We start from the raw sequence: 57,671 nt of genomic DNA on the forward strand, positions 1-57,671 counted from the left end.
TGTGCCAATCACTTTTCTTATTGATAAACAGGAAAATAAAAATTTCTAATATTAATCAAAATTTTTTATCAATTCTTAAAAATGCTGGTTGACGCTGGAAATAAAAGTGCATATACTGAAATTAGTTATTAGAATCTAGAGCTTTATAGATACTTAAACAAGTGAATCGTTATTTTGTATAGTTAAAATCAATCACATATCATTCGCCCATAGTATTTTAGTTAATAGGGGGCTATATGATGAAGTCATTTTTTTAGTGGCTTTCATCATATAGCTCCCTTTTTTATTGGCTCTTTACCGGACTAAAGCGAATTGAGGGGAGACAAACAGATGGTTACATTAACTGGTCAAACACTAACTTTTAAAGAGGTACAAAGAGTTTTATATGAAGGTGAAAAAGTTAATTATTCTGAAGAGAGTATGAGAAAAGTCCAAGAAAGTCGAAAAGCAGTTGAAAAAATTGTGGCTGAGGAACGAATTATTTATGGCATTACAACAGGGTTTGGGAAGTTTAGTGATGTGTTTATCGATAAAGACGATGTAGAGGCGTTGCAACTAAATTTAATTCGTTCTCATGCTTGTGGAATTGGCGAACCCTTTCCAGAGGTTGTATCACGTGCGATGCTCCTTCTTCGAGCAAACGCATTGCTGAAAGGGTTTTCAGGTGTACGTCCAGTCGTGATTGATAGATTGCTTGATTTACTGAATACTGGCATTCATCCGGTCATTCCACAACAAGGATCGCTTGGTGCGAGCGGGGACTTAGCACCACTCTCACATTTGGCTCTTGTTTTAATCGGGGAGGGTGAGGTCTTTTATAAAGGAGAGAAAACATCTGCGATTCAGGCGTTAACAAAGGAATCTATTTTTCCGATCACATTAACAGCCAAAGAAGGGTTAGCGCTTATCAATGGAACACAGGCAATGACAGCGATGGGGGCAGTTGCATATCTGGAAGCAGAAAAGTTAGCCTATCAAACAGAATTGATTGCCTCTCTAACTATTGAAGCGTTGCGCGGAATTATTGATGCATTTGATGAAGATATTCAGCTTGCACGTGGTTATCAAGAACAAATAGATGTAGCTGAACGTATTCGTGCTCATCTTTCCGATAGCTCTTTAACAACAAGACAAGGTGAAATCCGCGTTCAAGATGCCTATTCAATCCGTTGTATCCCACAAGTGCACGGAGCAACATGGCAAACATTAAACTATGTTAGAGAAAAATTAGAAATAGAAATGAATGCTGCTACTGATAATCCATTAATCTTTGATAATGGTGAAAAGGTTTTATCAGGGGGGAACTTCCACGGACAACCGATAGCTTTTGCCATGGATTTCTTGGCGATTGCAGTAGCGGAACTAGCCAATATTTCTGAACGTCGAATCGAGCGTTTAGTTAATCCGCAACTGAATGACCTACCGCCATTTTTAAGTCCTGAACCTGGTTTACAATCAGGTGCAATGATCATGCAGTATGTCGCAGCATCACTTGTATCAGAAAATAAAACTTTGGCGCATCCAGCTAGTGTAGATTCGATTCCTTCATCAGCAAACCAAGAGGATCACGTGAGCATGGGGACAATTGGATCAAGACACGCATATCAAGTCATCACAAATACGCGACGTGTATTAGCAATCGAGGCCATTTGTAGTATGCAGGCAGCTGAAATTCGGGGAAAAGAAAAATTGGCATCCGCAACAAGTTCATTTTTAGAAAATGGTAGAAAAGTCGTGCCGTATATTTCCGAAGACCGCGTGTTCTCTAAGGATATAGAAGCAATGAATCACTGGTTAAAGACAGGAACTTTTAATTTTAATCATCAGAAGTCCCCTACTTCTACTGAATAACGTTAAAGCCTCCGGCGGATGCCTCGATTTTTCAGCGGAAATTTTTCGAGCATAGGATTAAAGACTAAAAACGCTACGTCTTGTGGCAACGTCTTTGTTACCCACATCGTGTGGGCTTAAAAAATCGGGCGTAAATACGCCAAGGCGCATTTGATATTTAATCAAAAGGCAACAAAAAACTCCATTAATTAACAGAGGATCGAAGTAATGTGATTGGGATTCTATACATTCTTTTTATTAATAAAATATAAGTAATACAACTTGGAGGGAATAAAATGAAAAGTACAAAAAACAACAAAATTATCCGTTACGTAGGGACACAATTAAATACGAAAGGTTGGCAGCAAGAGGCTGTGCTTCGTATGTTAATGAATAATTTAGATGCAGATGTAGCCGAGAGGCCAGAGGATCTTGTTGTATATGGGGGGATTGGGAAAGCAGCACGTAACTGGGAATCATTTGACGCGATTGTTGACTCAATTAAAGAACTAGAGAGTGATGAAACATTGCTGGTGCAATCAGGAAAACCGGTGGTTGTGTTTAAAACTCATAAGGATGCACCACGCGTTTTGATTGCGAATTCGAATATTGTTCCAGCTTTTGCAAACTGGGAAACCTTCCATGAACTCGATAAAAAAGGCCTAATGATGTATGGGCAAATGACAGCAGGTAGCTGGATTTATATTGGTTCTCAAGGAATTGTTCAAGGTACGTACGAAACGTTTGCTGAGTTAGCGAAGCAGCACTTTAACGGTACATTAAGAGGTACGATTACTGTAACAGCTGGCCTTGGAGGAATGGGTGGTGCACAGCCACTTGCAGTAACGATGAATGGTGGCGTATGTATCGCGATTGAAGTGGATGAGTCTAGAATCGACCGCCGAATTGAAACTCGTTATACAGATGTGAAAGCGTACACATTAGATGAAGCGATCCAGTTGGCTGAAGAAGCAAAAAGAGATGGAAAAGCATTATCGATTGGTTTATTAGGCAACGCATCTGATCTTCTTCCGGAGATGATTGCAAGAAACTTTATCCCTGATGCCTTAACCGACCAAACATCAGCACATGATCCACTAAATGGGTATGTACCTTCTGGGATGTCATTGGAAGCAGCAGCAAAATTAAGAGAGTCCAATCCGAAAGAGTTTGTAAATCTTTCAAAAGCATCAATGGCTAAGCATGTTGAAGCAATGCTTGAAATGATGGAAAAAGGAGCTATCACATTTGACTATGGTAATAATATTCGCCAGGTTGCCAAAGATGAAGGTGTAGAAAATGCATTTGATTTTCCTGGCTTTGTTCCGGCTTATATTCGCCCACAATTTTGTGAAGGAAAAGGACCATTCCGATGGGTAGCACTATCAGGAGACCCAGAAGATATCTACAAAACAGACGAAGCCATTTTACGTGAATTTAGTGACAATGAACACTTATGTAACTGGATTCGTATGGCAAGGGATAAAATCCAATTCCAGGGCCTTCCATCTCGTATATGTTGGTTAGGCTATGGAGAGCGTGCCCGATTCGGAAAGATATTGAATGATATGGTGGCAAGCGGAGAACTGAAAGCACCAATCGTCATTGGTCGTGACCATCTGGATTCAGGTTCAGTTGCATCACCAAATCGTGAAACAGAAGCAATGAAAGATGGATCAGATGTTGTGGCAGATTGGCCGATTTTAAATGCGATGGTAAACGCTGTTGGAGGCGCAACTTGGGTATCGGTCCATCACGGTGGCGGAGTCGGAATGGGTTACTCCTTACATGCAGGGGTTGTGATTGTTGCGGATGGTACGAAAGAAGCAGAAGCACGTATTGAACGAGTATTAACAACGGATCCAGGGATGGGGGTTGTACGTCATGCAGATGCAGGATACGAACTTGCTAAGAAAACAGCGCGTGAAAAAGGGATCAAGATGCCAATGTTGGATAAAGGGGTTGATCAATAATGACAAAACCAATCTGGATTATACATGCGGCACAATTAGCAACACTCGCGTCTGATGTAAAAGGTCCACGCTCAAAGGAAGCAATGTCTGAGCTTGGGCTAATTGAAGACGGCAGTTTGTGGATTGAAGATGGTGTAATCCAGGCAGTAGGAACAACAAAAGAACTTGAAGTGCGGTATGCTGATAGGCTCCATGAGGCTGAAACTGTTGATGCTACGAACCATCTAGTTACTCCAGGACTGGTGGATCCGCATACACATGTTGTGTACGGGGGAAGCCGCGAGCGTGAATTTGAAATGCGCCTTGAGGGTGCAACATATATGGACATAATGAACGCGGGTGGAGGAATTCATGCGACCACACGAATGACAAGAGAAGCTACAGAAGAAGAGCTAATTAATCAAACAACACATCGACTAGATTCGTTTTTGGCACATGGTGTAACAACTGTGGAAGGAAAAAGCGGTTATGGTATGGATTTGGAGACCGAGTTGAAGCAGTTACGTGTAATGAAAAAACTTCAAAATCAACATCCAATTGATCTAGTTCCAACGTTTATGGGGGCACATGCAGTGCCACCAGAGTATAAAGGTCGTGAAGATGAGTTTGTTGATCATTTAATTAATGATATGTTACCGGCAGTTGCTAAGGAAAAATTGGCTGAATTTAATGATGTGTTTTGTGAAAAAGGGGTATATACACCAGAGCAATCAGAGCTTATATTAGAAGCTGGAAAACGATTGGGATTAATCCCGAAAATCCATGCCGATGAAATTGTACCTTATGGAGGGGCGGAATTAGCGGCTAAAGTAGGAGCCATTTCAGCTGAGCATTTATTAAAAGCGTCTGATGAAGGGATTAAAGCGATGGCGAAGTCCGGTACAATCGCTTGTTTACTTCCAGCGACAGCTCTGTATTTACGTGAAGCAGCAGCCGCAGGCAGAAAAATGATCGACGAAGGTGTGGCTGTGGCGATTTCGACGGATTGCAATCCAGGATCATCCCCAACAACCTCGATGCCACTTGTTATGAATTTAGCTTGTATTTTAATGCGTTTAACACCTGCAGAAGCATTAACGGCAGCAACCTATAATGCAGCCCATGCAATTAATCGGCATGAACAAGTTGGGTCTCTTGAGGTTGGTAAACAAGCGGACTTTGTTTTATGGAATGTGAAAAATTATCAAGAATTGCAATATTTATTCGGGGTTAACCATGTAAAAGATGTCTGGAAAAAAGGTATAAAGGTCGTGAAAAAAGATGAATGAACATTTTCTTCAGAAACCTGAATGGTCATGGAATCAGACGGCAATAGATGAACCAACTTACGTCCATCAATGGGTTACACCATTGAATGTGCAAGAACATACACCTGATCTCATTCTGTACGGAGCGCCAATTTCAAGGTCTTCGATTAGTGTTTCTGGAGCTTCTTTATATCCAACTGAATTTCGGCGGATGTGGAAGGGATTTGCCACGTATAATTTGGACGAAAATGTTGATTTAAGTTCCTTTCGAGTAGCGGATGCTGGCGATGTGGCAATGCATACGACGGATATTCTGTTATCACATCAACGAATCCAAAAGTCTACAGCCTATCTTGCTGCACACTATCCAAACACGCCGACATGTATGATTGGCGGTGATCATTCGACAACGGCTTGTGCTGTACGAGGGATTAAGGATGCATTCCCAAGTGAAACGATTGGAATTTTACAACTTGATACACATCTTGATGTAAGGGATCCAAAAGAACTAGGGCCAGCAAATGGAACACCAATCCGGCAATTAATCGATGGCAAGGTCATTAAAGGAGAAAACGTGATTAATATTGGACTTCATGGATACTTCAATGCAAAACCATTAGTAGATTACGCTAATCAGCACAAAATTCAGATGGTGACATTAAAGCAAGCTCGAAAACAGGGATTAATCAACACGATTCAACGTGCATTAGATCAACTAACAGCAAAGGTTGATCGTATTTACGTAACAGTTGATATGGATGTATTGGATATTTCAGTTGCCCCTGGAGTACCAGCTTCTACACCAGGAGGGTTATCAGCCGTTGAACTGTTTGATAGTTTGCTAGAAATCGGCAAACATCCTTCTGTTAGACATATTGATTATGTCTGCCTGGACCCAAGTAAGGATTCGACAGTTTCTGAAACAGTTAAGGTTGGAACTTATGCGTGGCTGCAATTTATTACAGGTCTTGTCTTACGATAGACTCAAGTGCAGGGATAATTAAGGGTAGATAGATTAAGGAAAACTGTAGGTGCTTGAAACCTACAGTTTTTTTATCATCTATTGCATGACATATTTCGACTATTAGTTGAACTGTTAGAGTTGAGGTATAATATAGATGATATAAAGTGGCATACAGAAGAATGAGAGTGATTAAGTTTTGATTGATATTAGCAAAATTATTCAAGGGAAAAATTTGACGGAATTAGATGTACAAATCATACGTTATATTATTACGAATATTGATACCGTTTTGCAAAAAGGAGTACGTGAAATTGCTAAAGACAATTTCACTTCCCCCGCAACTGTTATTCGCTTATCCAAAAAGTTAGGCTATACCGGTTTTGTGGATATGTATTATCAACTACTGCCGATGATAAGGAATGTTGAAGTACCGCAAAGTGGTGATATAGAAGACTTTTTGCAGGTTAGCCAAACGGATTTTTTAACCCTTAATTCGATGGAAGATATTGAAACGTTTATTAGCAAAGTGTTAAATCTAGATCAAAAATATATTTTCATTTATGCGACTGGCTTTTCAGCGATTGCTGCAGAGTACTTTCATAAAAAACTACTAGTATTAGGTAGGAAAACGATATTTGCCAGTGCAACGGATTCCGTTGGCATATTTGAAAATAATCTTGAAGATATTGGAGCATTAGTTGTAATATCAAAATCAGGGGAAACACAGACTGTGATTGATAAGCTGCATGCAGCAAAAGAGCATCATGTGTTTACAGTTTCTTTTACAAAGGAAACGGAGAATCGCATTGCTAAGTTGTCAGATTTAAACTTTAAAATTATGGATTACAATAAACTAGATGACCGAAATATGCTACCAAATCGTTTCTTTCCAAAATTGCTTTTGTTGTTTGAGTTTATCCTTAAGCAGTATGTTGAGAAATTAGGGTCGAAAAAGAATAGGGTCGAATGAAACGTGTTTCAATCTGTGAAACACGTTTTTATTCATGTTGAAACTATCGACTATAAAACGCTTGCATTGTATTCTAAACGTGTCGAAAGAAATTAAGTGAATATTGGAGGTGCGGCTAAATGAAAGCCAAAATGATGGAAGGTATGCAACGCTTTTCAAAAGCAATGTTCATTCCAGTACTTATTTTACCGATTGCCGGTATTTTGATTGCCCTTGGTAATTTATTTACAAATGCTAGACTATTGGAAGTCATTCCATTTTTAGATAATCCGATTACGACAGGATTCGGATCCATTTTAACAGGATCATTAGTTTCGATTCTTGGGAACTTAGGATTGATTTTCTGTGTCGGTATCACGGTAGGCTTGGCTAATAAAGAGAAAGCCGTTGCTGGTTTTACTGCTTTGTTAGGTTATTTGGTTTTTGTTAATGCGATGAATAAATTTATGGACCTTACCGGAGTACTGTTTCAAGGAGACTCCCTGCAAGGTACAGGACAAACGCTTGTTTTAGGTGTTCAAATACTTGATATGGGTGTTTTCCTCGGAATTATTCTTGGAATTGCAACCGCTTTTGTTCATAACAAATTTGTTGATATAGAATTTAACGGAGCTTTTCAAATATACGGTGGATCACGTTTTGTCTTTATCGTACTTATACCAGTAGTTGTACTCTTATCAATTGCTCTTACGTATATTTGGCCGTTTTTCCAAAATGGGATCAACAATCTTGGTACTCTTATTAATCACAGTGGGAGCTTCGGAATATTCTTATACGGAATGTTAGAGCGCTTATTAATTCCTACTGGGCTGCATCACTTAATCTATACACCATTCTTATATACATCATTGGGCGGTGTAGCAGAAGTTGGCGGACAAATTTTTGAAGGTGCAAGAAATATTTACTATGCTGAAATCGCAGATCCAACTGTAAAAGAACTTTCTTCATCTGTAGTTTGGGATGCACGAGGTATTTCAAAAATGTTTGGTTTACTCGGAGCTTGCTTAGCGATGTATCATACAGCAAAGCCTGAGAACAAGGCTAAGGTAAAAGCAATTTTGATTCCTGCAGCCGTTACTTCTTTTATTGCTGGTGTAACGGAACCTATTGAATTCTCATTCATGTTTGTTGCTCCACTACTATTTGTGGTTCACGCAGCTTTAAGTGGGTTAGCAATGGTGACGTTTAATCTATTAGATGTCAGAGCAATTGGACCAAATGGAATGATTGACTTCCTATTGTTCAACTTACCGCTTGGTATTGAGAAAACACACTGGCCAATGTACATTTTAATCGGTTTAATCTACTTTGTTATCTACTACTTACTATTCCGCTTCTTAATTGTGAAGTTTAACTTCAAGACAGTCGGAAGAGAAGAAGGTGGACAAGAAACAAAGTTATATACGAAGAAAGACTTAAAAGAAAAGCAAAAACAAGGAAAAAATGGAACTTCCGAATCACAAGGAAATGACGGAATTGCCCCAGTCATTGTTGATGCATTAGGTGGAGCAAGCAATATTCATACCGTAACAAATTGTTATACAAGACTTCGTTTAACACTAGATAATCCTGAAATGGTCAACGAGGAAGTGTTGAAGAAAGAAACAGGAGCTAGTGGAGTCGTGATTAAAGATAAAAACGTTCAAGTTGTTTACGGCTTACAGGTAACAACGATTAGAAAAGCTGTTGACAGTTATTTAGGATTAACGACAAACGAATAGAATCGGAATAAAACAATAAAAAGGTTTACTAGAAGGGAATGGAGAAAATGAAAAAATTCTCAGTCGTTATTGCAGGTGGAGGAAGTACCTATACACCAGGGATTGTTATGATGTTATTAGATAATCTGGACCGTTTCCCACTTCGAAAATTAAAATTATATGATAATGATCGTGAAAGACAAGCTGTTTTAGGAGAAGCAATTGAAATTGTATTAAAAGAAAATGCGCCGGATATTGAATATTGCTTCACAACCGATCCAGAAGAGGCATTTACAGATATCGATTTCTGCTTTGCTCATATTCGTACGGGTAAATATGAAATGCGCGAAAAAGATGAAAAAATTCCATTGAAATATGGTGTGGTCGGCCAAGAAACATGCGGACCTGGCGGAATTGCTTATGGAATGAGAAGCATCGGTGATATGGTTGAGTTAATCGACATAATGGAAAAATATTCGCCAGATGCATGGATGTTAAACTATTCTAATCCAGCAGCCATTGTAGCTGAAGCTTGCCGAGTTCTTCGCCCAAATTCAAAAGTATTAAATATTTGTGATATGCCTGTAGGTACACTGCGTAGAATGTCTCATATCATCGGCAAAGAGCCACAGGATTTAGAAGTACGTTATTTCGGATTAAACCACTTTGGCTGGTGGACAAGTATTAAAGATAAAGAGGGAAATGAATATCTTCCTCAAATTCGTGATTATGTTGCAGAAAACGGTTATCTTACTCAAAAAGAAGTAGATACCCAGCACACAGATGCCAGCTGGCAAGAAACACACAAGAAAGCAAAAGATTTACTAGCGGTTGATCCTAGATTCTTGCCAAATACGTATTTAAAATACTACTTATACCCTGATTATGTGGTAAAGACCTCTAATCCGGATTACACAAGGGCAAATGAAGTTATCGCAGGTAGAGAAAAGACTGTCTTCTCTACAGCTAGAACAATCATTGAAGGAGGAACAGCAGAAGGCTGCGAATTTGAAATGGGGGCACATGCTACTTTCGTTGTTGATTTAGCCCGTGCGATTGCCTTTAACACACATGAAAGAATGTTATTAATTGTTGAAAACAATGGAGCAATTGCTAACTTTGATGATGAGGCGATGGTTGAGGTTCCTTGTATTGTCGGTAGTGAAGGTCCAGAGCCATTAAGCCAAGGAAAAATTCCTGAATTCCAAAGAGCATTAATGTACCAACAAGTAACAGTTGAAAAATTAGTGGTTCAAGCCTATATCGAAGGCAGCTATCAAAAGCTATGGCAGGCTCTAACACTTTCAAAAACAGTACCAAGTGCAAAAGTAGCGAAAGAAATCTTGGATGAATTAATAGAAGCTAACAAAGGTTATTGGCCTGAATTACATTAATAGAAAAGTAGAATTCTAGGGGTGACCCGTAGCATAAGAATACTACAAGCTTTAAAGATTAATAATAAGATTTTTCAAAAATCTTATTGACAGTTAACCACATTCCATGTAAATTATAAATTACAATTCAATAATCAATGAATTCTTATCAAGAGAGGTGGAGGGACTGGCCCTTTGAAGCCTCGGCAACAGACTACTAGGTACTGTGCCAAATCCAGCAAGCAAAGAGCTTGAAAGATGAGAAGAGACGATTAAATTTACTATTTAAACCCTCTTCTGTCATGAAGGGGGTTTTATTTTTGGGCTGTTTTCTTGAGCATTGTTGCTATCGGTAAAGCCATTATATATTCACGATGAGTACTACGTTCAGTGATTGGAGCGGATGGTACGAGATCCTCGAAAATGCTGGCATTTTCTTCGTGCGGTGTAGTTTCAAGGAAGCAAATTCAATGTCCTGCGGGAATAGCGAGCCAAGCGAGACCCCGCAGTGAAGCAAGGAGGCTTGCGGATCGCCCGCGGAAAGCGAGTACCAGAAGCGAAAATCACCCTGCATTTAAAAGCAACAATCTTTTAGAAAAGAGCCTATTTTTTCGATATAAAAAAGAGGTCTTTACTACCTATAATCAATTCTCAAAAACTAAATTTATATAAAATGAAAAAGTATGCCGATTAGACAACTAAAGGTATCTTTATCCAATACATCTTTACATGGTGTTGGATAGAGGTACCTTTTTTGTTTTATTTCCAAAAGGAGGATTCAAAATTGATTAAGTTTGAGGAAGTAAATAAAGTATTTGGTTTGGAAGGAAAGAAGGTGCAAGCGTTAAAGGATGTTTCTTTAACCATATCAAAAGGAGAAATCTTTGGGGTGGTTGGATTTAGTGGGGCTGGTAAAAGTACATTGCTCCGACTTGTTAATTTACTTGAACGTCCAACATCAGGGAAGGTGGTGGTTAACGACCAAGAAATATCTAGTCTCTCTCAAGTTGAACTAAGGAAGTTACGAAGGAAAATCGGTATGATCTTCCAGTCCTTTAATCTATTTAACTCACGTACTGTGTATGGAAATATTGCCTATCCTCTAAAACTTGCAAAATTGCCAAAAGATCAGATTGATCATCGTGTTAAAGAATTACTTCAATTTGTTGGTTTGCAAGATAAGTCAGAGCAGTATCCGGAACAGCTTTCAGGCGGGCAAAAGCAAAGAGTGGGTATTGCAAGAGCACTTGCTACCTCACCAGACATTCTGATTTGTGATGAAGCAACCTCTGCGTTAGACCCTGAAACAACGGGAGAAATCCTTCAACTATTACGCAAGGTTAATGAGGAGTACAATATTACCATTTTACTTATTACTCATGAAATGCATGTAATCCGTAGCATTTGTCATCGGGTGGCAGTGATGGAAAATGGAACAGTGATTGAAGAAGGAAGTGTTTATGATATTTTTTCAAACCCACAATCCAAAACGACAAAAAATTTTATTAGTTCCGTGTTAAACGATAAGCTTTCCAGCAAACTCTTAGAGAAATTGCGCAATAACCATTTTGGAAACTTGTATCGAGTGATTTTTACAGGAGGGGCTTCAAGTCAGCCAATTCTGTCTCGAGTCACGAGAAAGCATGGGATTGATTTCAATATTATATACGGAAGCATTAATGAGTTACAAGATCAATTGTTTGGTAATTTAATTGTTGAGTTTCAGGGGCCTGAACCTCTTATTCAGCAAGTTATTAATGAACTCAAACAAATTGTTGAGGTAAGGGAGGTGATTAGTCATGAGAGTTGATTGGACTACTTTTTGGCCTCGTATTATTGAAGCTACCGGTGAAACCATTTTGATGGTTATCTTTACATTAATTTTCTCAAGCATTATTGGTATAGCGATGGGGGTACTCTTTTTTGTCACGCGTAAAGGAAACATATTAGAAAATAAATATATATTTCTCGTACTTAATTTGTTAGTGAACATCGTTCGTCCAATTCCATTTATTATTTTGCTAGTTGCACTGAGTCCCATAACTCGGGCAATTATGGGTACTACAATTGGAACGGCAGCAGCTATTTTCCCTATGACGATTGCTGCATGCTTTGCAGTTGCTAGGATTGTAGAGAGTAATCTTGTCTCGATTGATCCTGGCATTATTGAAGCCGCACAGGCTATGGGTGCAAGCCCAGTACGAATCATATTTGGCGTACTTATACCTGAAGCATTAGGACCTCTTATTCTCGGTCTTACTTTTGTTACTGTTGGACTCGTCGACTTCTCAGCCATGGCGGGAACGGTAGGTGGCGGTGGATTAGGTGATCTTGCCATGACCTATGGTTACCAGAGATTTGATACATCGGTCATGATTGTAACAGTTGTTATATTAATTCTACTCGTTCAAATAGCACAGTTTTCAGGGAACTTTTTATCAAGATTCTTTTTACGTAGATAATCAAAAAAAAGGGAGAGATTTCAAAATGAAAAAGCGATTCATTATTTTCTTATCAATGGTGTTTTTAATATCAATACTTACAGCGTGCACGAATAGTACATCTGGAAAATCCAATGAGGTCGTAAAGATAGGTGTAACAGGTGCTGATGGACCGTATTGGAAGCTTATTGAAGAAAAAGCAAAGGCAAAAGGCATCACAATTGAGTTAGTTGAGTTTTCCGATTACATTCAGCCAAATAATGCTCTTGCAAATGGTGAGATTGATATGAATTCATTTCAACATTTAGCTTTTCTAGGTCCTGCTAACGTTGAAAATGGTTTTACTATTGTTCCGATTGCTTCGACAACAATTAATCCTACAGGGATTTACTCTGACAAATATGATGATTTATCAGAAATACCTGAGGGTTCTCAAATAGCAATATCAAATGATCCTGCAAACCTTGGTCGAGGATTACTTTTATTGCAAGCCGCGGGTTTAATTGAGTTAAAAGAAGGTGTTGGCATTTACGCAACTATAGATGATATTGCTAAAAACCCAAAAAATTTAGAAGTCGTTCCAGTCGTTTCTCAACAAACTGCACAGGCACTTAAGGATGTTGCTGCATCACTGATAAATAATGGGATTGCAGGTCAAGCTGGGTTGAATTTTAAGGATGCATTGTTATATGACGATCCACAGAGTGAAGAAGCAAGACCATATATTAATGTATTTGCCGTTCGTGAAGAGGATAAAGACAATGAAACATACAAAACGATTGCAAAGCTATATCAGGAAGCTGACGTTAAAGAAGCTGTAATTGAAGATACAAAAGGTGGAAGTATTGTTGTTGATATCCCTGCTGAAGATCTAGAGGAGACTTTAAAACAATTAGAAGAAAACATAAAAAATAGTAAATAGTTGAGTGTGAGAGTTAAGTTTTATAGGTCACTGCTATCGTAATTAAATAATCTATGAAAAGGTGAGAAAATTGACGAAACAAATACGATTAAATGTATTCGATATGACGAGTGCCGTGCATAATTCACATGGGCTTTGGAAGCATCCAAATAGTGAGAGACATACTCGATACAAGGATTTAGATTATTGGATAGAATTAGCGAAATTATTGGAACGAGGAAAGTTTGATGCTGTATTTTTTGCAGATGTGCTTGGGATATATGATGTTTATAAACAAAGTAAACATCCATCTATTCGTGACGGGGTTCAGGTCCCATTAAATGATCCGGCTTTTGTAGTACCAGCGATGGCAAGTGTAACAGAACATCTATCTTTCGCCGTGACAGTTAGTACTACATATGAGCATCCATTCGGCCATGCTAGGAGGTTCTCAACCTTAGACCATCTTACAAAAGGGAGAATTGCTTGGAATATCGTTACTTCTTATCTTCCGAATGCTGCACGGAACTTTGGTTTACCAGAAATGCTAAAGCATGATGCACGTTATGATTTGGCTGACGAGTTTTTGGAAGTCTCTTATAAGCTATGGGAAGGGAGTTGGGAGGACAATGCTGTCATTGCTGATGCCTCCAAAGAAGTTCTAATAGATCCATCAAAGGTACATGAGATCAATCATAAGGGTGAGTATTTTTCGGTAGAAGGTCCTCATTTAAGTGAGCCTTCCATACAGCGTACTCCAGTCATTTACCAAGCAGGTACATCAGAACGTGGTAAGGAGTTTGCCGCCAAACATGCAGAATGTGTCTTTGTTGGCGGGTCAGCAGAAAAAATAAAATCGTCTATTCAAGATATCCGACAAAGAGCGCAAAAATATGGTCGAAACCCTGAAAATATTAAGGCATTTACTTTTTTAAATGTAATTGTTGGTGAGACTTCAGAACAAGCAGAGGAAAAGTATCAGGAATTAGCTAGGTATTGGAGTGCTGAAGCAGCAAAAGCCCAATATGGCGGTTCTAGTGGTTATGATTTATCAAAATATACAGACTTAGATAGTCCTTTTGAATATAAACATACCGAACATGGGCAATCAAGAGCTGCCTCACTTACAAAAGATGCACCCAAAAAATTAACAGTCAGAGAGGTATTAAACCGTTTTGAAACAATTGATCGGAATCATGTGCTAGTAGGAAATCCAAGTGAAGTGGCTGATGCCATTCAATTTCAATTCGAAGAGAGCGGCGTAGATGGCTTTAACCTGGCTCATCTTGTCACACCAGAAAGCCTGAAGGAATTCATTGATTTGGTCATTCCTGAATTACAGAAACGCGGAATTTACAAAACAGAATATGAACAAGGGTCCTTTAGGGAAAAATTATTTAATAACGGAAGTAGTTTATTACCAAGCGATCATCCGGGAAGTCAGTATCGAAAAACTGCTATATTAGAAGGGAAGTAATTTTCGTAAACATTGTTGCATTTATTTTAGCCATTAATAAGTATTATTAAATACACATTGGGTGTTAATTCAATTGATTGGAGCGGATGGCACGAGACTCCAGCGGGAATAGCGAGCCAAGCGAGACCCCGCAGTGAGGTACGAGCGAGGAGGCTTGCGGATCGCCCGCGGAAAGCGAGTGCCAGAAGCGGAAATCACTCCTAATTCCACTGATAAACTTTAAGTTAATAGGAACAATCTTTTAGAAAAGAGCCAAATGTTATTATAAGGAGAGGGAGTATTTATGGAATATAAAACAATCGGAGATACTGGCATTTACGTATCAGAGTTGTGTTTCGGTACGATGTCATTTGGTGGAATAGCAGACGAAAAAACGTCTATGGCAATGTTTAACCGGTGTAGGGAAGTTGGAATCAATTTTTTTGATACAGCAAACATTTATAACAGTGGAAGTTCAGAAGAAATACTAGGTAAGTGTATTGCTGATTGCCGAGATGATATTGTATTGACATCTAAGGTCGGTCTTCCTTCGGGTGTTGGTAACAATGAAGGAGGCACTTCTAGGAGACATATTTTCCTTTCTATTGAAAAAACACTGAAGCGGTTGGGAACAGATCGAATTGAATTTTACTTCCTTCATCGGTTTGATGAGAAAACCGATATCGAAGAAACGCTCATTGCTTTAGACGATCTTCAAAGACAAGGAAAGATACTGTATCCTGCGGTCAGTAATTGGGCTGCGTGGCAAATTGCAAAAGCTCTTGGTATTGCAGAACGAAAAGCTTTGGCTAAATTTAAGCTCATTCAACCGATGTATAATCTAGTGAAAAGACAAGCGGAAGTTGAGATATTACCATTAGCTCAATCGGAACAACTTGGGGTCATTAGTTACAGCCCGTTAGGTGGAGGGCTTCTATCTGGTAAATATGGGGAAGCTAAGCAGCCTAAACAAGGCAGGCTGATAGAACAACGTAATTATCAACTCAGATACGGTCAAGAGAGTTATTATGAAATTGCTAGTCGATTCACACAATATGCGAATGAAAATGGGTATGATCCAGTTTCTCTAGCGGTTGCTTGGGTAAAGAGTAACCCGAGTATCACAGCGCCAATCATAGGTGCTAGAAACCTAGAGCAGTTGGAGCCGGCACTTAATTCTAATAAAATCTCTTTAGATAAGAATCAGTGGGAAGAAATAGCTTCCTTGTCCATTACTCCCCCGTTAGCAACAGACCACAGTGCGGAGGAAGGAATAGTGAGGAGTAGATAAAATAAGAAAAATCTGTAGGTGTTTGCCGCCCTACAGTTTTTTCTTATTTCTATAGAACTAGTTATTTAATAAATCGTTGTATATGTAATTTTTTTCAACGTACGTATCAATTGATAGTTGAATTAGTTCAAAGTCCTTTTTGGTTAGGTCCCGGACCACCTTTCCTGGTGAGCCTAGTACGAGGGAACGAGGTGGAATGATTTTATTAGACGGAATCAGTGTATTGGCACCAATGATACACTCTTCACCGATGACGGCACCGTCTAAAATTGTTGAGCCCATTCCGATGATACATCTTTTTTTAATCGTACAACCATGAAGAATCACATTATGACCAACAGTTACTTCTTCTTCTACTACTACTGGCGAGCCTTCAAATAAATGAATGGTTGCATTATCCTGGATACTACATCGATCCCCAATAATAATAGCGTCTTCATCACCGCGCAGAACAGCGTTAAACCAAATAGAGGTCTCTTTACCGACCTGAACATCACCAATTACATTAGAACCTGGAGCCAAGAAGACAGTATCATGTACGTTCGGTTTTTTGTCTTTAAAGGGAATAAGCATTATGAAATCTCCTTTTTAATTTTTCATAATATTATAACATATTTATCATTCGTGATAAGATGGGATTTGGAATGGACTTATTCGTTCGGGGCTTCATAACGCCGATGAAGGACTTTGCAAGAGACTGACATGCTCGATCGGGCCTTCATACCGCCGATGAAGGACTCTGCAAGAGACTCGCTTGCTCGATCGGGCCTTCATACCGCCGATGAAGGACTTTGCAAGAGACTCGCTTGCTCGATCGGGCCTTCATACCGCCGATGAAGGACTTTGCAAGAGACTGACATGCTTGTTCGGACCTTCAAGACGCCGACGAAGGACTATACACGTGTCTCGCTTGTACTTATCAGAACAATCTTCGATAAGGGAAGGTATTCCTCTTACTAAGGGTGGCTAAACTTGTAACGTACTGAAGAAAACATAGTAGATTCATATAGAAAGGATGGTAACATGTCAGATAAGAAAGATGAAATCATTTTAAAAGGACTAAAAGAACATAATTTAAAAAATATAGATTTAACGCTACCAAAAGAAAAAATCATTGTTTTTACTGGCCTTTCTGGCTCTGGAAAGAGTTCAGTTGTTTTTGATACATTAGCCACGGAAAGTAGAAGACAAATGACAATGAACTATCCTCTCTATGTCAGAAATCAAATGCCAAGGTATGAAAGACCACACGCCGATCTTATGCAAAACCTAAGCCCTGTTATAGTTGTAGAGCAAAGACCTGTAGGGGGCAATTCACGTTCAACAGTAGGTAGCTATATGGATATAGATCCATTGATTAGACTTTTGTTCTCGAGAATAGGAAAACCATCCATAGGTACTGCCACCGATTTTTCGAGTCAAAGTTCCTTTGGAAGATGTCCAGAATGTGGAGGATATGGAGAAGTCATTACGCCGGACTTACATAAGATTATCGATTTCAATCAATCACTTCGAGAATACGCAGTGAAATTTAAACCGTTGTCGCCTTCAGGTTGGCAAGGCAGATGGATGATGACCGGTGGTTTATTCGATCCAGACAAACCCATTAAAGACTACTCGGAAAAAGAACTCCAGCTGCTATTATACGGTCCCCCAGAAGGAGAAAAAGTCTATGCGCCGTTTCATACAAAAAATGGACCTCAGGATCATGAGTGGGATGGGTTATTGCCTCGATTTACGCGACTTTATATAAACAGAGATATCACAAAGCTAAAAGAAGTTTCTCAAGATGATGTCTTAGCCGTTTCTACACACTCATTATGCCCAACATGCCATGGTTCAGGCCTGAATCCAAAGGTATTAGAATGTAGAATAAATAACTTAAACATCGCAGAGTACGATCAATTAGAGCTTCCAGAAATTGTAGAAGAACTTAAGAACATAAAAAATCCTATGGGAGAATCAATCGCACAACAAGCCATTCCACATGTGAAACAACTAGTCACATGGGACTAGGATATTTAAGTTTGTCAAGAGAAATGGGCACTCTGTCTAGTGGCGAAGCTCAAAGGGTGAAAATTGCTCGTCAATTAGGGAGCAGTCTAAACAATATTACATACATTTTCGACGAACCAAGTGCAGGACTCCACCCAGAAGAAGTGAATATGTTAATCCATATGCTAAAACGGATAAAAGACCAACACAATACGGTCATTGTAATTGAACACAATCTATCAGTTATAAAAGTAGCGGATGAAATAATTGAAATGGGACCAGGAGCAGGTGTAAATGGAGGGGAAGTTGTCTATCAAGGAAAACTGGAAGGCCTAAAAAATTCTCCCACCGCAACTGCCTTAACAAAAAAGGTAAACATAAATAAAAATCCAAGGGATATAAATAGTTATTTTAAAATCAACAATGCAGCTACTAATAACCTGAAAAATATTAGCGTTCATATTCCTAAAAATGTCTTAGTCTCTTTTTGTGGAGTGTCAGGTTCAGGTAAAAGCTCCTTAATGTTGGGAGCATTTGCTAAAAAATATCCTGAGACAATAATGGTAGAACAAGGCAGCATAGGAATCTCCAATCGTTCAACCCTAGCAACATATATGGGAATTATGGACGATATTCGGGCAACATTTTCAAAAGAAACAGGACAACCAGCGGGTTTGTTCAGTTTTAACTCATTAGGCGCATGTCCTATTTGCAATGGAAAAGGAGTAATAACTCCAGACGTAGCATTTGCAGATCCGGTAAATATCCCATGTGAAACCTGTGGCGGTACGAGATATTCAGATGAAGCACTGTCCTACAAATACATGAATAAAAATATAGTAGAGATATTAAATTTTACTGCGGACGAGGCTACCCATTATTTTAAAATACCAAAAATCATAAAGAGATTGCGTACGCTTAAAGAAGTAGGATTAGGGTATTTGACTTTAGGACAGACGACAAGTTCTCTTAGCGGAGGGGAAATCCAACGTCTAAAGCTTGCAAGCCACCTACAGAAAGAAGGACAAATCTACCTATTAGACGAGCCATCCTTAGGACTGCACACAGAGGATAATGAAAAACTTTTAGACGTATTTCAAAGTCTTGTAAATAGAGGTAATTCTGTCATTATAATCGAACACAACTTAAACTTTATAGCGGCGAGTGACTGGGTAATCGAATTAGGTCCAGGGGGAGGAAAAAAAGGAGGACATATACTTTTTGAAGGCACACCAGAAGAGATGCTATATGCAGAAACATTGACAGCGAAATGGTTAAAGGATGGAGTGATCGCACATACCACATAAAATGGGGGGCAACTATGAAGATCGGTGTAGTTGGTGCAGGAGCAATCGCTATTTTTTGTATTGAAAGAAATTAACCAAGTCGAAGATTTAGAAAACTATTTTATCGTCTGAAAAAATTTAGAAATTTCGATTGAGAAGGGGGGGGGGTGAGCCTTTAAGGTTCACTCTTTTTAACGATATTTCTTTTTCTATATTTATTCGAACGATAAATATCTCGAAGTTAAGAATCTTAAATTGACGTAAAACCTGTGTTGATGCTAATATAAAATCATTCAAGAAAGTTCGCACTTACATATTTAGCATTTACTTCTGCTAAGTTTTAAAAATAGTAATTGTAAACTTAAAGGGGTTTAAAAAATGGAAAACCTACATCGTACTCTAGATTACTCTGATAAATCCATAAGCTCTAAATTAGCAAAACAAGTAGAAGAGGAACAAAACGAAAAATATAGATTGATAGCTGAAAATACGACAGATTTAATTAGTCTCATTGAAGTAGACGGGACTTTTCAATACGCATCTCCCTCTTTTGAAGCTATATTAAAGTATGACTTATCTTCCATCCGACATCTTACTCTTTTTGAAATGATTCATCCAGATGATCAAGAGCTAGTTAACAAGGAAATAAGAATCTTTTGCAAGAGGAAAAAAACAGTTAGACATATTGAGATTCGAATCCGTGATAACGAAGGGGAGTATATTGATATAGAGGCAAGTTTTAGTGTCATTGATAAATCATCATTTTCAAAAAATGATTTAATTCTTGTGGTCATGCGTGATATTCGATTCAGAAAGATATTCGAACAAAAAATATATCATTTGGCTTTTCATGACTCATTAACAAATTTGCCAAATCGACGTTCTTTTATGAATGAGTTAAATAGAGAAATTCTTGACAGGAAACATAGAGCCTCGTCGACGAAAATGTCCGTCCTATTTATTGACCTTGATAATTTTAAATCGATTAACGATCAGTGGGGCCATGATGTAGGTGATCAAGTATTAATTGAAGCTGCGAGAAATATAAAGGACGCGATAAATCCAAGCGATCTAGTAGGTCGTGTTGGCGGGGATGAATTTATTGTATTGTTAAGGGATATAAAAGATGAAGAGGATTTAATAAAATATGTTACTCGTATTCTAACGAAGTTTAACACTCCAATCTCCATTTCAGGACAGGAGTATATCATGACATGCAGTATTGGAGTCGCTACTTATCCCAACGACGGTGATACATCGAGGGAACTGATTAAGAATGCAGATGATGCTCTTTACAATGTTAAAAATAAAGGGAAAAATCATTATTTATTCTTTAATAGTAAAATTAAAAATGAATCATTAGAACGCAGGCTGCTTGAAAATGCATTGCGAATGGCTATAAAAGATGAACAATTTTATCTGGAATACCAGCCTAAACTAAATCTCTCTACCCAAAAACTAATTGGGATGGAGGCTTTAGTTAGATGGAAACATCCTGAGTTAGGTACCATTTCACCTGGTAAATTTATATCATTGGCTGAAGAAACAGGGTTAATTGTGCCGTTAGGGGAATGGATCTTGCGGGAAAGCTGTAAGCAAATGAAAAAATGGCAAGAAAAAGGATATCGATCATTGGTTATTTCGGTTAATGTATCCATTCGACAGCTTGAGGACGCTACATTTATCGATACAGTCAAGAACATCCTAAAAGAAACGGATTTAGACCCAAAGTGGCTCGAAATGGAAGTAACAGAAAGTGTTTTTATGGATGTTAATGATGCTGCGTCCATCCTTGAGCAAATCCGACAGCTGGGGATTCAAATTTCAATTGATGATTTTGGAACAGGATATAGTTCGCTTAGTTACCTTAAACACCTTCCAATTGATACATTAAAGGTCGATGCTTCATTCATTAGAGATATTCATGTGAATGAAGAAAGCAGAGCAATTGTGAAATCCGTTTTAACTTTGGCAACAACTTTAGGCTTAAATGTAATTGCAGAAGGTATCGAAATACAGGAACACGTCAACGAACTAAACAAAGATGGTTTATTATTTGGACAAGGTTTTTACTTTAGCAAACCATTAAATAGTCAAGCATTTGAAGAGTACCTATTAAAAGGACTAAACTCGTAACCTGACTCACTGTCCCATCACTAATAAAAGAAGTAAATTCAAAGTGAATTTACTTCTTCTTTATAATAAATTATCCTGTTCAATTCATAATTAATTTTTCATTTTCAACTGGCTCCACATGGACATGAACATCATAAATGTTATACTGGTTCTTTAACATTTCCTCCACATTAGATGATATTTCATGTGCCTCGGTAATATCTAAATTAGTTGGAACAGAGATCACAACATCCACAGTATTGCTATTTCCATATGTTCTTCCTTTAATATCCTTTACTTCTAAAACTCCCTTAACATTTAAGATTGTCTGTTTATACTCTTCTAAAGCATGTATATCGAAGCCATCAGTTAAGTAATGTGAGGATTCTCTAAAAATATCCCACCCGGTCTTACATATTAATAATCCAACAACTATTGCCGCCACTGGATCGAGCCAAGGTATGCCGAATTGAGAAGCTAAAATTCCAATTGCAGTCCCAATACTAACCCAAGCATCCGAGAGGTTATCTTTAGCAGCAGCCATAACTGCATGACTTTTTACTTTCGTAGCTAATTTTTTATTATAGCGGTAAACCAAGATCATAATAAATGCTGAAAAGAATCCTGTCCAAGCTGCTATTATATCAGGTGATTCAGCTTTGCCATTAAAAACAGAAATTGCTGCACTGTATAATACCTGAAGACCTACAGCAATCATTATTAAGGCTGCGATTAAAGAGGCAACAGATTCAGCCTTCCAATGACCATAGGGGTGATCGTCATCTGCTGGTTTTTGGGAAAGTCTTAACCCAATTAATACTGCAATGGATGCAATAATGTCAGTTGTATTATTTAAACCATCAGCTTTCAGCGCTTCTGAACCTGCAATATATCCGATGATTAGTTTTATACATGATAAAAGTATGTAAACTGCAATACTTAATATTGCACCACGTTCTCCTAACCTTAAATCTTGATACCTTTGTTCCATTTATCTTCCTCCGGTACTCAGCATTGAAATTTATTGTACCAAAGGGGTTTCGTGTTAGTCTACGGCAACGTTTTTGTGCGAAAACAATAAATTACAGGTTAGGCAAAAGTTTTGAGAGAGGGAAACTTTTACACAAATATGATTAATATATCAAAATAATATTTTTACCATTTATTTGGTCACTTCTGTTAATTCTATGGGACGATATGAAGTGTGTCTCAAATTTTAGGTACAAAAAAATGAGCATACATTATGACAACGTATGCCCACTTCTTATCAACTCATTCTTTATTCATTACGCTATGCTTTTTACCATAGGCAAAATAGAAAAGTAATCCAAATACAAACCAAACACCGCATGCTATCCAAGTGAAGACAGAGAGCTGGGACATTAAAAATAAACATAATAAGAATGAAAGAATCGGTAAAATTGGAAAGAACGGTACTTTAAACCCATTAGATGGAAGATTCTTATCTTTTCTTAAATAAAGAATACCAATTGAGACAATTGTAAATGCGAGTAATGTTCCCATGTTTACTAGTTCAGCTAGCTTAGACAACGGAACGAAGCCGGCACAAAAAGCTACAATTGCTGCAAATACCCATGTGTTTTTAACGGGTGTCTTATGTTTTTTACTAAGTTCATACATACTTTTCGGTAGTAATCCATCACGGCCAAACGCGTATAGAAGTCTAGTTCCTCCGTATGACATAACGAGTATAACTGTCATCATCCCTACAACAGCCCCAAGTGAAATAACACCAGCCACCCAATCTTGATTAACGATTTGCATTACGTAGCTTACTGGATCACTTACATTTAGCTTTGTGTATGAAACCATCCCAGTCAAAACAAGGGAAACAGCTCCATAAAGAATGGTACAAATTAATAACGAACCAATAATACCTATTGGCATATTTCGTTGTGGGTTCTTCACTTCTTCAGCTGCTGACGAAACAGCATCAAACCCAAGATAAGCAAAGAAAACAAGGGCTGCTCCACTTATAACGCCGTTCATTCCGAAGGGCAAAAATGGTTGCCAATTAGCAGGCTCTACATAAAAAATACCCACTCCAATAAATAAGAGAATAACACCTACTTTAATAAATACCATAATCATATTAATCTTCGTAGATTCTCGTATACCGAGTGTTAATAAATAAGCAGTGGCAAATATAATGGCTATAGCTGGTATATTGATATATGTTCCATCTGCCGGATTAAAAGAACCAGAAATGGCTCTAGGAATGGAAATATTAAAACCTTCTAATAAAGCACTTAAATATGCAGACCAACCTGTTGCAACTGCTGAAACTGCTAGGCCATACTCTAATAGTAAAGCCCATCCGACTAACCAAGCGACTACTTCTCCAAATACAATGTAAACATACGTATATGCACTACCCGTTACTGGTACGGATGAAGAAAATTCTGAATAGCACAAGGCTGCCAATGCGCAGACTATCGCAGCTATAATAAATGAAAAAACGATACCTGGTCCTGCGTGCCCCGCAGCTACTGTCCCAGGAAGAATGAATATACCAGTTCCTACAATGGCACCCACTCCAAGTAGCATTAAATCAAAGGCACCTAATGTTTGTGGTAGCTGGACATCTCCCTTTTTTTTGAGTAACTCTCCGAGACTTTTTTTCCTGAATAATATATCTTTCATGCTAACCCTCATTTTTTGAAAATATGTACAAATTCTAAATGTTTATGAATAAAAGGTCAATCGTTTTTGTCGAATTACCAATTTTTTTGTCGAAAATGAAAAAGCTATCCACCTTTCACTGATGGGGAGCGCTAGTTCTATTTCTATTATGTACCCAAATGACCATTTGTAATAGAAAGGCATCATGAAAGTTTTGAGGGTCATAGCCGCTTTCTGTTTTAATTTTGTTAAGACGGTAAATAAGGGTGTTGCGATGGATATATAGTTTTTTCGCCGTTTCTTTTATATTTAAATTCGAGTCAAAGAACGCTTGAAGCGTATCTAAATGATTAATAAGGTCACTCTTCCTTTTTAGTATTCTTTCTGAAAACTGTGTTGCTAGCTTTGGATTAATTTGGTGAACGAGTGCTTTCGGTTCAATGTCGGTATATGAAATGATCTTTTGTTCAGGTTTACTGATGGCTAACGCAATTTCACATTCATGATAACCTTGATTAACCTGTAGAAGGTGTTGGATTAGCGGAGAAAATGCTAAACGAACATGAACCTTCATTTTTTCAAATTCTTTACATAGGAAAGTTAACTTCTTTTTTGCACTCTCGTGGGTTACCCCAGTTAATAGGAGCAGCAATTTATTGCCATGAACAAATCCTGCCAACACTTCTCCTTTTCCAACTACTTCTTCTGTATTTTTGATAAGCAAGTGACTTGAAAGAGCATAATCAACAATCTCAATTAAGCTAACGACGAAAGGTCCTGTAAGTTTCATATTAAGTAGGCTAAGCCAGCGTTCAATATTAATTGTGTTCGGTTTCTCCTTCAAAAGTTCTTCGATAATCGTCTCTTTCGTTTTTTGGCGCCATTCCGTTTGGGATGCCATGTAAGCTTGCTTAATCATTAATTCCGCCATCATTTTAACAAGGCCACCACGGTCTCTTATTATGTAGGGTTCCCCCGTAATTCCGATGACTCCGACAACCTCACCATGAAAATGTATCGGTAAATTAATTCCTTGCTGTGTTCCACGAAGTTGGCCTTGATTTTCCGATGTAATTTCAAGGACCTTACCAGTTTTAATAACTTCTAATGCACCTTCATGGATCGAATCTTGACGAGAGGGGTCACTTGTTGCAATAATAACTCCTTCTTCATCCATTATATTGATATTCAGGTTCATGACCTTCGAAGTTTCATTTACTAACATCTCAGCAATTTCCCTAGTAATCATCAAATTCTCCTTTTGGTTATTGAGTACAAAAAGACATTATAATTTATATAATTATTTGTATTCTACATATAAAGAAGAATTGAAGCAAGTCCATTATAATTAAATAAACAGAATATTGTAAGCGTTTGCGTTAGGGAGGGACACAAAATTAAAATCATAATTGCGCCAGATTCCTTTAAGGGCAGTGTAACTGCAATGGAAGCGGCCTTATCTATTGAAAAAGGAATAAAAAATGCATATCCGAATGCGGAAACGAAGTTAATACCTGTGGCGGATGGAGGAGAAGGAACGATGGAAAATCTCGTTTCTTCGACAAAAGGACATAAAGTTTCAGCTACTGTTACAGGTCCCCTTGGTAAACCAATCGAAGCATCTTTCGGGGTGCTAGGTGATGAAGAGACATGCATTATAGAAATGGCTAGTGCATCGGGCTTGGATTTAATTAGTCGTTCTGAGCGGGATCCTCTAATTGCAACGACGTTTGGTACTGGGGAATTAATTAAGAAAGCGCTTGACGAAGGGTATCGAAATTTTGTCTTAGCCATTGGTGGATCTGCCACAAATGATGGTGGTGTAGGGATGCTACAGGCTCTTGGTATGCAAATCCTGGACAAGTCAGGACAGGAAATTGGCTTTGGTGGTGGTGCGTTAAATCAAATTCATGAAGTACGAATGGATCATTTTGATACACGAATCCAAGAAAGTCATTTTTTAATTGCCTCTGATGTGGAAAATCCACTCGTGGGTGAAAAAGGAGCTTCTCATGTGTTTGGACCGCAAAAAGGAGCTACAGATGAAATGGTTCGGGTCCTCGACAAAAACCTTACACATTGGGGCAATGTAGTGGAACAAGTAACGGGGATTCGGTTGCATGAAAGACCGGGAGCTGGGGCTGCAGGAGGAATTGGAGGAGCTTTTCAAGCATTTTTTCCATCCATAATGAAAAGAGGGGTAGATGTCGTTATTGAATACTCCAAGCTTGAAGAAAATCTAAAAGGGGCTGACCTTGTAATTACTGGGGAAGGGCAGGTGGATTTTCAAACAGCTTATGGAAAAACTCCCATGGGGGTGGCCCAAACAGCAAAGAAGCTTAATATTCCAACGGTCATTATCGCGGGTTCCATTGGTGAAAGAATTCAAACATTATACCAATATGGAATTATAGGGGTTTTTAGCATAATAAATCGTCCAATAAACTTAGACGAAGCGATGAAAGAATCAAAGAAATTGTTAGAACTAACAGCTGAGCAAGTAAGCCGCACTTATTTTTTCAATAAAGAGGGGGTAAATGGGAATGAAAATCAAGCAAACAATTGAGAAAGTACCAGGTGGATTGATGGTTGTACCTTTAATGTTAGGGGCGTTATTTAATACAGTCGATCAAATGCACATTCCAGCAGTTATGGAGGCTTTAAAATCTTTGGGGGTTGCTCCAACTGCCGATGGTCATTATGAGTTTTTACGGATTGGTGGATTCTCTGAACAATTATTTAAAAATGGTGCATTAACATTAATTGCATTATTCCTATTTTGCGCAGGTAGCCAGATGAATCTTAGAGTCGGTGGGATTGCTTTGAAAAAAGGAGTATTGCTGACAACATCAAAATATTTAACTGGGCTTGCCATTGGACTTTTGTTTGGGTACTTTTTTGATCCTATGAATGGTTTACTTGGTTTATCGACATTGGCAATCATTGCTGCAATGACAAATGGTAACGGTGGGATGTATGCTGCCTTAACAGGTCAATATGGAAACAGGTCGGATGTAGGTGCTGTATCTGTCCTATCATTAAACGATGGACCGTTTTTTACTTTAATGTCACTGGGCCTATTAGGTTCCAAATTCCCAATTATTTCTTTTATCGCAGTATTATTACCGATTGCTCTAGGAATGCTCCTAGGGAATCTTGACCCTGAAATTCGTGAATTTTTGGCTCCAGGAGAAATCTTACCGGTTCCATTCTTTGCATTTGCACTTGGTGCAGGAATGAACTTTATGACATTCTTCAACCCTAGCGTTGTTGGCGCTGGATTACTTCTAGGAATTATGACAACCGTATTAACAGGATTAACGGGTATTCTCGTGTTTAAGCTGTTTAGAGAGAAAAGTCAAATTGCCCCGGTGGCTGAAGCGTCTACAGCGGGTAATGCTGTAGGTACACCGGCAGCAATTGCAGCGGCTGCGACTGTTGCAGCTGGTTCTGGTATGATGAGCGCTGCTGAAGCTCAAGCCTATCAGGATATTGCGAACATAGCAACGATGCAAATATCAATATCTGTATTAACGACGGCCATTCTTTGTCCAATTGCTGTTATACTAATGGATAAATACCAAAGAAGTAAAGGCATTGATGCAAAACTGGAAAACCCAGGAGCACCAAAAGACCCTGGAGTACCAGTATAACTTTATTCAGAAGAAGTCCCCACTCCTATGAGTGTTTCGATTAATGTTATAAAAGGAACCAATCATTTGGGGTTCAGACCCTAACTGAATAAAGTTATAGCCTCCGGCGGATGCCACGATTTTTCAAAGGTAGTTTTTCGAGACAGTAAGTTCAAAGACTAAGAACGCCACGTCCTGTGGCAACGTCTTTATGACCCACTTCCTGTGGGCCTAAAAATCGGGCAGCAAATACGCTCCACCCCTGGCCATTTAAGAGGCTAGGGGTGGTTATTTATTAAAAACATCATGAGTTGAAAGGGAGAAAAAAATGCAAACAACATTACTTTATGGAAAAGAAAGTTTAACAATTAATGTCCCGGATGATGCTCTTATTTTAGAACCACAAAACCCCTCAGGTCTTGAGGATGAAATGGGAGCATTACAAGAAGCCCTCAAGAATCCTATTGGATCACCTCCTTTAGCAGAAATGGTGAAAGCAACCGATAAAGTAGCTATCGTCATTAGTGACATTACACGGCCAACGCCTAATGAAAAACTTGTTCCGGCTTTAATTAAGGAATTAAACCATGTTCCGCTTGAAAACTTTGTGATTATTAATGGAACGGGAACGCATCGTGATCAAACGGAAGAAGAGTTCGTTCAAATGCTAGGGCAATGGGTTGTTGATAACGTTCGGATTATTAATAATCGTTGTCATGATAAGGAAACACTTGTCAAAGTAGGGCATAGTAAATTTGGTTGTGACGTTTATTTAAACAAAGAATATGTTGAAGCAGATTTTCGAATTGTAACCGGTTTTATCGAGCCTCACTTTTTTGCTGGCTTTTCAGGTGGACCAAAAGGAATCATGCCAGGGATCGCAGGAATTGAAACGATTATGACCTTCCATAATGCACGGATGATTGGTGATCCGTTAGCAACATGGGGAAATATGGTGAATAACCCTCTTCAGGAGATGACAAGGGAAATTAACATGATGTGTAAACCTCATTTTATGCTGAATGTCACTTTGAATCGTGATAAGCAGATTACAAATGTGTTTGCTGGGGAATTAATTGCCGCCCATGACAAAGGTTGTGCGTATGCAAAAGAACACGCAATGACGAAATGTGAACAGCGCTTTGATGTCGTCATAACCTCAAATTCTGGCTATCCACTCGATCAGAATCTGTACCAGGCTGTAAAAGGTATGAGTGCTGCTCATAAAATTGTGAAAAAAGGGGGAGCGATCATTATCGCTTCAGAATGTTCTGATGGGCTTCCAAGCCATGGGAATTACGGGGATATCTTAAAAATGGCCAAGTCTCCACAAGAAATCCTAGACATGATCAATGACCCAGAGTTTAAAACATTTGATCAGTGGCAAGTGCAAAAGCAGGCCGTAATTCAAGTGTGGGCTGATGTTTATGTGTATTCACTACTTACAGATGAGCAAGTGACACAGGCAATGCTGAAGCCAACACACAATATTGAACAAACGTTAGAACAGCTTAAAGAAAAGTATGGGAAAGACATGTCTGTAGCGGTACTACCGTTAGGGCCATTAACTATACCGTATGTTGATTCTGAGGATTAATAGGAGGGCTAAGTCATGTCTCAAAGTTTTTCGGCTGTATTAATGAATGAGAGAGATAATGTTGCGACCGTTTTAGTAGATTTAGAGGCTAATATCTTTGTTACTGCTTCGTATGGTGATAGGAAAATTGATGTACAACTCGTACACTCCATTCCCTTTGGGCACAAATTTGCCGTTGATTCTATTAAAAAGGGTGAAAAGATTTATAAATACGGTGAAATCATAGGTGTTGCTTCATGCGATATTGAGGTAGGAGAGCATGTCCATGTACACAATCTTGAAGGAACACGAGGTAGGGGGGATATAAATGAATAATCAAGAATATTTTATGGGGTATAGACGTCCGGATGGAAAAGTTGGGGTTCGTAATCATGTATTGATTCTTCCAACTATCACCTGTGCGACCCAAGCTGCATACCAAGTTACTCAGCTTGTACATGGGACTGTTAGTTTTATTCATCAACATGGCTGTACACAGGTTGGAGTGGATTATGATCAAACCTTCCGAACCTATGTTGGTGTTGGCCTTAATCCAAATGTGTATGGCGTAGTCGTGCTAGGTTTAGGCTGTGAAACACATCAAGCAAGAAGTGTAGCAGAAGAGATTGCTAAAAGCGGAAAGCCAGTTGAGACTGTTTCCATCCAGGAAAATGGAGGCACCTTGCAAACGATCGCTAACGCAGCCAAAGTTGCAGCAAAGATGGTTCAGGATGCCTCTGCAATTATGAGGGAACCTTGTCATGTTAGTGAATTGATCATTGGAACGGAATGTGGTGGTTCGGATGCATGTTCTGGCTTATCTGCGAACCCTGCGGTTGGCCATGTGAGTGATTTAATTGTAAAAGCAGGCGGAACAGCAATCCTTGCAGAAACGACAGAATTAATCGGTGCCGAACATTTACTTGCGAACCGAGCGGTTGATGACCATACTTCCAGACGAGTATATGAAAAGATTAAGCAGGCAGAAGGTCGTGCGCTTATGATGGGGATTGATATCCGCACTGGTAACCCTACGCCAGGAAATATCGCTGGAGGGTTAAGTTCACTTGAGGAAAAGTCACTTGGTGCAGCTACAAAGTCTGGCACCAGTCCGCTTCAAGAACTGGTTGACTATGCAGAGATTCCAACTAAAAAGGGACTTGTCTGGATGGATACTCCAGGGCAGGACATCGAACAGCTTACAGGAATGGTTGCGGGAGGTGCACAGGTAGTTCTCTTTACAACTGGTCGTGGTACGCCAACGGGTTCACCGATTGCTCCTGTTATTAAAATTTCAACAAACACACCAATGTTTAATAGTATGAGAGATAATATGGATTTGAATGCTGGAACAATTATTGAAGGTAAAGAGACTGTTCAAACAGTTGGACAATCTATCTTTGATGAAATTAAATCTGTCTCGTCAGGAAAACTGACAAAATCAGAAATTTTGAAGCAAAACGACTTTGGAATTTGGAGAATAGGACCGACCTTTTAACTTATTCAGCAGGGTCTCCAGCCAATCAGAATAAGTTAACGTTTCCGGCAGAATCAGCCATTAGTTGAATAAATTTGCTAAGTAGAAACCTTCAAAACCGAAATCGGAAAAACCAAAAAAGGAACCCACTTGAAACTGAGAAGGTTCCTTTTTTTCTTTTTTAGACGTTGTTATTTATAAAACGAAACTAACAATAATACCTGAAAGTATGCTTACTAGTGTGGCACCATATAAAAGTTTCAAACCAAAACCAGCAACGACATTCCCTTGCTCTTCATTGAGACTTTTCACCGCCCCGGTAATAATCCCGATTGATGAGAAATTAGCAAAGGAAACAAGGAATACAGACAGAATACCAAGTGTCCGTTCACTAAATTGGTGATTTCCTCCAGATAAATCCATCATCGCAACAAACTCATTTGTCACGAGTTTTGTCGCCATAATTCCTCCGGCACTAACTGCTTCTGATAAAGGAATCCCCATAATAAGAGCAATTGGAGAAAAAAGGTAACCTAATAGCGTTTGGAATGAAATGGTGAATACTAGTTCAAATACATGATTGATTGCTGCCATTAAAGCAATAAAACCAATTAACATGGCACCGACAATAACTGCAACCTTGAATCCATCAAGGATATATTCTCCAATCATTTCAAAGAATGATTGTTTTTTTTGATCGCGGATTTCGATCATATCCTCATCTGGATTTACTTCGTACGGATTAACGATAGAAGCGATAATAAACCCGCCAAATAAATTTAACATTACAGCTGTGACAACATATTCTGGCTTTAGCATTGTCATATAAGCGCCGACAATGGACATTGAAACTGTTGACATCGCGGAAGCACATAGGGTATACAACCGTTGTTTGGATAGCATACCTAATTGCTTTTTTAGTGTGATGAAAACTTCCGATTGCCCGACCATCAATGAAGCAACTGCATTATATGATTCAAGTCTACCCATCCCGTTTACTTTACTTAATAACCATCCAATCCCATTCATAATGAATGGTAAAATTTTCAGATACTGGAGAATTCCGATTAATACTGAAATAAATACGATTGGAAGCAATACAGTTAAAAAGAATGGAGCCTCTCCATCGTTCGCCATTCCGCCAAACACAAAGGAAATCCCTTCGCCTGCATATTCAAGCAGTTTATTAAAAAAAGCAGAAATCCCCTGGATGATAATGAAACCAAATCTAGTATTTAATAGTAATATTGATAAAATAATTTGGATGACAATCATGATGAGAATCGGTTTATATTTTACCTCTTTTCGGTTGGAACTTGCCAACCAAGCCAAAAACAAAACAACAAAAATACCTAAAACTGAAAGAGCATATTGCATATGTAACCTCCTGGTGTATTTTTAACATTATGTACATACTCTCGGTATAGTAACCTCTTTTATATGTGATTACAATGTATATTTTGTCCATTTCTTATAACAAGAACACGATATAGATGGCTTATTTTTTTATATATCCCATGTTAAAACAGTAGTTACTGGATTTTCTAATAATTAGTAGTTGACTGATTAGTAGTTACTATTGTAGTATAAAAACACAATTAAATAAGGCCTCACTTTTACTAGTGAGGTAGAGGCGCGATATTTAACAGTCTTTAGTGGAGTTTGAGGAAACAGTGATGCTAGGGAGAAGGAAATGTCGCCGAAGTTTGTAATACCCTCAATATTACATGCTGGGTCTGCAGTTAATAGCTGCAGGACTGTCTCAATAAACCCCCAGTTTATTGAGTTGTGCTATCTCAATTGAGATAAAAGAGAGGACCTTAGGGCAAATTTACTGCGACCTGAGTATATCTCAGGTCGTTTTTTTGTCGAAATTTATAAGAATACGGAGGAGAAACAGCATGAGAAGCAAATTAACAATATTTTTCGTTTTAATCATTTCTACCATTCTATTATTAGCAGGGTGTGGAACAAGTAATAGTTCGGATTCTGGTTCATCAGAAGATAATACATTTAAGGTAGGTCTTGAAGCTGGATATGCACCGTTTAACTGGACTCAAAATGATGATTCCAATGGTGCAGTAAAAATAGACGGTTCTGCAGAGTATGCAGGCGGATATGATGTGGAAATTGCAAAAAAAGTAGCTGAAGGTTTAGGTAAAGAATTAGTGATTGTAAAAACAGAGTGGGATGGTCTTGTACCAGCTTTAACATCAGGCAAAATTGATGCAATCATAGCTGGTATGTCACCAACAGCAGAACGAAAAGAAACAATCGATTTTTCGGATAATTACTATACTTCAAATTTAGTTATGGTTGTGAAAAAAGGCAGCACTTATGAAGGTGCTACTTCTATCCAAGATTTTAAAGGAGCAAAAATTACTGCTCAATTAAATACATTCCACTATACAGTAATCGACCAAATTGAAGGTGTCGAAAAGAAAACGGCGATGGACAACTTCCCAGCAATGAGAGTAGCACTTGAATCAGGAATGATTGATGGTTACGTGTCAGAACGTCCAGAGGGTATTAGTGCTTCATCTGCTAATGAAAATTTTGTAATGGTGGAATTTGAAGATGGATTTGAAACTTCAGAAGATGATACAGCAATTGCTGTCGGACTTCAAAAGGGCAGCGAATTAACAGAAAAAATCAATGAGATTTTATCAGGTATCTCAGAAGAAGAACGTACAAGCATTATGGATTCGGCTATTCAAAATCAACCAGCAGCAGAATAATAAATACAGGGAACCGACTGTATATCAACATACAGTCGGTTATATAGGGCTAAGGAGGAGAAGAAATGAGTTTTGAGTGGGTCATTAAAATAATTATCGAAAACTGGCCAATGTTCCTTCGTGGTGCGGGTTTAACACTCTTGATCGCTCTTATCGGGACGGTCTTTGGGGCAATGATTGGATTGCTAGCAGGAGTTATCCGTACAATTCCAATGCCCGAACGTGGTGTGAACAAAATATTTTTAAAAGTCATTAATGCCATCCTCTCCATCTATATTGAATTCTTCCGTGGAACACCGATGATTGTACAAGCAATGGTTATCTATTATGGTTCTGCGTTAGCATTTGGGATAGATATGAATGTTTTTGTTGCAGCGATCATTGTTGTCTCAATCAATACAGGGGCATATATGGCTGAGTATGTTCGTGGTGGGATTGTTTCGATTGATAAAGGACAGTTTGAAGCAGCACATGCAATTGGAATGAATCATTTCCAAACGATGTGGAACGTTGTCTTACCACAGGTTATACGTAATATTCTACCTGCAACAGGTAATCAATTTGTGATTAATATTAAAGATACCTCCGTTCTGAACGTGATTTCAGTGACAGAATTATATTTCGTGACAAAATCGATATCAGGCAATAACTTTAGATATTTTGAATCGTTTTTCGTAGCATGTATGATTTATTTTGTGATGACCTTCATTGTTACAAGAATTCTATTATACTTTGAAAGAAAATTAGATGGCTCTGATAATTATACGATGATTGGGAACGATCGACCGATACAAGTTAATCAACAACAATAGGAAGAAGGAGGAGAGAACATGGAAAAGGTTATTGATATTCAACATTTAAGCAAATCCTTTGGCACTCATGAAGTATTAAGGGATATTGATTTCTCGGTGAATAAAGGAGAAGTTGTCTCCATCATCGGTTCCTCCGGATCCGGTAAATCAACTCTTCTTCGTTGTATTAATCTATTAGAAAGACCTAGCGGTGGGCAAATTATCTATCAAGGTGAAAATATTTTGGATAACAAGCATGATGTCGCTACCTACCGAAGACATTTAGGAATGGTCTTCCAACAATTTAATCTTTTCAATAATCATAATGTCCTAAGCAATTGTGTAGTAGGGCAAATAAAAGTATTGAAACGCACGAAGGAAGAAGCGGAAAGAGTAGCGATGAAATACTTAAAAGTTGTTGGTATGGATAAATACATTAACGCTAAGCCAAAGCAGTTATCCGGTGGGCAAAAGCAACGTGTAGCGATTGCAAGAGCACTTTCGATGGAACCAGATGTGATGTTATTTGATGAGCCAACATCAGCACTTGATCCAGAAATGGTAGGAGAAGTCCTAAAAGTCATGAAGGAACTCGCTGAGTCTGGTCTTACGATGTTAATCGTAACGCACGAAATGGAATTTGCAAAAGAAGTATCAGATCGAGTTGTATTTATGGATAAGGGTGTTATTGCTGAAGAAGGAAGTCCAGAGCACATCTTCAATAATCCGACACAAGCTCGTACTAGAGAATTCTTAAAACGTACAATCGTATAAGCAGCTAAAAATAAATAGAATCAATCCTCTGTCAATTTAATATTGACAAGTTGATCATTTTCAATTAAATTATTACTTAGATTAATAACCGAGTGATATTATTTACCTTCTGAATAATAATAAAGAGCTTTAGCATTTTATTAATGTAGAATTGGTAGAATGAAGAAGCAATCTTTTTGTATTTAGAAGTACAGAATAAGACAAATCGGTATATTTTTAGACTTAGAGGGAATAGTCTGGAAATATACCGTTTTTTTTGTTTGGGGGGAATTTACTTGAAGAAAACAAAAGGGTCCATCGAATCAGAAATTAGCAAAGCGATTACTCATTGGGAAAAGGATTTTTTGGGGCGTGGATCTGTTTCCGTTAAAACAGATATTCTCCGTGATATGATAATCGTTTATTTACAAGGTATATTAACTCCTGCGGAATATGCTGTTTGTCAAACAAAGGATGGCATGCTATCAATCAAACATACTCGGTCAGGGTTAGTTGAATCTGGTTTGGATGGATTAAAAGAAATTATTTTAACCATCACTGGGGAAGAAGTAAAAAGTTTTCATACTGATTTAAGTACTCGTACTGGAGAACGAGTTATCGTGTTTAAGTTATTTAATGATTTAGAGAAAAAATTAGTTTAGGGAGATTTTTAAAAGACTTTATTAGTCAGTTAAAAATAGACCGAGAACAAGTATCAGTGGTTACTACGACTGGTACTAGTTCTCGGTTTTTTTATTTAATTACTATTTAAGTTCGGTCCATTTTGACGGAGGGAAGTTTTATGATTTCGAATAGCATATCCATACTACTTACCTTATTTTTTATCGCACTTTTTTTATCTGTGGTAAGTGGATTCGTATTCCTATCTAAACGGGTGCCCCTAGGTTTTGTGCGGGTCCACATCGGGATCATTTCATTGCCTGCTTTGGTGTCATTATTGATTCTATTAATGAACAATATGAATCACAATGTTGGCCCCTTGCACTTGGATTCATTAGCTTGGCTTATGGCATGTTTTGTTCTGACGATAGGGATTGTCATCCAACGTTTTTCTGTAAGGTATTTACTAGGAGACCGTTCTTACCGAAAATACTTTGCATTCTTCACACTTATAACAGGTACGGCTTCTGTTTCCTGGTTAAGTAATGACCTTCGATTGTTGGCCGGTTGTTGGGGGATTACTCTTATTGGGTTAACGATTCTTATAAGTATAAAGAGGGAGTGGAAGGTAACGAGAGTAGCAACAAGACTCTCTGCTCAGGTATTTGCAGGTAGTTGGCTGGCTCTTCTATTTGCTATCATTTGGTTGTCTCAAATCACGGGCAGCTGGAAGCTAACTCTAATCTTGGCCAATGATAGTCTGACACATATCGGTACATGGGAAAAAACAGGAATAAATCTATTATTGGTTTTGGCTGTAATCATTCCAGCAGCCCAATGGCCATTCCATAAATGGTTAATTGAGTCTGTTGTGGCTCCTACACCCGTTTCTGCAATTATGCATGCTGGGATTGTAAATGCAGGCGGAATTATACTAACACGTTTCTCACCGTTGTTTAATGGGGATAAAGCTCAGATTTTATTACTTGTTCTCTCAAGTATTTCTGTCTTAATCGGTAGTGGCATAAGTTTGGTACAGGTTGATTATAAACGTCAATTGGTGGGTTCTACAATTGCGCAAATGGGTTTTATGCTTATTCAATGTGCTTTAGGTGCTTATTCGGCAGCCATTCTCCACCTCATATTACATGGTATTTTTAAGGCTACTCTTTTTTTACAGGCTGGTTCGGCAATACGCCGGATTGAAGTCTCTTCTAATCATACTAAAAGATCGTCTATTTTGTGGATTTTCGCTGGTTATGGATTAGGTTTACTTACTGGGATTGCTTATTGGAGGATGTCCTCTAGTGGACCTTATGACATTGTGACTGCTTTGATAGTAGGATGGTCCTTATCATTTTCTTGGATGCAGTTAATTGTTTATTGTAAAGGAAGAATTGATAGAGTGGCTGGTCTTTTCCTTTTGGGAGGATCAGCAACTGTCTACTTACTTTTACATAGTTTTTTTAAAGAATGGTTATATACACCTGTTTTTCAAAGTCTTCAACTGCCTATGCCGATTGTGTTCATTGTCGTTTGTCTATTAATATTTGGTAGTGTAATGGGCGCGATCGCTTCCCGTTATCCTACATCCTCCTTTTCCGCAGTACTTTTTCTTTGGTTTATAAAATTTGGAGAAGGAGAGATGAAGTCTACCGAAAGCCATCCAAGCTATCTAAAATAATCACTTTCACAAGGAGGTTGTTGGTGTGATGTTATCCTCTACATTACAAAAAGAAATAAACATACAACAGCTAAAAGAAATTGATACAGAGATTGATATTAAATCGTTAGTTTCTTCAGCAAGTAGAGTAATAGCACCACTTGGACCTATTTCAACGTTTGCAGCTCGTCACCCATGGGTGGGACTGGAAGATTTAAAATTTGAAGATGTTGCTAACTGGTTAAAGAACATCCGAAATGTAGAAATATACCCTAGTACATCTATGATCCTATCGGCTAAAAATCGCGGGGAAATCGATGAAGGTTTTTTAGAAATAGGTTTGCAGCACTGGCTAAACTCACATTCTCTTAAAATACCTCGGGAAGAGGCTGAACGTTATTGCCGGTTTTCTCTAAATTTGGATGCGATGTCTGCAAATCCCTTATCATCACTAGAGGTAAAAAACTTTATAGAGGATTCAAAAAAACGAAATATAGAACTTTACGAGAGTATTCCGAGACAGCCCTTAAGCATGAAGATAGAGCCCAAGGATGGTAGAAATTTAACGGAAGTGCTAGATCATCATGTTATTAAATGGTGTAAGTTATATCTGGATGACTCCCAAGCGGGGTGGTCAATACCGAAACATGAAGATGGATTTTATCGAACTTGGCAAAGCCTTATACAGCATGACCCTTCATTGCGTAAAAACCAACGCAAAATGTTTAGAAACTGGCCACAAGATGCAGAGACGGCGTTGGAAGTCGTTTTATCTGCTTTTAAAATTCCTCGTTCAGAGATACAAGATTACCTTGAGAGTCATTTGCTATCTTTGCCTGGCTGGGCAGGCATGATGCTTTGGCGTTCTCAACAATCTCAACAAGAACAATCACTTTTAATGGAATATTTAGCTGTTCGAGTTTCTATGGAATGGGTTTTGGTGAATCCTTACCTGCCTTTGCACAATAGCTTTGAGAAAAAAGTTCAATTTGATTCACTTATAAAAGCCTGGGTACAGTATGGAGGGCTCACAATCGAGAAATGGTTGGGGATGTCTACTGAACAACAAAAAGAATACTTGTCATTTGCCTACACGTTTAATGAAAAGATTCAAAAAAAATTGTGGCTTGAGGCTTGGGAACAAACTTACACAGATCAATTGAAACAGAGAATCTTAGCTAAACAACAAGTGAACAATGTAACAAATCGTGCATTAGCCCAATTTGCATTTTGTATAGATGTCCGTTCTGAAACCTTTAGACGTTATTTAGAGAAAGCGGGGCCTTTTGAAACAATTGGTGTCGCTGGTTTCTTCGGATTACCAATTGAAATTCGGGAGCTTGATTGTAAACATACTCATTCCTCATTGCCCGTGATGCAAAAGGCAAGACATAGAATAGAAGAAAGAGTGGATACAAATGAACTAAAGCAATACCAACAACGTAAACGAGCGTTAGAATCTGTAGCGTATACGTTTAAAAAGATGAAACAGAATACAGTTCCAAGTTTGCTTTTACCTGAGGTAAGCGGACCTTGGCTTATGATACAAACGCTAGGCCGTAGTTTTCTACCCAGAAAAGCGGGCCATTTCATACGTAATTTTCGAGATTCATGGTTAAGGAAACCAGAAACAAATCTCACGCTTCATTCTGCTCGGAACAATATATCTGAAATTTCATTAGGTTTTTCTGAGGAAGAACAAGTCAATTATGTCCGTCAAACACTTAAGATGATGGGGCTGACAACAAACTTTGCACCATTAATTGTGATTTGTGGACACGGAAGTCAAAGTACAAACAACCCATATGCAGCCTCGCTTGATTGCGGTGCTTGCGGTGGTGCGTCAGGAGCATTCAATGCTAGGGTTCTTGCAAATTTGTGCAACTTACCAGAGGTAAGAAACGCACTTTTAATGGATGGTATTGAAATTCCAGCTGAAACAGTATTCGTTGCAGCTGAACATAATACAACTGTGAATGAACTTAAGTGGATTTATGTCCCCAAATTATCAAGGTTAGCACAGGAATCGTTTGATCACATTGAGGAAGTTTTACCTAACGTAAGTCATCAAGCAAATGCAGAATGTTTATCACAATTACCCACGATCGGCACTTATTGTAAAAATCCAAAGGCTGAGGCACATCGTATCGCAGAAGATTGGAGTGAAATACGACCTGAATGGGGATTGGCTCGTAATGCAGCTTTTATTATAGGGAAGAGAGAACTGACTCATCATTGTGATCTAGAAGGAAGAGTTTTTCTGCATAATTACGATTGGGAGCAAGACCACAATGGAGAAATTCTAGCTAACATTATTGCTGGGCCAGGAACCGTAGCCCAATGGATTAACTTACAGTATTATGCATCCACCGTTGCACCACATTTCTATGGGAGTGGGAATAAAGGAACACAAACTATAACCTCAGGACTTGGTGTCATGCAAGGTGTTGCAAGTGATTTATTGACAGGCCTTCCCTGGCAGTCTGTGATGAAATCAGATGAAGAGGCTTATCATGCTCCTCTTCGTCTGCAAATCGTTATTCAGGCACCAAGAGAGTTCGTGAAAAGATTATTAGAAAATGATGATGTGTTTAAACAAAAGGTACAAAATGGCTGGGTTAGGCTTGCATGCGTTACTCCCCAATGCAATTGGGAAAACTATTAAAATTGAAATTTATGAAACTACTGTCTTAAACAATTTATCAATATGAAAGGGTGTGCTGTATGGATAAAACAAGAAAAAAAACATTATTTATAACGGACATGGAATCTGGATTGGAGCCTATTCTACAAGAAGAGACGAACGTCCAACCTGAAAATATGTTAATGATACAAAGCTATGGCCCAATCATTTCTCACCCTTTTGGAGAAATAATGAGATCAATCATCCTTGCCATTTATCAGGAGAAGGTTGAGGAGATATTTGTAGTTGGTTCGACGAACAAGCGGAACGTTTTTGAGGATGCTCAAAGCCAACTTAAAGTCAATATGAATGATAAACTAAAAACAGTTGATTATCTTTTTAAAAATGTGAAACCAGATTTCATTGAGGATAGTATAAGTGATTGGTTAGATGGAAGCAGAAATGTCAGGGAAGATATCAACAAGAGTGTTGAAATTATTCGTCATCATCCCTTGGTACCATCTAATGTTAAAATTCATAGTTTGGTGGTAAATAATAATGCAGAAGTCGCAGCAGTTAATCAACCATAAGACCTTAATAACTTACTAATAGAATATGATAGGGCCTGGCCTCGGCGGAAAGTAGTGTTAACGCTGGGGGCAGGCCCTATTTTTTATTTGATTACATTTGTTTATTTTCTACGACCGGCTTAAGCTTTTGGTTTCGGTAAAGCCGATAACCAATAAATGATTGGATTGTCAGAAAAATACCTCCTACTGTCCAATAAAGCGGTAGTGCAGCCGGAGCATTAAATGAAATTACAACGATCATGATGGGTGATAATAATCCCATAAACTTCATTTGTTGTTGTTGACTTTGAGCCATATTTAACTGTGAAATTCTAAATTGAATGTAATAAATAACCCCTGCAATAATGGTTAACACTAAATCAGGTTGTCCTAGACTAAACCATAAAAAAGTGTGGTGAGTGATTTCTGCTGACCCACGAATGGCATAATATAGTCCCGTCAAAATAGGCATTTGAATGAGAAGGGGCAGACAACCCATATTAAGCGGGTTAATTCCATGTTTTCGATAAAGCCCCATCAATTCTCTTTGCAACTCTTGCTTCTTTTTCGGATCTGTTTCAGCAGTGATCTTTTCCTGAATCTTTTCCATTTCGGGTTTAAGTAACCCCATCTTTTCTTTCATCACTGATTGATTTTTATACTGTTTTAACATGGATGGCATCATTATCAAGCGAATTAAAATAGTGACAATAATAATAGCCACTCCGTAACTGCCATCAAACGTATTTGCAATAAAATTTATGAGTTTTGTTATAGGTTCTACTAAAAAATTGTGGAAAAAACCTTCATTATCCTCACTTGACTGAATTCCACATCCAGAAAGGAATGCTGTAAGGACAGATAATAGGACAATAAGTTTAGTGAAAGTGCGATTCATTTTCATGTTTCCTCCTTAAAAGTTAAATAAAACTGTTAAGATAATAGGAAACGAAACAATCTGAATCATCACTTGTAGCCATTTTATTACGGATTGATTTTGTAATTCTCCTCGAAATAAAGTACTGAATTAATAGACTCCTGTTACCATCAAAGCACTTCTCTTCACAAATCTGCTTATTTGTAAAATTGGAAAACGGTGAACCAAAACCAATATTAACCCTTTGTGTAGTAAGCAGCAGTAACATTAGCCCTATACCAATACTAATGTTAAATGCCATATGAGTATATAATTCCGGATCTAGTAAAAGTAAATCAACCAACAAAGGATTCTCACCTCTCAACTTCGTTTGCGAATACTTTTACTATACATGAATACAGTTAATCTCACAAAAATAAATTATGGAAGTGAGGGCATCACAGAATGAGTAGTTTGATTCAGAGGTCGTATTGTGGTGCCCTAAACTATTATTCACTACTTATTTAACTGTCACTGTCAATGCCTCATACTGCATCTTCCTTGACAGGAACTGTTTTACTAAGTAAACGGGTGCGTTATCCAAGAAGGATTATCGCCTATTATAATAGAAGTTATTGAACTAACGGTTTGAAATGAGAAAAAAATTCAGGAGGTATATATGGTGAAAAATATAAATTATACGACAGAACCCCCTATTAACTTTGACCAATTACTAACCCTATATGAATCTTTAGGATGGAATTCACTTAAATTAACAAGTAATGATTTGGAACGGATGTGCAATCAAAGTTGGTACGCCATTTACGCATTTGATGAAAAACAATTAGTGGGTATGGGACGTGTTATTTCAGATGGTGTAATTACTGGAGTAGTTTGTGGATTATGTGTTCTACCAAACTATCAGTCCGAAGGAATCGGCAAAGAAATGGTGAATCGAATAATTCACCATTGTGAGCAAAATCGGGTAATTCCTCAACTAATGTGTGTGGAAAGTTTGGAACCATATTATGAAACCTTTGGGTTCAAAAAATTTACCATTGGTATGTCAAAAAATATAAATAGATAGATTTAACTTTCTTCTTTAACGAAAGGGTGCGTTGATCCAAGAAGGATTAACCACCCTTTTTGTTGAGTTCCTTATTGAACAAACGGGGCAGGTTAGTGGAATAATGGCTTTCATATATCTGGTACACTCACCATTTCTTAAAGGAGATTTGGAATACTCCTTTGAAAAACAAAAAAGCTACCTTACTAATCTGTACCCCTTGTAAAGGACATTTTAAAAAAAGCTAGGCTACTTTAAGAAGATGATCTCTGTATTGAACAGGGGTCATCTTTTTCATATTCCATTGATATCTGTAGTGATTGTAGTAGTGGATGGCAGCTTTCACTTCTTGCTTAAGTTCTTTTAAAGTTTCACATGATTTTATATCAGCCAGGTCCTTAAAATGACCAAAGAATGATTCCTGTGGGGCGTTGTCCCAACAGTTACCTCTCCTAGACATTGATTGTTCCAATTTGAATTTTTTCACCAGCTTTTGATAAACAGGGCTGGTATAGTGACCTCCCTGATCAGAATGTATATAAGCTCCTTTAGCCAGTTTGATTCTCCTGTTTTTCTTTAACTTCTTAAGTGTATCCGTAGCGATATCTAAAGTAATTCGATCAGAGACCTGATGAGCTAAGACTTCATTGGTGGAAGCGTCAATAATGGTTGATAAATAAGCTTTTTTACCTTTTCCGAAATATAGGTAGGTTATATCCGTAAGAAGGACCTTGTGTGGGATTCCTTGTTTGAATTCCCTGTTAAGTAAGTTCGGGACGACCTTGTGCTCCTGCGTAGCCTTAATGATGCGCTTGTAGGGGTTCGCTCTCCTAAAAGGGCTCTCAATCCCGTATTTCTTCATGATTCTTCTGATTCGCTTAAGATTGAAAACAACACTAAACTGACCTGCCAATACCATCTTAATTTGACGAGCCCCTTTCTTACGGTTCTTGAAATTGTATGCTTTTAAAACCAGGTCCCGAAGGGATTCATCCTTTTTCTCCCGATCCTTCCTTCTCTGAACTTGTTTAGCAGAAAAGTAGTTATAGTATCCCTGACGGGACACACCAGCTACTTTACAGAGGTGGGTTACCATCCTTGTTAGATTGTATTTCTCGATAACGGAATGAATAAGGTTAAATTTCTGGTCAGCTGACAATTTTATTTCTTCTTCATCCCCCTTTCTGCGAATCGTATCTTTTTTAATAGTTCATTCTCTGCTTTCAACAGGTTATTTTCGGCCTCTAACCTTGCATATTTTTCTTCAGTGGAAAGCTCTCTTTCCCTTGGTCTACCTGAGTTTCCTGATCTTGTATCACGAAGTCCTAGAATTCCGTGCTTACGATAAGCTTCTCGCCATCTTTTTCCAGAAGACTCAATCCGTTTCATACCTAATACCTCAGTATCGAACCCACAGTCCTCAAATATCTCTCTAGGAAACTTCCCCAGGTCATTTTGAGTTATAAAGTGCTCCTTAAACTCATCTGAATAGGTAATACCTTTGGGACTTACTGATTTTACATATGGATTTTTAGCTAGTAATTCGATCTCTTTTTCCGAGAATATTTTTTTACTCATACTATCTCTCCCGCACTATTTTTAATCTATTGTACATAAAAAGACCCTGTGCAGCAGACTTTTTTTAATGTGTCTACTACACAGGGTACAGTTTATACTTTGGTAGCTTTATTTTTTTTAGTCTTGAGCAAGCTTATCCCTATTTAGTGCAACAGGAGGTTTCTCCATCCACTCATTTTTTATCATAAAGGTTTTTATATTTTCTTCATATTGATACACATCGGCAATTATCTTTGCATATGTAGTTTTTAAATCTTTTCGGATACTTACTGCTGCACTATATCCATAACTTGCGATACCATCACGATTAAGTTGGTCTAATAGATAAGATATTAATTTATCTGAAAAAGGAGATGTTTTACCATCCAAAACATTCGTATCCCAAGTCATTGAAATAGGCAAATCATTTTGAACTAAAATATCACCTAATTTGTTTATAATATTTAAAGATAATTCTTTTCCATGTTGCAATAAACTCGTTAATTGCTGATTAGATGTAGATTGTATAAATCCAATTAATAAGTTTTTACCAATATAATTCATAAAAACATTTTTGTGTAGCTCATTTGCTTCTCTTGCCGTTAATTCTCGATTATCATTAAAGAAGTTACCCAAAAATCCTTTATCTGCAATTGTGTTTGTTTCATGAGTGGAGGTAATTGAAGGAGGTCTTACAAATACTCCCTTTTCTAATAGAATAGTTGTTGTACGTTCAAATAAACTTGAAACGTTTTTTAATTGTTCGTGGAAAAAATTGCGGATATCCTCCCTTACTGAATCGGATAGTGCCATACTTGTTAAGGACATTCCAATTTTAGACATATTATTTAAATAAAATAGTATAAAAACATCCGTATACATCTTAGGAGCATTTGGGTTTAAATCATCTTTAATGTTAAAGCCTTTAGGGATTGGATAGTTTTCACTTCGTAGAACAGATTCAAAAAATTGTACAGCAGATTTAGAAATAGAAACCGCCTCACTACAAAGAGATTTAACTTCTTCTAGTTCTGATGTTAAGGTAAGATACTCCAAAACAACATTTGACATACTATTATTCATTAACTGTTCCCAACAGTGTGCTAACTCACCCGCAGTTAACTTTGCAGCCTTTTTATTATCCATATAATCAATTCCTTTTTAAGATTAATTTTATATTCTATAACAAGTATCTGGTATTTTTTTATCAATTATGTAATATTGCATGGAAAATTAATAATTTTTTGGTTTGACAAGGGAGATATCATAACTAAAAGGGCTTTTCAAATATTCAGCAATGGGGGACTTTAATAAGTTTGTGAAATATTGTACTTAAGCTAACGGGTGCTTTTGTTGAATAAGACATTAAAAAAAACGCTCTGAGTTTATATACTTGGAGCGTTTTTTATGCCAATTAAATGCTATTCCTAGTTTCTTAATCAAAATGCTTAAACACGTTAGTACAAGACATTTAAATTATACCGTTGGTATTTATGAAAAAGTTTAAATTATAAAGTACTGACATCTTCTCTATTGAATAATAATCTTTTACCGTCGTTGAAATCCGGCCCCGAAATTGATGGTAACCTCCCCATACTGTGCTGTTTGAGAATTTTCTTGATATGTCGATTTAGTTTAATCGATAATTCAAATGTAGTAATATATTGATTAAAAAAACTTAAAAAGCTGTCTATTGGAATACTTTCGTTAATATTGTTTAAATCGCCAAAGCGACCTGTCTCTATCCAGTGAAAAACATCAGATTTTTTTATTCCTAATAAAAATACAATATCTCTAATAGGTATTAAACCTTTAGTGAGACCTTCATTAATAATACTTTCCTTTAAGAAAAAATAACAATCTCGTTTATCTACTAACGTATTGGTTAGTTTTGGTCCGTTTAAATTATATTTAATTTTGCCCGATAGCATTCCTCTTAAGATTAATGCTGCATGGTGTGGACCAGCCCATTGAAATGAGTTGCCTAAAGATATTGGCAAATTTACATGTTGGCTATCACTTTCTTTCAGCTTCGATTCAATGCTATTTATTGACTTAATTGGTATTATCCAAGTACTAGCAGATCCAGTTTTATAACAATGAGTTCCCTCGATTAGGTTGCCATTCAAGATATTAAATGCTGCCTTAGAACTTAATCCCCAATGGGCCCTTATTTCCTCTTTCGTATAACTATTTTCAAAATCATCTAGGAGTTTATCTACCTCATTTTTTTCGATTATGTTGAACTTTAAGCCCTTATAAAAATATGGTTCTGAATTAATAACATCCGAATAAATAATTCCACCATTAAATTTAGTATTTATATATTTTATCTCGTCCGACCTGATAAATTGTTCGCCCTTTAATTTAATCCTGTTCTTAGCAATGAAATTTGTAACTTCCTTTGAAATTGGCCACAATTCAGTTCCAATCAATTTTGTTATTCCGTATTTTAAGAAACTATGGAAAGCTTGTTCATTATGCTCTTCTGCCATTTCAAGAAATTGATAGAAAGCAGTAGGCCAGTTGTCAATGATGTTAAAAATAAAGTTATACATACAAATTGATTGTTCAATTGATCTGTAGTTTTTCAAATGATTTCTTTCTAATATATTCCCAGTAAAGATGATATTACTATCATGAATAGAGAGGTAATCAGGTTTAACAAGCTTTGCAACCCAAATAGATAAAAAATCTAATGTATTTAGAAAAGTAGCTGAATTATTAATCCATGAATGCTTAAAATCAAAAACATTTTCTAGGTAGATTTTATTTAATATTTCTTGGTATTCAATATGACTTTTGCTCTTTACTAAGCTATTTTGTGAATATGAAAGAAACTTGTTACATTTTGGACAAAGATTTTGTATAATATCCTTAGTATTTATAATATTACGACAATTATTGCATTTATCTATTAAAAATGTTTTATGTTCCAAACATATAATTGAATGGCTACTTATCCAAATTTTCCTTTGAAAGCTTTCCTCATCAAGACAATTAGGACAAAATCTGGTTTTATCATACAAAAACCATGGATTTTTCTTAACATTTCTTAATACTAATCCAATCCCATCAAGATTATAAGAAACTGATAAAGTTTTAGCTTGTTCAGCCGGTATCCTTAATAAGTCTGCTAAAGCGTTTAGTTCCTCACCATGAAGCCAATTAACCATATTTTTACTAAGTTTAATCGAGTAGCGTCTAAAAAGAATTTCAAAAATCCAGCTTGGATTATCCATTAAATTTTGTTGAGCAACTCTATATAAAAAGCTAAGAAATGTCTCATTTGCATAAGGATTAGGATATATAAGCATGATATAACCACCTATTATTTTTTCCTAGTTTTGCCTTGTATAATTAAACTATGTAAGGAGAATTGGAAATGAATGGTTCGAGAAAAATAAAAGCGAGTAACAAACTAAGTACTAGAGGAAAATACGGAAGTACTAAAATGTGTAGAATGATTCCTTGGGAAAGTAGTTTAGAGAGAGATTTTATAAAACGTTTAGACTTTGACCCGACAGTGATATATTTTGAGTTTCAGCCAGTTAGAATAGATTTTGCTTACGAAGGAAAAAGAAAAAAGTATTATCCGGATTTCTTAGTGCAAAAAAATGATTATAAGAAATACATATATGAGGTTAAAGCCAATGAAAGAACAGAAGATGAACAGAACATAATCAAATTTCAAGTTGGTAGAAAATATTGTTTAGAAAATAACATGAAATATGTTGTAGTAACCGAGGAAGATATTCGACAAGGATATTTAATAGAAAATTTAGATGTGCTTGCTGAAGTTCGAGAAGATTCAACAAATAGAAGAGTGATGAATGAAATATTACACAAAATAATTCAATTAGGTGAAAAATCTACAATACACGAATTGAAACTAGCATGTGGCGAAATTGATGAAGCTGAATTTGAATGTAATCTTTACTATCTTCTATATAAACATGAGCTTTATGCAGATTTAATTAATAATTTGATCAATGACGAATTAACCATTGAACGGAAGTGAGGTTTTATAATGGGGGGTTATTATTTTCATGTCGGTACCAGATTTTTAATGAATGATAATGAATATCTGGTTAGAAGAGAACTCGATTTAGATTATGAAATAGAAAATCTAAATTATAAAAAGGTAGAAATAATCCGTAAACAGGAATTGCTTCATTTATGGTGGAATGGTTCTCTACTCTTTAGAATAGTTAATGAAGAAGAAAATGAAAATCTTTTAAAGATTCATAATTTAAACGATTTAGATGAGAAGTCTAAGAAAACCGCATTTGAACGTTATAGGATTCTTGAGCCGGTCATAAAAGGAGAAGTTTTACCTAGTGAGTTAGAATCATATCTTACTTCAAGAAATGTTGCAAAATCAACTTTTTATGATTGGAAAAAACTATGGGCTAAAACTGAAGATTTACGTTCTCTAGTTCCAAAAAAACCAGGACCAAAGAGTTCTAGAACAAAGGGTAGAGTCTTAAAAATATTGGACGAAGTAATAGAATCTTCTCTTTACGCCGATGGTAAAATTACCCTGGAAGATATTCGTTCAGAATTTATACTCCGTATCGAAGAGGAGAATAAATTACGAGAAGAAAACGAAAAATTAGGATATGTTTCTCTCTCGAAAGTAAGAAGAAGAAAGGAGGAAATAATAGACATATTTAGGTTAGACAAAGAAAAGTATGGTAATGTTCTAGCAAAATTAAAAAGAGATGGTTCTATGGAGGAAGTGTTGGCAACGAGGCCACTTCAAAGGGTTGAAATAGATTGGACTACTGTAGATGTAATGTTAATTGACCCAGCAGATTTAAAACCCAAAAGGCCATATCTTATTTATGCAATTGATAAATATTCAGGAGAGCCAATAGGATTCTTTGTTACATTTAAGCCCGTTGATAGCAACGCCTTGAAACAATGTTTAATTCATATCATAATGCCAAAAACCTATATTAAAGAATTATATCCACTTGTAAAAAATGATTGGGTTGCTCATGGAATTCCTCATACTGTTGTTGTTGATAATCATAGAGTTAATGATTCATATGAATTTGAGGAAGCGTGTTATCAAGTAGGAGTGAAGGAAGTTCAATTTTGTGCTATTGATTCTGGTTATCAGAAAGCTGCTATCGAAAGAGCTTTTAGAGAGCTAAATACTAAGTTTATCCATAATTTAAAAGGAACTACATTTTCTAATATTATCGAAAAGGGTAGATATGACTCTATGGGGAAAGCTTGTATCACAATGCAAGGATTTATATATATGGCACATATTGCAATAGTCGATTTGGTTTCCCATAAATATCATTCAAGATTAGGGAATTCTCCTCATAATATTTGGAATGAGGGCATAGCAGCAAACTCTAGAATAAAATTGCAACTTCCAAGAAGTGTGGATTCACTAAAAATAATGCTTATGGGTGGTACTGAGTTAAGGAAAATTCAACAAACTGGAGTCGTAATACAAAATGAGTACTATAATAGCCAAGAACTAATGGAATTAAAGAATGAATTAGAGAAATATAACAGAGAAGATGAAAAAGTCAGGGTAAGATTTGATTTAAGTGATATGAGAAGAGTTTACATTTATGACATGATAAACAATAAATATATAGCTGCCGAGGGAACTGGTTTCAAGAGAAAAAGAATAGATACAACTATACCAGTTCCTTATGTAACGCTCGAATTAGATTCCAAAAGAAAAACAGAAATAATGAAAACATTTAACCCAGCGAGTAGGGCTATTGCAAAACGAAGTATTAAGCTAATTCAGCAACAAGATGAAAAACTAGTAGCAAAATGGAAGAGGGGGCATGAGACTGATAATACAATAAATTCTTCATTTATAACTGAAGCTGTTATAAGTACAGAAACTAAGGTTGATATACCTACGAGCAATGATGATATTACTATTTTAGAGAGTGAGAATGAAGCTAGTAACAGTAAATCAAATTCTAAAAAAACGACTGAGAAAATGGAAAATCTAAATTCAGAATTTATCTATATGGAATATGAAGATACCGACATTGAGGATCTCCCTACTTGGGAGGTAACATTTAAAAAAAATCCAAGGGTGGGTTAAAATGAGAGACTTTGAAAAATTAAATGGTTTTCCGGCAAATCCTATAGAGGTAAAAAGACGGAGAGAACATGCAAAAACAATAGTTGTCTCCCATCCAAGATATAATCTCATAATGTCAAAAATTGAGGAGTTGCATTTTTATTCCTATGGTTCCGTACAACCGGATTCTTTGTTCTTATATGGTGAGACAGGGGTTGGGAAATCGACTGCATTAAAAGAGTATTCTAATCAATTTCCAAGAAGTATTATAAATGGTTACACAATAGTCCCGGTCCTTTATAACAAGGTACCAGTCGGTGCTACTCCAAAATCAGTTGCATCAAGTTTATTAAGATCTCTTGGTGATCCTGCATATGATAAAGGAACAGAGATTTCTCAAACAGAGAGGCTATTAAATTTTATTGAAACATGTCAAGTAGAATTGATAATAATTGATGAGTTCCAGCACATAATTGATCGCGAAACAAAGAATGTACTTAAAAAACCATCTGAATGGATAAAAAAGTTTTTTGATGATGCCAATATCCCAGTAATTTTATGCGGAATGCCTGAATCAATAACGATATTTGACCACAACGAGCAATTAGACAGGAGATTTACTGAAAAGGAAGGATTATACGGTTTTAATTATGGAACAGCGGAAGAGCAAATTGAATTTAGAACATTCCTAAAGAATATAGATGAACAACTTCCATTCCAAAATAGCTCATTTATAGCTGATAAAAATCTGTCTGAGAAAATGTTTTATGCAACAAATGGAGTTCCGTTTTATGTAAATAAAATCCTATATGAAGCAACTACATTCGCAGCAAAAAGTGGCAGTGACTCGATAGATGAAAATCATTTATATGATGCATTTAATAAGTTGAAAATTGCAGCAAGACCTTTTGTTATTAATCCCTTCACAAATGAGAAATTTAATATTATTGATGCGTTTGAAAAAGAAGAATATAAAAAGAAAGACAAAAAAATAGCTAAAAATGTAGGTTAACACTATTGCAATTGCGGTAGTGTTTTTTTATTGTAGAAATCCTTCAAAATTATCCATTGAATTTAGTATTTTTTGTGATAATTACCAATATCTTCATTTAATTGATTTTTTTATGGTAAAATAATGTAGAATATTCTCATATTTCAGCGAATGGTATGTTCGTTTTTTAATAAAACATATGGAGGTAACACATGAGAGCACCAGAGTTAACAGTAGAAGATGTACTTAAGCTACTAGGAGAAAATAATAAATTAATTACTGAACTGGAATATAAGGATCGTGGAGGACAAAAGACAGTTTTTACTTGCAATATAAATGAGGTTAAATATGCACTTAAGTTTTGCGATGTAACTGACGCTGAGTCAAAAGAAAATCCAACGAATTTAGAGGAAGGAGATTCCGAACAAAGAGAAAATGTGGCTTTATCTAGAGCAAAAAGAGAAATTGATATTATGCATAGGGTAGACTCTCCAACTTTAGTTAAACTTGGTCCAATTGGATTAAATTTAGCAGAGATAGATAATAAGAAAATTCTTTATTTTTCAGAGGAATTTATTGATGGGGAGGACTTACATAATTTGATCTCACAGGGACCATTGAGTTATCAACAAACTGTTGAGTTGGCGATTGATATTACCATTGCTATACAGCAACTATGGAATATAAACATGGTACATAGAGATATAAAACCTAAAAACATTATGAGAAGGAAAGATGGTAGCTATGTACTTCTCGATACTGGAATTGCTTTTGATATACAAGGCGAGACTTTAACTGCAGCCTTCCATTTAGTAGGGTCTCAAATTTATATGTCACCTGAACAATTAAGTGGTTATAGAAGAGAACTTGATTTTAGGTCCGATTTATTTTTACTTGGAATTGTATTATATGAAGTTTCTACTGGGCAACATCCATTCTTTCAACGTGGATTTAATACATACCAAATTGTAGCAAATATAACAAACAGTAATTTAGTTGCTCCATCTAAAATAATTAGTGGTTTTCCTAGAAAACTCGAAAGAATAATCACAAGGCTCTTAGCAAAAGAACCACACTTAAGATATAAGACATGTGATCAATTATTAAAGCAGCTATATACTCTAAAGGAGGAGCTATAATGAAATTGTTTGCACAACAAGGCTATGGCAAGGGTGATAAGATTAACACTGGACTTGAGGGTGAATTTTTAGATGGTATAATACTTTCACCAAGAGACGAAAAACCAGCAAAAATTAGAAGTTTTATAAAGGAAATACAGACAGAATATCCAGATACTGAATTATTATTTGATCCCCAATTTTACTATGCACTCTATATTGATAGCACGAGTAAAAACCTTGATGAGTGTAGTTACTATCCAGGGAACATAACTTTGTCATCTTTGCGGTCTTTTCGAAGATTACATGATTATGCATTAGCGACGTTAGAATACCAAGAACAATTAGGATTAAACAAATTAGTATCGCCAAATATATTAGTTCCAAATTTCAGTGACCGCCAGGCACAAATTGCTCTAAGCTTAGCTGAAGAATCAGCAATTATAGCTAAAGAAAAAGGGTTCAGTCTATATGTTTCATTGGTTTTTAGCGAAAGCGCCTTAAATGAAACTAGAAATGTAAATGATTTTTTAAATGAGTTATCAACCTTGGATGTAGCAGGATATTATATTACAATTGATCGAAAAACACCTGACTATAATCAGGATTTTGAATCAGAAACCTCTCTAGTAAACTTGTTAACTTTTATTTACTCATTGTCTGAGATTAATGAATACAAAGTTATTATGGGGTATTCAGACATTATTGGCTTACTATATACTGCAGTAGGAGCTTCTGGTTTTGGTACCGGGTGGTATAATAGCTCAAGAAAATTTACTGTTCAGCAAAGGATTCTTCCAAGTACAGGAGGTAGACTTCCAAGGGAAAGATATACATCAATACCTCTACTTAATACAGTGTTAGCATCTGAACTTGATATAATACAATCGCAGTTTAATAGAAGGGGACTTCCTTTGGATGATATTTTAAGTAATTCGGGGTATGAACATATTATTAAAGCTGGTTCAAGTCCTTCCGATACATGGTCCCGAGGAATAAGTCATTTACAACATTGGTCCTCTTTAAAAAATGCCACTGAGATTATATTTAGTAATCCAAGTGACATTTCAGACAGATTAGATGAGTTAGCCATTCATATTGAAACTGCAAAAGCAAAATACCAATTACTTTCAAGTCTACCTATTCAATTAGAAAAGGCATCTCAAGGTAATCATCTAATTACATGGTCTAACGCTTTGCAAAGTTTCCGTGACTTACATCATATTTAAGTAAATATTTCATCATAATTTTTCCAACACCGACCAAGTAAAATGCTTTTCGCCTTGGTTGGTGTTTACTTGCTTTAATGTAGACAATTTTTTTACCTTTTGAATTTAATCCTACAAGGCCAACTCCGTTCTCAATAAATAATTCAGAATTTTTTAGTGCAGGTTTTATATACTTCTCCGGCATTATGACCCATGAATAGTGACTAAAACCAAAATATTGTGTAGCTTGGTAAAATGCTCTTTTCCAGTTATGAAGTTTAGCTTCATAAGCATTTATTTCAACCTTTGGCATGATAAAAGTTCTACAAAGCACAAATTTATTTTTATCTATTTGCTCGATAATATCTGCCCTCTTTAAGATACTAATAGCCCTTTTAATTGTTGCATCGGTCATAGCAAGCCTTTCTACCAAATAATTAAATGACCTCGGAGCATTGTAGTGTAGTAAGGAAATTATTTGAGCATATGTTAAATTGGATAAGAGTTCTGCTTGATTTATATTAATTTTATATTCTCCGTAAATTTTGGCTGAAACTAAATCAGCCCTACCTTGCCAGCAATCTACTTCACGTAGTATTACTCCACCTTTAGAGTTCTCAATTAAATGTTTCTCATATAAAGAGACTAGACTATCTTCTACAGAAGTAAGGGTATCAAGGTACTTATCGTTATTAATATTCACTGAAAACATATAAAAACCCTCCTAGATATTATTTTATCACAGGAAAGAGGATTAGAATCAAATGCAATTCGTGTTATTTATAATTTTTGCTTTATTAATTATATAAATTATTACAGCAGATTTATGCAAATAAATGTTTTATCAATTTTACCCTGTTATGATTCATCAGTTGAAGAAGAATTTTAAATGAATTTTTTCCGATTAATTATGAAAAATCCTTTATTTTGGTAAAGTAATTGGACTTCTATTCCGAATGATTATGAAAAAACTAGTTGTATTATCCTTGATATAACAACACCGTATTCCGATTAATTATGAAAAATAATAGTAAGTGTAATTTTCTATAAATTACCAAAAAGCATTATGACAAAATTTTATTAAAAGCCAAGTACCTTTATAAACATTATATTTTAATTTATTGTCAGCCATTATAAGGCGGGAAATAAAAAGGATAGATGAGCAGAATTATATATGCTCTATCTATCCTTTTTTTCTACTACAAATGCCCTACAACAAGAAATTGCAATGTTGTTGTACGAACGCATCCGTCTTTCTAATAATTTATTGAAAATATTTAGTATTTTAATGTTGATGCCCAAATTAAAAGATAAAAGGGAGTAATAAAACAAATAGCCAAAAGAGTGAGCGAAATTATAAAAGGTAGACTAGAATCGATTCCGACTGAATATCTTAGCAATGCTTCGTTAGCTAGTATAAAGGATATAAAACTAAGATTTTGAATCAGTATCAATACTTTTCCGGTTCTTGAAAACTGAATTTCTTTATTTGCTTCAGTTAAATTGATATAGTTTAATTTTTCTGGTTTTTTAACCAATAAACCAATAAGGAACCAAATGAAAATACCCAAAATAGGCATTATATACAGGATGTATTTCGGACCCCAGTTATCTGGAGCGTCGTTAGTAAAGTGTATTGCGATACGTTCGGGAATATCTGCCCAAAGGTAGAATAACTGAAAAATATGATAGCAAAGGATAGAAATTGAGATTATAACAAGAGTTACTTTAAAATGTTTCATTTTCATCTTATCACCTCTCATACTTAAAACTTTATTGCACAATCCTACACCGTTGGTTTAAAAACTTCACATAAAGCTGTGTAACCATTCTTGATCAACTCCCCCGTTTGTTAAAGTACAATAGTTATCCATAATGATTATGAAACCACCAAACAATAAGAACCATACTCACGATTCCCCAAGCTGTGGTACTTATTATCCATAAAATTATGGTTTTAGCTTTCTTTGAACTTTCCACGTCTTCCGTTTTCGCTGTTATAAAAGCGAGCCTACTTTCCATACCTTTTTTCATAGAAGTGAGAACACCAAAGCCGATTATTATGAAACCAATAGTTATCCAGAGTAATAAGTCCAACTTTTATCCCCCCCGTTATTAGGTACTTTGATCATTTAGTTTTTTATACGATTTACTAAATGGTTAGGTTTCAAAAAAGATCATAGTATAACTTATAAGCAAAAAAAAATAGCAAATAATCGCCAATAAGTACGGTCATTTAGGGGGGCTAGTTAATAAATGAATATTGTCATGGGATAGTTCCAGTGTTGCCATCTTTTTGAGCCACCTCTGCCATAAAAATGACCCACTACTGACATAAAGAGTACCATTGCCTAGAAAAAGCCCTACAGGGCCAATTTTATATCTGCAGGGCCTTTCTTAATAAAACCTTAATTAAACCTTTTATTGAAATACCCCATAATTATTTTTCTTGAGCCCTTATAAATATCCTGCTCAGTCCAGATCTGGGGGAATGGTTATCTAATAGATTTGTCTTTAGTTCCTCAGGGAATCGGCACCAGTGCTTGTATCCAGTCTTATAATAATAATCCTCTATTTTCATTAGGTCATCTCTCGTTATATTAGTCATATCAAGCTTGTCCACCTAATCCATGACGCTCTCGCATGGATATTTCACCATCTATCAAAATTTGATAAGAGTCATGGACAATGCGATCTAAAATTGCGTCAGCTAGAGTACCTTCTCCAATCTTTTCATGCCACCCTCTAGGGTCAAATTGGGAACAAAATATTGTAGAACCTTGTTGGTGTCTAGCTTCTACAATCTCCAAGAGATCCCTAGCTTCACTTTCCCTTAATGGTGTAAGAAGCCATTCATCAAGGATGAGTAAATCGACTTTTTTATATTTTTTCACTACCTTGCGGTAAACACCTTCTCCTCTTGCGATAGAGAGTTCATCTAATAAATCTGGCAATCTAGTATATTGAACTTTGTAGAATTGGCGACAAGCTGCAATGCCAAATGCACAAGCTAGATATGTCTTTCCATTTCCTGAAGCCCCTTTAAGAATGATATTGTGGTGGTCCTCAATATATTGTCCAGAGGCTAGGCGAAGAATTTGTGACTTATCTAGCTTTCTATCTGGGTGATATTCGATATCTTCAATAGAAGCCTGCGTGTCACGCAATTCCGCACTTTTAATCAATCGTTCTAGTTTACTATTTTGTCTGCGGGTCCATTCCAAATCAACAAGTATTCCAAAACGGTCTTCAAAAGATAGGTCTTGATAATCAGGGTTTTTTAACTGCTCTACATACATCTCTGCCATGGCAGACATTCTCATTTCGTTTAATTTAGTTAATGTGCTTTCATTTGTCATTGTTCTTACCTCCATAATATTCGGATCCACGAGTGAATCCATAATCATTTGTCTGCTTTTCCTTTTTTGGATCTTTTGTTTCTTTCGATTCAGATAGTTTATCTTGTCCAGTCTTTAATATCGTTTGTATACTTTTAAGTGTAGGTCTTGGAGTATAAGATAGAGCTCTTTCACACGCTTTTTCAACACGCTCTATAGAATGCCTATCTGACAGTTTTATTAATCCAAGACAGGATTTCAGGGCTTGTTTTTCCACTTTATAAGAAGCTAGTATACTCTTAACCGTGGCTAGTGTACTTTCACCTGCAGAGGTTGCCCAATCCAAAACATACTCTTTATTGAATTCAAGAAATTGTTTGTGTTCCTTTGGCATATGATCTGGAATAGTAATTGACTGTCCGAGTTTACCAGTGAGTTTTTTATGGGATGCAATTCGAAAATTTTTATAAAAAACCTCCACAATGGTTCTCGTTACACGAACATCTACACGACGTTGGATATAATCATAAGGAACAGAATAAGACATATTGTCTACATTTATGTGATAATCATATTGTACGGTCGCCTTTAGCCAAGTGGCCATCTCGTACGGGGAAACAGGCAACGGCATTAGCGCAAACTTTTCTTCTTCTGTAAAGGCTGTATGCCTGTTCCCCTTTTTCTTTTGAAATGGTTTTGTATTAAATTCTTGAAGCTTTTCTTTAATAGCTTCATTTAGTTCCGCCAGAGAGAAAAATTTCTGGTTTCGTAGTGAAGCAATAATCCAAGTTGATATATCTCCAACTGCCCCTTCAGCACTCGGTTTATCCTTTGGATGA

Annotated in this window: 47 protein-coding genes, 1 pseudogene and 2 riboswitches (2 of these 50 only partly in view); of the genes and pseudogenes, 33 read left to right on the forward strand and 15 right to left on the reverse strand. The window is 36.8% G+C overall.

The features are described 5' to 3' along the window. The 13 genes from NST91_RS03525 to NST91_RS03585 form a co-directional block, all read left to right on the forward strand. Positions 1-49 carry the 3' portion of a hypothetical protein gene (locus NST91_RS03525; protein WP_341330033.1) on the forward strand. 356 nt of this gene lie to the left of the window's left edge, so the window shows 49 of its 405 coding nt (coding positions 357-405); the start codon falls outside the window, past its left edge; its stop codon occupies positions 47-49. Positions 50-330: 281 nt separating this feature from the next. Beyond that, the gene (gene hutH / locus NST91_RS03530; protein WP_341330034.1) at positions 331-1,851 is read left to right on the forward strand and encodes a histidine ammonia-lyase; all 1,521 of its coding nucleotides are present in this window, start codon (positions 331-333) and stop codon (positions 1,849-1,851) included. A gap of 275 nt (positions 1,852-2,126) precedes the next feature. Beyond that, positions 2,127-3,803, forward strand: coding sequence for a urocanate hydratase (gene hutU / locus NST91_RS03535; RefSeq protein ID WP_341330035.1), 1,677 nt, complete (start codon positions 2,127-2,129; stop codon positions 3,801-3,803). After that, positions 3,803-5,071, forward strand: a complete 1,269-nt coding sequence (hutI, locus tag NST91_RS03540; protein ID WP_341330036.1) for an imidazolonepropionase — start codon at positions 3,803-3,805, stop codon at positions 5,069-5,071. Before hutU ends, hutI begins: the two co-directional genes overlap by 1 nt. Then, positions 5,064-6,032, forward strand: a complete 969-nt coding sequence (locus NST91_RS03545; protein WP_341330037.1) for an agmatinase family protein — start codon at positions 5,064-5,066, stop codon at positions 6,030-6,032. Before hutI ends, NST91_RS03545 begins: the two co-directional genes overlap by 8 nt. 178 nt (positions 6,033-6,210) lie before the next feature. Continuing rightward, entirely contained in the window at positions 6,211-6,984 is a 774-nt protein-coding gene (locus NST91_RS03550; RefSeq protein ID WP_341330038.1) for a MurR/RpiR family transcriptional regulator, read from the forward strand. A gap of 119 nt (positions 6,985-7,103) precedes the next feature. After that, positions 7,104-8,705 carry a PTS transporter subunit EIIC gene (locus tag NST91_RS03555; RefSeq protein WP_341330039.1) on the forward strand — a complete coding sequence of 534 codons (1,602 nt, stop codon included), beginning with the start codon at positions 7,104-7,106 and terminating at the stop codon, positions 8,703-8,705. 47 nt (positions 8,706-8,752) lie between these two features. Then, the gene (locus NST91_RS03560; protein ID WP_341330040.1) at positions 8,753-10,078 is read left to right on the forward strand and encodes a 6-phospho-alpha-glucosidase; all 1,326 of its coding nucleotides are present in this window, start codon (positions 8,753-8,755) and stop codon (positions 10,076-10,078) included. Between the two features lie 142 nt (positions 10,079-10,220). Next, a riboswitch (SAM riboswitch) is annotated at positions 10,221-10,322 on the forward strand. A gap of 519 nt (positions 10,323-10,841) precedes the next feature. After that, positions 10,842-11,867, forward strand: a complete 1,026-nt coding sequence (locus NST91_RS03565; RefSeq protein ID WP_341330041.1) for a methionine ABC transporter ATP-binding protein — start codon at positions 10,842-10,844, stop codon at positions 11,865-11,867. Further along, positions 11,857-12,519: a methionine ABC transporter permease gene (locus tag NST91_RS03570; protein WP_341330042.1), complete on the forward strand. Its 663-nt coding sequence runs from the start codon at positions 11,857-11,859 to the stop codon at positions 12,517-12,519. The genes NST91_RS03565 and NST91_RS03570 overlap by 11 nt, the downstream gene beginning before the upstream one ends. A 25-nt stretch (positions 12,520-12,544) precedes the next feature. Next, positions 12,545-13,420, forward strand: a complete 876-nt coding sequence (locus tag NST91_RS03575) for a MetQ/NlpA family ABC transporter substrate-binding protein (protein WP_341330043.1) — start codon at positions 12,545-12,547, stop codon at positions 13,418-13,420. 70 nt (positions 13,421-13,490) lie between these two features. After that, on the forward strand, positions 13,491-14,876 hold the full coding sequence (locus tag NST91_RS03580) for an LLM class flavin-dependent oxidoreductase (RefSeq protein WP_341330044.1): 1,386 nt from the start codon (positions 13,491-13,493) through the stop codon (positions 14,874-14,876). Positions 14,877-15,159: 283 nt separating this feature from the next. Then, positions 15,160-16,146 carry an aldo/keto reductase gene (locus NST91_RS03585; protein ID WP_341330045.1) on the forward strand — a complete coding sequence of 329 codons (987 nt, stop codon included), beginning with the start codon at positions 15,160-15,162 and terminating at the stop codon, positions 16,144-16,146. Between the two features lie 57 nt (positions 16,147-16,203). Here NST91_RS03585 and NST91_RS03590 read toward each other — a convergent pair whose 3' ends face one another. Further along, positions 16,204-16,719, reverse strand: a complete 516-nt coding sequence (locus NST91_RS03590; RefSeq protein ID WP_341330046.1) for a gamma carbonic anhydrase family protein — start codon at positions 16,717-16,719, stop codon at positions 16,204-16,206. 450 nt (positions 16,720-17,169) lie between these two features. On the opposite strand from NST91_RS03590, the pseudogene NST91_RS03595 reads away from it, so the two are divergent. Beyond that, positions 17,170-19,448, forward strand: a pseudogene (locus NST91_RS03595) (ATP-binding cassette domain-containing protein). Positions 19,449-19,805: 357 nt separating this feature from the next. Further along, positions 19,806-21,563: a putative bifunctional diguanylate cyclase/phosphodiesterase gene (locus tag NST91_RS03600; RefSeq protein ID WP_341330047.1), complete on the forward strand. Its 1,758-nt coding sequence runs from the start codon at positions 19,806-19,808 to the stop codon at positions 21,561-21,563. A gap of 79 nt (positions 21,564-21,642) precedes the next feature. On the opposite strand, the gene NST91_RS03605 is transcribed toward NST91_RS03600, so the two are convergent. The 3 genes from NST91_RS03605 to NST91_RS03615 all read right to left on the reverse strand — a co-directional run bounded on the left by NST91_RS03605 (position 21,643) and on the right by NST91_RS03615 (position 25,434). Further along, entirely contained in the window at positions 21,643-22,533 is an 891-nt protein-coding gene (locus NST91_RS03605) for a cation diffusion facilitator family transporter (RefSeq protein WP_341330048.1), read from the reverse strand. 281 nt (positions 22,534-22,814) lie between these two features. Continuing rightward, the gene (bcaP, locus tag NST91_RS03610) at positions 22,815-24,206 is read right to left on the reverse strand and encodes a branched-chain amino acid transporter BcaP (RefSeq protein WP_341330049.1); all 1,392 of its coding nucleotides are present in this window, start codon (positions 24,204-24,206) and stop codon (positions 22,815-22,817) included. 115 nt (positions 24,207-24,321) lie between these two features. Then, entirely contained in the window at positions 24,322-25,434 is a 1,113-nt protein-coding gene (locus NST91_RS03615) for a CdaR family transcriptional regulator (protein WP_341330050.1), read from the reverse strand. Positions 25,435-25,581: 147 nt separating this feature from the next. Here NST91_RS03615 and NST91_RS03620 point away from each other — a divergent pair, with 147 nt between their 5' ends. The 5 genes from NST91_RS03620 to NST91_RS03640 all read left to right on the forward strand — a co-directional run bounded on the left by NST91_RS03620 (position 25,582) and on the right by NST91_RS03640 (position 30,891). Next, the gene (locus NST91_RS03620) at positions 25,582-26,751 is read left to right on the forward strand and encodes a glycerate kinase (protein WP_341333478.1); all 1,170 of its coding nucleotides are present in this window, start codon (positions 25,582-25,584) and stop codon (positions 26,749-26,751) included. Then, entirely contained in the window at positions 26,729-27,838 is a 1,110-nt protein-coding gene (locus NST91_RS03625) for a 2-keto-3-deoxygluconate permease (protein ID WP_341330051.1), read from the forward strand. Before NST91_RS03620 ends, NST91_RS03625 begins: the two co-directional genes overlap by 23 nt. Before the next feature lie 307 nt (positions 27,839-28,145). Further along, on the forward strand, positions 28,146-29,414 hold the full coding sequence (larA, locus tag NST91_RS03630; protein WP_341330052.1) for a nickel-dependent lactate racemase: 1,269 nt from the start codon (positions 28,146-28,148) through the stop codon (positions 29,412-29,414). Between the two features lie 15 nt (positions 29,415-29,429). Next, entirely contained in the window at positions 29,430-29,729 is a 300-nt protein-coding gene (locus NST91_RS03635) for a UxaA family hydrolase (protein ID WP_341330053.1), read from the forward strand. Further along, positions 29,722-30,891: a UxaA family hydrolase gene (locus NST91_RS03640; protein WP_341330054.1), complete on the forward strand. Its 1,170-nt coding sequence runs from the start codon at positions 29,722-29,724 to the stop codon at positions 30,889-30,891. The genes NST91_RS03635 and NST91_RS03640 overlap by 8 nt, the downstream gene beginning before the upstream one ends. Before the next feature lie 174 nt (positions 30,892-31,065). On the opposite strand, the gene NST91_RS03645 is transcribed toward NST91_RS03640, so the two are convergent. Beyond that, complete coding sequence (locus NST91_RS03645) at positions 31,066-32,247, reverse strand: NupC/NupG family nucleoside CNT transporter (protein ID WP_341330055.1); 1,182 nt, start codon at positions 32,245-32,247, stop codon at positions 31,066-31,068. A 243-nt stretch (positions 32,248-32,490) separates the two neighbouring features. Continuing rightward, positions 32,491-32,672, forward strand: a riboswitch (Lysine riboswitch). 99 nt (positions 32,673-32,771) lie between these two features. Here NST91_RS03645 and NST91_RS03650 point away from each other — a divergent pair. The 7 genes from NST91_RS03650 to NST91_RS03680 all read left to right on the forward strand — a co-directional run bounded on the left by NST91_RS03650 (position 32,772) and on the right by NST91_RS03680 (position 40,649). Continuing rightward, the gene (locus NST91_RS03650; RefSeq protein ID WP_341330056.1) at positions 32,772-33,608 is read left to right on the forward strand and encodes a transporter substrate-binding domain-containing protein; all 837 of its coding nucleotides are present in this window, start codon (positions 32,772-32,774) and stop codon (positions 33,606-33,608) included. Positions 33,609-33,673: 65 nt separating this feature from the next. Continuing rightward, positions 33,674-34,420 (forward strand): amino acid ABC transporter permease, encoded by a 747-nt coding sequence (locus tag NST91_RS03655; RefSeq protein WP_341330057.1) that lies wholly within the window; start codon positions 33,674-33,676, stop codon positions 34,418-34,420. 18 nt (positions 34,421-34,438) lie between these two features. Then, positions 34,439-35,173 (forward strand): amino acid ABC transporter ATP-binding protein, encoded by a 735-nt coding sequence (locus NST91_RS03660; protein ID WP_341330058.1) that lies wholly within the window; start codon positions 34,439-34,441, stop codon positions 35,171-35,173. A gap of 275 nt (positions 35,174-35,448) precedes the next feature. After that, positions 35,449-35,814, forward strand: a complete 366-nt coding sequence (locus NST91_RS03665) for a Na-translocating system protein MpsC family protein (RefSeq protein ID WP_121446930.1) — start codon at positions 35,449-35,451, stop codon at positions 35,812-35,814. A gap of 140 nt (positions 35,815-35,954) precedes the next feature. After that, positions 35,955-37,457, forward strand: a complete 1,503-nt coding sequence (locus NST91_RS03670) for an NADH dehydrogenase subunit 5 (RefSeq protein WP_341330059.1) — start codon at positions 35,955-35,957, stop codon at positions 37,455-37,457. Between the two features lie 25 nt (positions 37,458-37,482). Continuing rightward, positions 37,483-40,101, forward strand: a complete 2,619-nt coding sequence (locus NST91_RS03675; RefSeq protein WP_445724477.1) for a DUF2309 domain-containing protein — start codon at positions 37,483-37,485, stop codon at positions 40,099-40,101. Between the two features lie 59 nt (positions 40,102-40,160). Continuing rightward, a complete protein-coding gene (locus tag NST91_RS03680) occupies positions 40,161-40,649 on the forward strand; it encodes a carbonic anhydrase (RefSeq protein ID WP_341330060.1) in 489 nt (162 codons plus the stop codon). 91 nt (positions 40,650-40,740) lie between these two features. Here the strand turns inward: NST91_RS03680 and yidC are convergent, their stop codons facing one another. Next, positions 40,741-41,532 carry a membrane protein insertase YidC gene (yidC, locus tag NST91_RS03685; protein ID WP_341330061.1) on the reverse strand — a complete coding sequence of 264 codons (792 nt, stop codon included), beginning with the start codon at positions 41,530-41,532 and terminating at the stop codon, positions 40,741-40,743. A gap of 16 nt (positions 41,533-41,548) precedes the next feature. Continuing rightward, positions 41,549-41,851, reverse strand: coding sequence for a hypothetical protein (locus NST91_RS03690; protein WP_341330062.1), 303 nt, complete (start codon positions 41,849-41,851; stop codon positions 41,549-41,551). Positions 41,852-42,163: 312 nt separating this feature from the next. On the opposite strand from NST91_RS03690, the gene NST91_RS03695 reads away from it, so the two are divergent. Beyond that, positions 42,164-42,571 carry a GNAT family N-acetyltransferase gene (locus tag NST91_RS03695; RefSeq protein ID WP_304214969.1) on the forward strand — a complete coding sequence of 136 codons (408 nt, stop codon included), beginning with the start codon at positions 42,164-42,166 and terminating at the stop codon, positions 42,569-42,571. A gap of 223 nt (positions 42,572-42,794) precedes the next feature. On the opposite strand, the gene NST91_RS03700 is transcribed toward NST91_RS03695, so the two are convergent. The 3 genes from NST91_RS03700 to NST91_RS03710 form a co-directional block, all read right to left on the reverse strand. Next, positions 42,795-44,128, reverse strand: a protein-coding gene (locus NST91_RS03700) for an IS3 family transposase (protein ID WP_445724474.1) whose coding sequence is annotated in 2 segments (ribosomal slippage) — positions 42,795-43,715 and positions 43,718-44,128 — 1,332 coding nt in all. Because the reading frame shifts where the segments join, the coding sequence is not laid out codon by codon here. Between the two features lie 117 nt (positions 44,129-44,245). Further along, positions 44,246-45,253: a DUF3231 family protein gene (locus NST91_RS03705; protein WP_304214967.1), complete on the reverse strand. Its 1,008-nt coding sequence runs from the start codon at positions 45,251-45,253 to the stop codon at positions 44,246-44,248. Positions 45,254-45,615: 362 nt separating this feature from the next. Beyond that, positions 45,616-47,424: a TniQ family protein gene (locus NST91_RS03710; RefSeq protein ID WP_341330063.1), complete on the reverse strand. Its 1,809-nt coding sequence runs from the start codon at positions 47,422-47,424 to the stop codon at positions 45,616-45,618. A 68-nt stretch (positions 47,425-47,492) separates the two neighbouring features. On the opposite strand from NST91_RS03710, the gene NST91_RS03715 reads away from it, so the two are divergent. The 5 genes from NST91_RS03715 (at position 47,493) to NST91_RS03735 (ending at position 53,515) form a co-directional block, all read left to right on the forward strand. Continuing rightward, positions 47,493-48,128: a TnsA endonuclease N-terminal domain-containing protein gene (locus tag NST91_RS03715; RefSeq protein ID WP_341330064.1), complete on the forward strand. Its 636-nt coding sequence runs from the start codon at positions 47,493-47,495 to the stop codon at positions 48,126-48,128. 9 nt (positions 48,129-48,137) lie between these two features. Then, the gene (locus NST91_RS03720) at positions 48,138-50,198 is read left to right on the forward strand and encodes a TnsB C-terminal domain-containing protein (protein ID WP_341330065.1); all 2,061 of its coding nucleotides are present in this window, start codon (positions 48,138-48,140) and stop codon (positions 50,196-50,198) included. Between the two features lies 1 nt (position 50,199). Beyond that, positions 50,200-51,189, forward strand: a complete 990-nt coding sequence (locus NST91_RS03725) for a TniB family NTP-binding protein (RefSeq protein WP_341330066.1) — start codon at positions 50,200-50,202, stop codon at positions 51,187-51,189. 191 nt (positions 51,190-51,380) lie between these two features. Continuing rightward, positions 51,381-52,307 carry a serine/threonine protein kinase gene (locus NST91_RS03730; RefSeq protein ID WP_341330067.1) on the forward strand — a complete coding sequence of 309 codons (927 nt, stop codon included), beginning with the start codon at positions 51,381-51,383 and terminating at the stop codon, positions 52,305-52,307. Next, on the forward strand, positions 52,307-53,515 hold the full coding sequence (locus tag NST91_RS03735; protein ID WP_341330068.1) for a hypothetical protein: 1,209 nt from the start codon (positions 52,307-52,309) through the stop codon (positions 53,513-53,515). The genes NST91_RS03730 and NST91_RS03735 overlap by 1 nt, the downstream gene beginning before the upstream one ends. Here the strand turns inward: NST91_RS03735 and NST91_RS03740 are convergent. The 5 genes from NST91_RS03740 to istA all read right to left on the reverse strand — a co-directional run. Then, positions 53,475-54,206 carry a helix-turn-helix domain-containing protein gene (locus tag NST91_RS03740; protein ID WP_341330069.1) on the reverse strand — a complete coding sequence of 244 codons (732 nt, stop codon included), beginning with the start codon at positions 54,204-54,206 and terminating at the stop codon, positions 53,475-53,477. The two genes, NST91_RS03735 and NST91_RS03740, sit on opposite strands and share 41 nt — an antisense overlap. 565 nt (positions 54,207-54,771) lie before the next feature. Further along, entirely contained in the window at positions 54,772-55,242 is a 471-nt protein-coding gene (locus tag NST91_RS03745; protein WP_341330070.1) for a DUF1648 domain-containing protein, read from the reverse strand. Between the two features lie 118 nt (positions 55,243-55,360). After that, positions 55,361-55,591 (reverse strand): hypothetical protein, encoded by a 231-nt coding sequence (locus tag NST91_RS03750; RefSeq protein ID WP_341330071.1) that lies wholly within the window; start codon positions 55,589-55,591, stop codon positions 55,361-55,363. A gap of 512 nt (positions 55,592-56,103) precedes the next feature. Next, positions 56,104-56,853, reverse strand: coding sequence for an IS21-like element helper ATPase IstB (gene istB / locus NST91_RS03755; RefSeq protein ID WP_341330072.1), 750 nt, complete (start codon positions 56,851-56,853; stop codon positions 56,104-56,106). Beyond that, positions 56,843-57,671, reverse strand: partial view of an IS21 family transposase gene (gene istA / locus NST91_RS03760; RefSeq protein WP_341330073.1) — the 3' portion only. Its footprint extends 734 nt past the window's final position; only the last 829 of its 1,563 coding nucleotides appear in the window; the start codon falls outside the window, past its right edge; it ends in the stop codon at positions 56,843-56,845. Before istA ends, istB begins: the two co-directional genes overlap by 11 nt.

The sequence above is a fragment of the Ferdinandcohnia sp. FSL W7-1320 genome (assembly GCF_038050315.1).
Taxonomy (GTDB): domain Bacteria; phylum Bacillota; class Bacilli; order Bacillales; family Bacillaceae_L; genus Ferdinandcohnia; species Ferdinandcohnia aciditolerans.

Coding starts and splice junctions, on each gene's coding strand:
- hutH (WP_341330034.1), top strand. CDS start 331: ATGGTTACATTAACTGGTCAAACACTAACTTTTAAAGAGGTACAAAGA.
- hutU (WP_341330035.1), top strand. CDS start 2,127: ATGAAAAGTACAAAAAACAACAAAATTATCCGTTACGTAGGGACACAA.
- hutI (WP_341330036.1), top strand. CDS start 3,803: ATGACAAAACCAATCTGGATTATACATGCGGCACAATTAGCAACACTC.
- NST91_RS03545 (WP_341330037.1), top strand. CDS start 5,064: ATGAATGAACATTTTCTTCAGAAACCTGAATGGTCATGGAATCAGACG.
- NST91_RS03555 (WP_341330039.1), top strand. CDS start 7,104: ATGAAAGCCAAAATGATGGAAGGTATGCAACGCTTTTCAAAAGCAATG.
- NST91_RS03560 (WP_341330040.1), top strand. CDS start 8,753: ATGAAAAAATTCTCAGTCGTTATTGCAGGTGGAGGAAGTACCTATACA.
- NST91_RS03570 (WP_341330042.1), top strand. CDS start 11,857: ATGAGAGTTGATTGGACTACTTTTTGGCCTCGTATTATTGAAGCTACC.
- NST91_RS03575 (WP_341330043.1), top strand. CDS start 12,545: ATGAAAAAGCGATTCATTATTTTCTTATCAATGGTGTTTTTAATATCA.
- NST91_RS03585 (WP_341330045.1), top strand. CDS start 15,160: ATGGAATATAAAACAATCGGAGATACTGGCATTTACGTATCAGAGTTG.
- NST91_RS03590 (WP_341330046.1), bottom strand. CDS start 16,719: ATGCTTATTCCCTTTAAAGACAAAAAACCGAACGTACATGATACTGTC.
- NST91_RS03600 (WP_341330047.1), top strand. CDS start 19,806: ATGGAAAACCTACATCGTACTCTAGATTACTCTGATAAATCCATAAGC.
- NST91_RS03605 (WP_341330048.1), bottom strand. CDS start 22,533: ATGGAACAAAGGTATCAAGATTTAAGGTTAGGAGAACGTGGTGCAATA.
- bcaP (WP_341330049.1), bottom strand. CDS start 24,206: ATGAAAGATATATTATTCAGGAAAAAAAGTCTCGGAGAGTTACTCAAA.
- NST91_RS03615 (WP_341330050.1), bottom strand. CDS start 25,434: ATGATTACTAGGGAAATTGCTGAGATGTTAGTAAATGAAACTTCGAAG.
- NST91_RS03625 (WP_341330051.1), top strand. CDS start 26,729: ATGAAAATCAAGCAAACAATTGAGAAAGTACCAGGTGGATTGATGGTT.
- larA (WP_341330052.1), top strand. CDS start 28,146: ATGCAAACAACATTACTTTATGGAAAAGAAAGTTTAACAATTAATGTC.
- NST91_RS03635 (WP_341330053.1), top strand. CDS start 29,430: ATGTCTCAAAGTTTTTCGGCTGTATTAATGAATGAGAGAGATAATGTT.
- NST91_RS03640 (WP_341330054.1), top strand. CDS start 29,722: ATGAATAATCAAGAATATTTTATGGGGTATAGACGTCCGGATGGAAAA.
- NST91_RS03645 (WP_341330055.1), bottom strand. CDS start 32,247: ATGCAATATGCTCTTTCAGTTTTAGGTATTTTTGTTGTTTTGTTTTTG.
- NST91_RS03650 (WP_341330056.1), top strand. CDS start 32,772: ATGAGAAGCAAATTAACAATATTTTTCGTTTTAATCATTTCTACCATT.
- NST91_RS03655 (WP_341330057.1), top strand. CDS start 33,674: ATGAGTTTTGAGTGGGTCATTAAAATAATTATCGAAAACTGGCCAATG.
- NST91_RS03660 (WP_341330058.1), top strand. CDS start 34,439: ATGGAAAAGGTTATTGATATTCAACATTTAAGCAAATCCTTTGGCACT.
- NST91_RS03670 (WP_341330059.1), top strand. CDS start 35,955: ATGATTTCGAATAGCATATCCATACTACTTACCTTATTTTTTATCGCA.
- NST91_RS03680 (WP_341330060.1), top strand. CDS start 40,161: ATGGATAAAACAAGAAAAAAAACATTATTTATAACGGACATGGAATCT.
- yidC (WP_341330061.1), bottom strand. CDS start 41,532: ATGAAAATGAATCGCACTTTCACTAAACTTATTGTCCTATTATCTGTC.
- NST91_RS03695 (WP_304214969.1), top strand. CDS start 42,164: ATGGTGAAAAATATAAATTATACGACAGAACCCCCTATTAACTTTGAC.
- NST91_RS03705 (WP_304214967.1), bottom strand. CDS start 45,253: ATGGATAATAAAAAGGCTGCAAAGTTAACTGCGGGTGAGTTAGCACAC.
- NST91_RS03710 (WP_341330063.1), bottom strand. CDS start 47,424: ATGCTTATATATCCTAATCCTTATGCAAATGAGACATTTCTTAGCTTT.
- NST91_RS03715 (WP_341330064.1), top strand. CDS start 47,493: ATGAATGGTTCGAGAAAAATAAAAGCGAGTAACAAACTAAGTACTAGA.
- NST91_RS03720 (WP_341330065.1), top strand. CDS start 48,138: ATGGGGGGTTATTATTTTCATGTCGGTACCAGATTTTTAATGAATGAT.
- NST91_RS03725 (WP_341330066.1), top strand. CDS start 50,200: ATGAGAGACTTTGAAAAATTAAATGGTTTTCCGGCAAATCCTATAGAG.
- NST91_RS03730 (WP_341330067.1), top strand. CDS start 51,381: ATGAGAGCACCAGAGTTAACAGTAGAAGATGTACTTAAGCTACTAGGA.
- NST91_RS03735 (WP_341330068.1), top strand. CDS start 52,307: ATGAAATTGTTTGCACAACAAGGCTATGGCAAGGGTGATAAGATTAAC.
- NST91_RS03740 (WP_341330069.1), bottom strand. CDS start 54,206: ATGTTTTCAGTGAATATTAATAACGATAAGTACCTTGATACCCTTACT.
- NST91_RS03745 (WP_341330070.1), bottom strand. CDS start 55,242: ATGAAAATGAAACATTTTAAAGTAACTCTTGTTATAATCTCAATTTCT.
- istB (WP_341330072.1), bottom strand. CDS start 56,853: ATGACAAATGAAAGCACATTAACTAAATTAAACGAAATGAGAATGTCT.